The organism is Haladaptatus sp. CMAA 1909 (genome assembly GCF_043952005.1).
Lineage (GTDB): Archaea > Halobacteriota > Halobacteria > Halobacteriales > Haladaptataceae > Haladaptatus.
Genome location: NZ_JBIOAV010000001.1, coordinates 1,750,619 through 1,804,448, shown reverse-complemented (window position 1 = coordinate 1,804,448; position 53,830 = coordinate 1,750,619). Strand labels below are relative to the sequence as shown.

Genomic DNA, 53,830 nt, shown 5'->3' with positions numbered 1-53,830 from the left:
GCGCTCCCCCGGGTGGGCGAACCGGAGTAACAACCCATTTGGCGTACCCGGCCGTCGTGGCGACCATGCTCTACGACGAGATAGACGACCCCGGCGAGACGACGCCGACGGAACTCCTCGAACAGTACGTCGCTGAACTCTCGGAGACAGTCGAAGCGGAGGGTATCGACGCGGTGGTCGAGGGAAGCCAACTCGACCGTGAAACCGTCGAGTCGATTGCCGACGGCGATATCGTCGCCGACATGACGCTCGAAGACGCGGCCGCGATTCTCGCGACCGAGGAGGGAATGCCGGAGAAGGATTCCATCCTCCTCGAAGTGCGCGACCACTTGCTCATGGGGATGACGACGGGGTTGCTGGACGTCGACACGCTCGCACGGGACATCGACGGCGACTTCGAAGCACGCGCCATCCAGCAGAAAATCGAGGGACGGGCACCGATGACGTTGGAGGAATATGCGCTCGTTCATCACGCCATCGCGAAACGAAACGACCGATAATCGAGAACAGTGGCGGATTTTCGAGGGGGAGACGGCGGAGTTATCCGCGACCCGTCCGAAGGCATCGTATGAACGTCGCAGTACTCGGATGCGGCTACGTCGGTTGCGAACTCGCACGGGAGCTGCTCGCGGACGGTCACGACGTCGTCGGCGTGCGCCGTTCCGCCGATGGACTCCGTGCGGTCGAAGACGTCGGTGCCGACGCGATACGGGCGGACGTGACGGACGACGATTCGCTTTCCTCGATTCCGAACGTGGACGTACTCGTCTACGCCGTGAGCGCGGACGGCCGCGACTCGGAGGCGGCGCGGACCGCCTACGTCGAGGGACTTCGGACGACGCTCGACCATTTCGCGGCCCGCGAATCGTCACCGGAACGCGTCGTCTACACGTCCAGTACCGGCGTGTACGGCGACCGCGACGGCGCGCGGGTGGACGAATCGACGCCGTTGGAACCGCGAACCGAACGGGAGGAGATTCTGGCCGAAGCGGAGGCCACCGTTCGGAAAGAACGCGAGTGGGATTGGACGGTGACTCGATTCTCGGGATTGTACGGTCCCGAACGCTATCGACTGGAGCGCTACCTCGAAGGGCCGGTTTCGGACCGATATCTGAACATGATCCATCGCGACGATGCCGCGGGTGCGATTCGGTATCTCCTCGAAACCGACAACGGGCGAAACGGGGTCGTCCTCGTCTCGGACGACAAACCGGTTCGAAAACCCACACTCGCGGATTGGCTCGCCAACCAGTGCGGCGTGTCCCATCCGCCACGGGAACCGGCGACGGGCGAGCGGGCGCGAGCGAGCAAGCGGTGCTCGAACGAAAAACTCCGCGAACTGGGGTACGAACTCCGATATCCGACGTACCGGGAGGGGTATCGGGCGGCCATCGAAGCGTTCCGACAATCCCAAAACGTCTGACACCTGTTACCGTTGGGAAAAGTTCTTGGTTTCCCGTATCGACTTCGAGGGTATGCAGTTTCGCGGCGACCAGTCTGCACAAAGACTGTTCCGCTCGGCACAACTCTACAGTACCGACAACCCGATGCTCGTCATCGGAGCCGTCGTCGGTGCGGCCGTGTTGGCGGTATCCCTTTGGCTGGTCGTCCGCTGGATTCGGCGACCGAAAGGCGCTCGTCTCAAACGCGCGTTGGCGAAGCGGGACGAACTCGTCGTCCTGATGCATCCGAACCCCGACCCCGACGCGATGGCCTGTGGTATGGCTATCGCGTATCTCGCCGAAACGGTCGGGACGGAGGCGACGCTTCAGTACGCAGGGCAGATACGACATCAGGAAAACCGCGCATTTCGGACCATTCTCGACCTCGAACTCGACCGCGTCGAACACGTCACCGACCTCGCTGCTTCTACCATCGTTCTCGTGGACCACAACACGCCGCGCGGGTTCGACGGGTCGGAGCGAATCGAACCGTACGCGGTCATCGACCACCATCCCGGAAACGGAACCGGGGAGGTGTTTACGGACAAGCGAACGAACTACGGCGCATGTTCGACCATCGTCGCGGAGTACTTCGAGGATCTCGGGGCGACGCCGATCACCCCGGATGCGATCCCTCCGGAGGACGAGTTCGTCCTCCCGTCCGACATTGCCACCGGCCTGTTGTACGGTATTCAGTCCGACACGAAACACCTCACGAACGGGTGTTGTGCGGCGGAGTTCTCCGCCAGCGCGTATCTGTACCAAGGCGTGGACGAACACTGCCTCGACCGCATCGCGAACCCGCAAGTGAGCGCGGAAGTCCTCGAAATAAAATCGCGCGCCATCACGGAACGGGAGGTACGCGGATCGTTCGCCGTCTGTAACGTCGGGGCGCTCTCGAACGCGGACGCCATTCCACAGGCCGCGGACGAACTGATGCACCTCGAAGGCGTCACCGCGGTCGTAATCTACGGTCGCCGCGAAGACACGCTCTACATCTCCGGTCGTTCGCGGGACGACCGTGTTCACATGGGAAAGGCGTTGCAGATGGCCGTCACCGACATTCCGGGTGCCGACGCTGGCGGACACGCCCGCATGGGCGGGGGACAGGTTCCCGTCGAATCCGCCGTCGTCGCGGGCGGCATGGAAGCGGGACTCTGGTTGGAGCAGGAGTTCACCGACGGTATTTTCGACGCACTGAACGGAAACGTCTGAGCGCCGGGCCGTCGTCGGATGCCACCGAAATACTGTCAACACGGGGAGAAGTTGCGATAAAGACGACCTTTTTATCCTCTCGCCGTCTGGAACCGAATATCGAATGAGTACGCTGGTGGTGTGTGTCGATCGGAACGACGACATCGGGCGTAAAACCGGCCTCCAGATGCCCGTCGCCGGGTGGGAGGCCGTACAGGCGCTCGTCACGGATGTCGGCTTGGCCGACCCCGAGGATTCGAGTGTCAACTGTCTCCTCGAAGCGCTCCGCGTCGCCCGCGATCTGCGAGACGGCGACGAAACGTCGATAGTCGCCGTTATCTCCGGGACCGGAGACACGCGCGTCGGCGCGGACCGCGCCGTGGCGGACCAGATGGACGAACTCATGGAGACGTACGACCCCGACTCGGCCATCATCGTCATCGACAGCGCGGAGGACGAGCGACTCGTCCCCATCCTCGAAAGTCGCGTCCGCGTGGACGCCGTGGACCGGGTCGTCGTCAGACAGGCCCGCGACATCGAATCCACCTACTACCTGCTCAAGCAGTTCCTCGCCGACGAGGAACTTCGACAGACCATCCTCGTTCCGACCGGTGTGGCGCTCATCACGTTCCCGGTTCTCCTCCTGTATTTAGGGCTCGCCATGGCGACATCGACCATCACCGCCGTCATCGGCCTGTTCGTCCTGTACAAGGGACTCGCCATCGGTGATTACTTCCGTAAGCTCCCCGGCGAGGCCCGCGACGCCCTCTACTCCGGCCGGGTGTCCATCGTCACCTACGTCGTCGGCGTCGGCCTGTCGCTCATCGGCGTGTTCGCCGGGGCGCTCCGGGCCGCACCGGTCGATTCGACCGGTAACGTCCTCATGACCGCGATGGCGTTCGCCTTCGAGAGCGTCCCGTGGATAGCCGTCGCCGCCCTCACCGCCAGCATGGGCCGCCTGCTAGACGAGGCCATCCGCAACGATCGGGTGCGAAACTCGTATCTCAACCTCCCGTTCGGGGTCCTCGCCGTCGGACTCGTCGTCCGTGGTTTTTCGGCCTACTTCCTCCAGCGGGCGGGCGAAATCCCGCCCGTCGTGATTCCCAAGATTACGGTCGGTCAGACGACGGTTCAGCAACTCACGTTCGACCCCAGTATGCGACTGGCGGTGTACGTCGTCCTCGGCGTTCTGGTCAGCCTCGTCGGCGTTCGCGTGACGTCCTACGTGAGCGGAACGGCAATCAGCGAGGAACTGGTCGAGTAACCGAGGCGCATTTATCCCCCGACTAGCAAACTGCCCCATGAACCAGCAGGCGTGGGTCAGCCTCTTTTCCGGCGGTAAGGACTCCTCGTGGGCGCTCTACCGCGCGTTCGAAGAGGGACTGAACGTCGAGCGACTCCTCACCGTTCATCCGGCGGGCGACTCGTACATGTATCACGTTCCGGCGACCGAACTCGCGGCGCTCGCCGCGGAAAGCATCGGGATTCCGATCGTGAACGTCGAGGGCGACTTCGACGCCGAATCCGTCGAGGACGCGGGCGAACAGGGCGACAAGGAGACGGAAATCATGGAAGTTGCCCTCCGCGACCTCGATATCGACCTCGCGGGCGTCACGGCCGGTGCGGTCGAAAGCGAGTTCCAAACGCACCGCATTCAGGATCTCTGTGACGACCTCGGTATCGACCTGTTCGCGCCGCTCTGGCGGGAGGACCCCCGCGAACTCGCGAACGCGATGCTTGACGCCGGATTCGAAATCAGAATCGTCCAGGTCGCGGCCTACGGGCTGGACGAGTCGTGGCTCGGACGGACGCTGGACGCCGACGCGCTGGACGAACTGGAAGCCCTCAACGACGAGTACGGCGTTCACATCTTGGGAGAAGGTGGCGAGTTCGAAACCTTGGTCACTGACGCGCCGCATATGGACCGTCCCATCGAACTCGAATACGACACCGAATGGGATGGAAGTCGTGGACGGGTGCGGATTACGGACGCTTGGCTCGGCGCGTGATCGCAGTTTGCGGTCGTGGTTTGGAGTTGTGATGTCTACGGCGCGGTTGTAGGCTGTCGTTTGGCCTCTTGGCAGGTAGTGGTGCGGAGTCATGCTCTCGGCTCTACCGCGAACGAACATGGTGAGCGAGCAGCATTTTTTGGTCCAGATTTTTTGCGCGAGTGGTACGCGAGAGCCGGAGGCTCTCGCGTTATCCGAGCGTAAAAAAGGTGGGAACGAAAGGTGGGTGGGTCTACTCGTCCGAATCGCTCGTTATCTGCGTGTGAGCGCCGATGAGTGCGCCAGCCAAATTCATGTTCTCGATGTGAGTTCCCTCGTCGATGATGGAATCACGCACGTCGCCGCCCCGAATCGTCGCCTCGGGGAAGATGATGGCGCTTTCGAGATTGGCGTCGGTGACTTCCGCGCCGTCCATCACGTGGACGTTCTCGCCGATCGTGGTGTTCTCCAGCGTGGCGCTATCGGCGATACGGGAGTCACCGCCGAGATACCACGCGACGGCTTCGAGGTAGCTCTCGGGGGTTCCGATGTCGAACCACGCCTCCTCGAAGACGTAAGCGTACACTGGTTTGCGGGACTGTAACCACTGGAGGAACCACCCCGGTTCGTCGGGATTGTTGCCGTCTTCGAGATACTGTTCCAGCAGCGGCAACGTCTCCTCTGTGAACGCATAGCAGGCGATGGAGACCAGCGTCGAGTTGGGGTCCTCCGGCTTTTCCTGAAACTCGACGACTCGGTCGCCGTCGAGTTCGACGAGACCGTAGGCTTTTGCGAGTTCCTTGCTTCCCACGTCGTACGCGGCGAGACAGGACGAACCTTTCTCCTCGAAGAAGTCGACGAAATCGTCCACGTCGAAGCTGATGAGGTTGTCGCCGGCGATGACGACGAGGTCGTCGTCGACCTCCTCGCGCTCGACGAGTTGCGCGAGCGCGCCGACCACGCCGAACTTCTCGTCCTCCTCGGAGGTGTCTTCGACGCTCAGTTGTGGTTTTTCGAACTCGCTTTCCGCGAGGTGGTCACGGAAATCGTCCGCGAATCGTTCGTTCGTGCTCACATAGACGGTGTCGACGCGCTCGTCGGCTTCCAAGTCGGCGAAAATACGGTCGATGACCGTGGTTTCACCGATGGGGAGAAACATCTTCGGGCGCTGTTTCGTAATCGGCCACAGGCGCGTCGCGTATCCGCCCGCGAGGACGACGGCTTTCATAGCCACATCGTCACCGCGCCCCCCTAAGTCCTTTTTCATTGCGTGACCGTTCTGCGGGAAATACTGTCGGGTAATCGGTCAGGTGTCGTCGGTACTCGTCTCGTCGAACAACGCGGCGAGCAGTCCGTGCTGTGCCTTTCGAAGGTGGTAGTGGAGGGTCGCCGAGGCGATGTCGAGCGCGCCGGCAACGTCCTCGGCGGTGCTTCCGCGCGGCCAGTCGTAGTAGCCCGCGAAGTAGGCGGTTCGAAGCGCCGTCTCCTGTCGGTCGGTGAGACGGTCGGTCAACGACTGGCGGAACTCCTGTGCGGTTTGAATCGGGCGGTCGATGGTGCGTTTCCCGACCAGTTCCGCGGACGGGTACGTCGACTGAAACGTATCGACGACGGTCCGAACGTCGGTCTCGCGCGGGATTTCGGCGACGATGGACACCTCCCCTCGATTCGCCGTCGCGGACTGGACGGCCGCACCGGCTTCGACCAGCCGCTTGGGCGTCGATTCGGTCATGCGGATTTCGATGACGGCACCGGTCTCTTCCGTATCGATGAATCGGCACTCCGCCACGTCATCCGACTCGGACAGCATCGTTTCGAGACGGTCGGTGGGAGCGTCCTCTACGCGGATGTAGTGGAGAAGTTGGCCCTCCGCGGCCGGAACCAATCCGAGGAGGTGACACGTGCAGTCGAGTTCGCGGGATGCGGCCATAACCGCGTCCCGTGACCCGCTCACGTGGAACTCCAGTTCGACGGTGCTGTCGGACAACAGTATCTTCTTGTTCCGCGCGGCGTTGATGGCGAACCCGATGGTGTCCCCGAGGGTTTCGAGGGCGGCCTGTGCCCGTTCGCCGAGGACGCCCGAGCGGGTCGAAACGAGCGACAGCGACCCGTACATCGTGTTGCCGTACGAGAGCGGGATGGAGATGCCCGACTCGATGTCGCGGGCGATCGCTTCGGCTCTGATCGGTTCGGGGAGCATCGGCGTATTTCGAACGTCCTGGATTACCTGTAGCTCGTCGGTTCGCATCGCCCTGCTCGCGGGGTCGTCGCCGACATCCTCGCCGAACTCGACGAGGGTATCGAGATAGCCGTCGATACCGCCGGCACGGGTTCGCGGCGTCACGCCCCCGCGACTGACCTCGCTCTCGTCGGTCCACGCGAGTTCGTACAGCCCGGATTCGACCAACCGCTCGCATACCAACTGTTCGATGTCGTCGCGGGTCGCGGCGTGAACGAGTTCGTGGATGACCTCCTGGATCACCCAGTGAATCCGGTTCAAAGTCTCCAGTTCCTCGTGCTGGTGGGTCAGCGTCCGTTCTCGCTCTCGTCGGTCGGTGATGTCGCGGGCGACCCATACGACGACGTCCTTTCCGTCTATCTCCTGGCCGAGCGGCGTCGAACGCGCTTCGTACCATCGCCGCCCGCTCTCGACGGTCATCGGATACTCCATCGTTTCGACGCGACCGCTCTCCAAGGTCCGGTGGATATGCGCTAAAAACGTGTCCGCGGTGTCCGCCGGAAACACGTCGTGAATCCGCCGCCCGACGAGGTCGGGCGGTGCGGTAATGGCGAGGTTTTCGGAGTTAGGGCCGACGAGGAGTTCCCGATAACGACCGTCCTCGTCGAAGAGGAACGCGACGTCCGGGAACGCGCTCATCAGCGTATCGATTCGGCTCTCGCCGCGCCCGCGGAGGTGGGTTCGAATAGCCCTCACGATTCGCTCTCGGAGGTCGGCGGCGTCCTCGATGGCCGTTTCGGGGACGTAATCGCTCACGCCGCGGTCGATGGCGTCGCTGGCGATTCGCTCGTTCCCTTCCCCCGTGAACACGACGAACGGGAGGTTCGGATGCTCCTCGCGTACGGAATCGAGGAGATCTAACCCCGTCGAATTCGGCAGGTCGTAGTTGCTGACGATGCAGTCTATCGCTTCGTTGGAGAGACGGGAGAGGCATTCGCTCATGGACGGTTCGACGTGCACCGTCAGGTCCTCGTAACCGTCGAGGACCCGCGCGATATCCGTCTCGTGTTCGACGAAGAGAACCGTGTGATCTCTCGTCATCTCCGTCCCAGCCGATTCGCCGGTGGTCGATCGCTCCCCCATCGCAAATTACCTCATGAACCCCGACCGGAAAACAGTTTATGTTGTCCGAAATTTCGCGCTACAAATTTGAACCCTGACAACGAACGAGGAGTATGCGCGACGACGAGACGACGCGCGAGCGGATTGCGACGTTCCTCCGAAGCGAACCGGCGTCCCCGAGCACCCTCGCGACGGAGTTCGAAATCACGGCCGGTGCGGCGGTGCGACACGTCCGACACGTTGCCCGTTCGGTCGAATCGAACGGCGAGCAGTTGTTAGTCGCTCCGCCCGAGTGTCGGGACTGTGGCTTCCATCGGTTCGACAACCCGGCGAACAGACCGTCACGATGTCCGGAGTGCAAGAGCGAAGCGGTGGACGAACCGACGTTCGTGATTCGTGAGGCGGAATAGAGACGGGTAAGAATCGATTTCCCCGCCGTCCGTCAGAACCCGAGCGAGCGGTTCGAGGAGAGATCGTACTCGATGGACGACCCCTGCTGGACGAACTCATATTCCGGGTCGGCGAGGAACACCGCGCCGTCCTCGACGGTCACGACCACTTCGTCGAGAACCGCGTCCTCACACGGGCCGTAGGTACAGACGCCGGAATCGGCCTCGAACAGCGCGCCGTGCTTGCCGCAGACGAGTTCGCCGTCGCGCATGCTCGCACCGTCGCCCTTGTCGAGGCGCACGTCGGTCCAGTGCTGGCAGTAGTTCTTCCACGCCTGTACATCGCCGTCGTTCTCGACCAGCACGGCCTCCTCTTCGTCGAAGCCGTTCCGAATCGTGAACAGGAACGTCGTGTCGTCGGGGATCTCCTCGACGGCGGCGATTCGTCGGTTCTCGTCCATCGCGTTCACGTAGCCAGCGGAGGCGTTTGAGCCTTTTCAAACCGGGCGTCAGTCTCGATTTCCGGCGTAGTGGCGCGTCTCCACCAGCGAGTCGAACGCGTCGGCGAGTTGTGCGGTCACGTCCCCGCCACCGAGTTCGGCGGTTTCGTCCCCCTCGCCGATTTCGGTCGCGCCGATTCGGGCGAGCGGGCGCACCTCCCACGTCGTGTTCGTCAGGAACGCCTCGTCGGCGCACAGCACATCGTCCGGTTCGTACCGTCCCGTTTCGGTCGGAATCCCTTCCGCCTCGGCGAGCGAGAGGACGACGTCGCGCGTGATTCCGGGGAGGACGGGTCCCGAGAGCGAGGGCGTGTGAAGCGTGCCGTCGCGGACGAAAAACAGGTTGCTCGTTGCGCCCTCGGTGACGGCCCCCGACGAATCGAGCATGATTGCCTCGTCGGCGTCGGTTTCGAGGCGGGCGAGGATGCCGTTCAGGTAGTTGTGCGTCTTCGCGCGTGCCGGAAGCGCGGCGTCGGGGACGCGCCGCGTCTCCACCACGTCGACGGTTGCGGGGCCGTTCCAGACGGATTCGCCAGCGATTCCGCCGCGCGGCAGTTCGGAGACGATGACGACGACGGTGGGATTCGTCGTCGGACCGGGCGTGAGCTTTCCGGGTTGGACGCCGCGCGAAATCGAGAGTTTGACGTACGCCTCTCGGAGGTCGTTCGCGTCGAGCGTCCGGCGGACACGCCGACGGAGCTCGTCGTCGACGATGCCGTGATCGAGCGAAAGCGCGTCGCAGGTGGCACGCAGGCGGTCCGCGTGGGCGTCCCACTCGAAGGGCGTCCCGCCGTAGGCGCGGATCGTTTCGAACGCCGCGTCGCCGTACATGAACCCCCGGTCACGGACGCTCACGGTCGCCTCGGATTCGGGTACAATGTCGCCGTTCACGTGGTAGTGCACGGTCCCTCCCTCCCGTAGCACAGGTCGCAGAAGTTTCGAACGAGGTGCTTCCCCTCGTCGGTCAGGATGCTCTCGGGGTGGAACTGCACGCCGACGTGCGGTACGGTCGCGTGGCGAACCCCCATCAGCGTCCGGCGGTCGTCCGCGGTTCGGGCCGTCTCGGCCAGTACGTCCGGGAGGTCCGTACGTTCGACCGCTAACGAGTGATAGCGGCCGACCTCGAACTCGTCGGGGAGTCCGGCGAACACGCCTTCCCCGTCGTGTGTCACCGTCGACGGTTTCCCGTGGATGACCTCCGGAGCGTGGACGACCGGCGCGCCGTGGGCCGCACAGAGCGCCTGATGACCGAGACAGACGCCGAGGGCGGGATACGTCGTCTCCGCGAACACGTCCATCGAGACGCCCACTTCGGCGGGCGTCCCCGGTCCCGGCGAGACGACGATGCCGTCTGGGTCGAGGTCGCGGATCCCCGCCACGTCGACGGCGTCGTTCCGCCGCACGGCCACTTCGTCGGCGAACTCGCCGAGGTACTGGACGAGGTTGTAGGCGAACGAGTCGTAGTTGTCGATGACGAGGATCATTGGTACGCGTTCACTATGCCGTCGTTTGGGCGCACCGTCGCTAAAAACTGTTCGATTCCCCAAACGGCCGAGCGTCGGCGAGGTCGAACAGATGGACGATGTCCTCCCGCCCGTAGTGGTCCAGCAGTTCGTGCAACGACCGGAACGTCAGCGTCTCGGTCGCACCGGCGGCCGCGAGCGCGATGTACCGTTCGCCGAACACCGGAACGTCCTTGTTGATGACCTTCCCGAAGCCCCGAAACTTCTCGGGACGGAGCGCGTCGAGGTCGATGCCGTGGTCGTACTCCTTCCAGTCGGTGTCCTCGGGCCGTATCCCGACGTTTCGGCAGGCCGCTTCGAGTCGCGTGTAGTCGCCGAACGCGTCCCACGCCGACCGCCGTAAATCGACGTGCATGAGGTCAATTTCGAGTCTGGTTCGGAGTCGGTCGACGAGACCGTCCCGCACTGAACCGTCCGCGACCGCCCTCGTTCGGCCGATGAATTGGGGAACGTCGAACGTCTCGCCGCCGTAGGTGACGTACTCGTCCCCGCGTCGCTCTGCAAGCCAATCGAGCGTCCGTGCCACTAAGTCGAGTTCGTCGGTCGGGGTGTCGTCCCGCCGGAACAACATTTCGGTCTCCCTGTCTCCGTCCGGCGATTCGTAGCCGAGCGCGACCGCGAGGAGTTCGAAATACGCCGGGTCGTCGAAATCCGGCGGCGTCTCGTAGTGTTCGAGCGTCGGACTCACCGTCTCGATGTCGAGTGCGAACCGTCCTGCCATCTATCTTTCACGGCGTCGACGGTCGGTGGTAAAACCACTGTATTCGGTTTCGAACGCGTTACTGTCCGCCTTCCACGAGTCGTTCGAGTTGTTCCGGCGGGACCGCACCGCGGGCGGCGTAGCCGTCGTACGTGAACGTCGGAACGCCGGTCACGCCGTGCCGTTGTGCCTCGGCGAACCGCTCCCCTAATTCCTCGTGCAGGGCGTCGTCCTCGACTGCGGCCCGTATCTCCTCGGAGCCGAGTCCGTTCTCCGCCGCGAGTTCGGCGAGAACGTCGTCGTCCCCGATGTCCCGCCCGTCCCGCCACAGCGCCTCGAAAATCGCTTCGTCGAAGTCGAGCCATCGGTCGGGGTGCTCGGATTTGACGTAGTAGGAGGCGACTTGCGCGGGGAGCGAATCCACGTCGGTCGCTATCTCTTGGGCCATCTCGACGCCGTACTTTTCCCGTAGCCGTCGGACGTTCTCCCGCGCCTGTTCGTAGTAGGAGTCGTCCTTCCCGTCGTCCGCGCTCCGGTCGATTGACCCGTCCGCGTTGCGCTTCCCGCTCCGAAGGTCGAACGGGTGCCAGTCGAGGGCGAGCGGTTCCTCGCGTGTCTCCCGATATTGCTTCAGTGACTGCCGCCCGAGGTAGCAAAACGGGCAAACGTAATCGGAGTACACGACGAGTCGGTCGGTCGCTTCGGGATGGCTCATGTCCGTTGCTTGTGTGCTGAGACGGTAAAACCGGATGTCCCCGGAAGCCGTTGCCCCTTGTCCGTCCGAACCGAACGCCTCAGGTACGTCCGGCACTAACGCCACGTCAGATGGCTCCCGCGCTGTACCCGCTCCACGCCGTCGCTTCCGAGGGGAGTTTGGCGCTCCACGTCGTGTTGGCAGTAGCGGCGCTCGGGTCCGCGGCGGTGTTTCTGCTGGCGCTCGCGGCGTTTCGACAGCGGCGGACGCTTCCCTATCTGCTGGTCGCGCTCGCGTTCGCGGCGCTCGCCGGCCGCGAGTTCGTCGGCGGGATGACGGCGGCGAACTACCTCTCCGCGAACACGCACCACCTGTACGAACACGGCCTCGACATCGTGGTAATCGCCCTCCTCGTGGGTGCGGTGTACTACGCACGAAGCGTCGAAACGCGATAACCAACCATGACGACCGAACGACGATGACGGAAACACGAACACGAATCGCGCGATGTGTGGACTCCCGTCCGGGGATTCACTTCAACGACCTCGTCCGGGAGTCGGACATCGCTCCGGGACAGATACAGTATCACATGCGAGAGTTGCTGGCCGAAGGGCGACTCGTCAGCGAGCAACTCTACGGGAAGACCCACTACTACGCTCCCGAGTACGACGAGTGGGAGCGGGCGGCACTCGCCTTGCTCCGCCGGGAAACCGCCCGCGACGTGCTCGTCACGCTGTTGGAACGCGACACCGCGCGTCCCGCGACGCTGGCCGACGACCTCGGCATCGCCCGGAGCACGCTCGAATGGCACGTCTCGCACCTCGAAGAGCAGGACCTCGTGGAGAAGCGCCACGACGTTCGAAACCGGGTGACGCTCGCGCCGACCCGACCCGAGGAGACGGCCCATCTGCTGGCGGCCGTGACGCCGTCGTTCCCCGAACGGATGGTGGACCGCTTCACCAGACTCGTGGACAGTTTGTTGGCTGAGTAGGTTTTTTTGCGTCCCGAACCGTACCGAGGACGACATGCGAAGTCGGAGACGAATTGCTGTCATTGGCGGTGCGGTCGGCGGTCTCGCGGCCGCCACCGCTTTTCACCGACTCGGCGACGACGTGACGCTCTACGAGCGGCAGCGATACGACGAGAAACGGGTTAACTGCGGCGAGGCGATGACGTCGGCCTCGGAAATCCCACTGAAGAAGACCGCGGAGAACGGCTTTCTGAACCGCGTGCCGTCGTTCCACGTCGCAGTTCGTGGCGACGAGAACGTCATCGGAAGCGGAACGTTTCCGGCGGCGGACGCCTACATCACCGACCGAAACGTGGTCGAACGGCGGTGGGCGGCGTGGCTCGCCGACCGGGACGTCGACATCCGCGAGGAACACGGCGTGAGCAAGGCGGAATTTCGCCGCCTCGCGGGCGAGTACGACCTGTTGGTGGACGCCACGGGCCAACCATCGCTCACGAGCAAGGTCCGCGGGACGACGGACGAATACTCCGGGCGGATGGTCGCGCTCAACGCGGACGTGACGGGAGACTTTTCCGCACTCTACCCGCACTCGCGCATCGTTTTCGAGGGCTACCTCGGCTACGAGTGGCTGTTCCCGAAGAGCGAAACGCGAGCCAACGTCGGCGTCGGATGGCACGAGGGCGACGTCCCCGACGACTACTTCGCCGCCTTCAACGCCGCGTGCGAGCGGAACGACTGGCCGAAACCGGAGCGAAGCGAGACGAACGTCGCCATCATTCCGCGCGGGCCGAGTTTGGACCCGGAACGGGTCTACCGCCCGGAGAACAACGCTGTCCGCGTGGGCGACGCCGCTGGCATCGCGAACCGGTTCACGGGAAAGGGAATCTCGCAGGCGATTCACTCCGCGTCCCTGCTCGGAAACTGCGCCGCGGCGGGGGAACTGAACGCCTACCCCGATAGGCTCCATCGCGGTATGCGGGCCGAATACCTCCTCGCATCGCTCGTCACGACCGTTTTGGACGAGGGCCGAACAGACCTGCTGGCGGACCTGCTCGACGCCGCGTCCGGCATCGACATCGAGGACATCGACCGACATCCCACCCGAGCGCTGCGCCGTCTGCTCACCTGTCCGTCGCTCGCCGCCCGCTTGCTGTCCATTCCGTCCGTGCGAACGTCCGTGTGGCGGGCGCTCCGCGACGACTGGGAGTACGACCGTAGAAAGTGAGTCACCGAGTTCCGCTCACTCGTTCCTGATGCCGAACAGCGCGAGGTTGCCGACCAGCAGGCCGACGCTGACGACGAAAAAGAGCGCGCCGACCGGCGACGCGAGGTCCACGAACAGCCAGTAGAGCGGTGCCGCGGCCGACGGTCCCACCGACACGACGGCGAGTTCGGAGATGACCGGACCACAGCAACAGCAGGCGTTCGGGGCCGCGACGGCCGCCGTTCCCGAGGCCGCGCCGGTGGACCCGGTCCTCGCATCGCCGAGCCACTGGTTGGCGATTATTCCGCCGTTCAAGCCGACGAGGACGCCGACGAGTCCGATCTGAATCAGCAGTCCGGTCGAGAACACCCCGGAGATCGGAACCGACGGGAAGCCGAACTCCACGGCGGTCCAGTAGACGAGCGGGTTTGCGACCTGCGCCGTCGTCACGAACGACCCCTTCGGGATGCCGATTCCGTGTTCGGGGACGAACGTCACCATGCCCATCGAGAAGGCGAAGAACAGCGACGCGAGGACGCCCGTTCCGACGCCGAACCACCGGGCCTTGCCATTGCTGAAAACCCGCGATAACGGTTCGCGCGCGTCCCGCCAGAGGATGTAGCCGACGCCGACCGGGAGTCCGAGGACGAGGGCGTACCCCACCGGATTCGTCGCCGCGCCGACGGACGACATCACCGTCGGGTAGGCGACCCACGTGCCGAGGGCCATCCCGAGTCCGGCGTAGCGCGGGCGCTCGGGGAATCGCAGACGGCCTGCGACGAGGCTTCCGACGGCTATCATCGTCCCGAGCGCCAGCGTCAGCGGTTGGTACCACTGTCTCGCGATCGGTTCCTGCGACGCCCGAAGCGTCTGCACCGGCGAAAGCTGTACCAGACCGACCGCACCCGCGGCGGCGACGAACAGGCCGAGGTAGACGCCGTAGAGGGTTCTGCTTCGGCGGTGCTCCCACACGGTGCGCCCGAGGAGGACGCTCCCGCCGACGATGGCGATACCGACGGCCATAACGACCAGCGCGAGCCATTGCGGATACGGCTGCGGATGACTCCCGCCGTGCGCGGAAACCACCGGGAGCGCCCCGAGCGCCGCCACCGCGACGAGCGCTCGACCGCTCCACCGCCCCACGTTCGAGTCCATATGTGCCCATCTCTGTTGCATCGGCATGTACTCACGGATTTCCGTCGAAGGTCGACCTGCCGCATCGTCCCTCGAAACTCAGCCCGCAATCGTCACGCCGATGAGTCGCCCCACGCCGAACGTCAAGGCCGCCGCCGCGAGTCCGATGAGGACCTGACGACCGCCGGAGTACAAGACGCTCCGTCCGGTGAGGAGCGTGATACCCGCGCCGATGGCGAACAGCGCGAGCGCGCTCGCGAGCAGGCTCACCCCGACCGCGGTGAGGCCCGAAAAGACGGCGAACGGGGCAACCGGAACGATCGCGCCCAGCGCGAACAGGACGAACGACGACCCCGCCGCCTCCCACGCCGACCCGCCGAGACCTTCCGGATCGATGCCCAGTTCCTCCCGCGCCAGCGTGTCGAGCGCGGTCTCCCGGTCCGAGACGATTTGGGCGGCGAGTTCGTCCGCCTGTTCCCGCGACAGACCCTTCGCCCGGTAGATGAGCGCCAGTTCGGTTTCCTCCTCCTCGGGCACTTCCGCGAGTTCCTCGGCTTCGACGCCGATTTGGCGCTGGTACAGTTCCCGCGAACTCGTGACCGAGAGCCACTCGCCCATCGCCATGGAGCCAGCACCCGCCAGCAGTCCGGCGAGTCCCGTGATGAGAATCGAGGTCGGGGCCAGCGCCGCGCCCGCGACGCCCATCACCAGACTCAGGTTCGAGACGAGACCGTCGTTCGCGCCGAGGACGGCGGCCCGGAGCGCGTTCCCGCTGGTCGCGCGGTGTCTGCCTTCCAGTCGCGCCAGCGTCCCGCCCTCCACGCCGCTCGACGTGTCCAAATTCGCGAGGAGACGTGCGTGTGAGCGCTCGTCGTCCACGAGCGAGGAGTCCGCATCGGGCTGGCGGTGATACTCCACGCTCCCGTCGATTTCGCTTCCGCGAACCGCGGGAAAGACGAAGTTCGCGCCGAACCGCCGCGCGAGCCACGCGAGGGTTCGCACACGACGGCTCGGGGCGGGCAACCCGACCGGTTCGTCCGCGTCGTCCAGCTTCGCCGCCCAAAAATCCGCGTGTTCTCCCTCCGTCTCGGCCAGATTTCGGTACAACTCCGCGAGTTCCGGGTTCGATTCCGACTCGGCCATCGCGCGATAGAGCGCCGCGCCGTCCACCTCGTCCTGCCAGTTATTTCGCCAGCGTTCCACGTCCCCCGATTTCATGGTACTACTGTCGCCGTCCACCGCGAAAAAAGCGTGCTCAGCCGAGGATGTACTGCAGGGCGGGGTAGCGCTCGACCAGTGCCTCGCCGCCGACCTCGTAGCGCGCGATGAGTGTGTCCAAGCCGAGGATGTACCCCGCGCCGAACGCCGCGACAGCGAGGAAGACGAGCATGTACGCGAAGTCGCCGTTGATGACGCCGTGTTCGACCGTCCAGTTGCCGAAGTAGAACATGGCCATCATGAACGCGCCGAAGAACGCCGCGAGGCGAACGAAGGCGCCGACGAGGAGCGCGAGGCCGATGAACAGTTCACCCCACGGGACGGCGACGTTCACGACGTCCACGAACCAGGGAGTGGTGCCCATCCAGTGAAACACGCCGACCATCGGGCTCGCCGCGGGAACCGCGTTCGTCAGGTAGCCCGCCGCGTCGAACGGTTCGGCCGCCGCGATCTTCGCCCACCCGGCGGCGAGGAACGCGTAGCCCATCATGAGACGGAGCGCCAACACGAACCACGCGCTCAGGCTGTGTGCCTGTCCGCGAACGGTTAGGCCGCCGATTTTGCTTTCGAACGTGTTTGCTCCAGTGTTGAGTTGCTTAGTTGCCATTGCATTCACCTACGATTGTAGAGACGTCGGGATATGAGATAAACCTATATTGCGGTTCTCATGGCATAAGAACCGTGTTTGTCGGTGTTTAGCACTGTCGAAAAATACGGTCAGTCGGCCCGCACTGCACACGACGATTCGGTGTACTCCACGTCCTCGATGGAGTCGATGGGGTCCGAACCGCAGACGGGACATTCGGGGTTGTTGCGATACTGAACTTCCTCGAAGCTCATGTCCATCGCGTCGTAGAACAGCATTCGGCCCTCCAGCACCTCGCCGATTCCCGTGAGCGATTTGACCGTTTCCGTGGCCTGAATACAGCCGACGGTTCCGGGGAGGACGCCGAGGACGCCCGTCGTCGCACAGTCGGCGACCATTCCCTCCGGCGGCGCTTCGGGGAACAGACAGCGGTAACACGGCCCGTCGGCCGTGAACGTCGTGACCTGTCCCTCGAACTTGTAAATCGCGCCGTGGGAGAACGGCGTGTCGGTGAGGGTACACACGTCGTTGACGAGGTACCGGGTTCGGAAGTTGTCGCTCGCGTCCACGACGAAATCGTAGTCCGCGATGAGCGACTCCGCGTTGTCGGGTTCGACACGGACCTCGTAGGTCTCGACGGCGATGTCGGGGTTGAGGTCCCGAACGAAGCCGGCGGCGCTCTCGACTTTCGGACGCGAAACGTCGCCGTCACTGTGAATCACCTGTCGCTGGAGGTTGCTCCGCTCCACGGCGTCGTCGTCGGCGATTCCGATGGTGCCGACGCCCGCCGCCGCGAGGTATTCGATGGCCGGTGCGCCGAGGCCGCCGGCACCGATCACGAGGACGCGGGCGTCGAGGAGCGCCTGTTGGCCCTCCGCGCCCACCTCGTCCATGATGATGTGCCGGGAGTAGCGGTCGAGTTGCGTCGCGTCGAGCGAAAGGCCGCCCATGGTTTCCAGTGGGCACATCCGGCTATAAATCCGTGGTTCCACCGGAACCCGAACCGTCACTCGAACCTTTTTGGTCCTCGGGTACGGTCCGGGTCATATGAGTCACCGCGGTTCGACGAGGGACCGACTACGACCGCGCTCGTTCGTCGAAGGGGCCGCCCTGATGTTCGCGCTCGGGATTCCCGGCGTCCTGTTCGTCGGCGCGTCGTCGCTCGACGACCTGCACAGCCTTCCGCAGGTCGCCGACGTGCCGACCCATCTCCTCTTTCTGCTCGCCGTCGCGCAACCGCTCGTCCTCCTCGCACTCGCCTGTCTCGTCGGTACCGCCCTCATTCCCTGCGTGCGACTCCATTCGCACGTCCTCTACCGGGTCGTCGGAACGACGCAACCGCCGGTGCTGTTCGCCGAGGAGCTACCCGCATCGGTCGGTGTCGGCGTCGTTCTCGCTCTCGCCGTCCTCGTCCTCGACGGCGCGTTCGCGGCGTTCGTTCCCGGACTGTCGTCACTCCTCGCGGTCGCTGCGAACGACGCAACCGTCTACTCGGTAGCGGTGGGACTCCTGACCAAATTCCTCTACGGCGGTATCACCGAGGAGTTGCTCGTCCGGTACGGCTTCATGACGTTCGTCGCGTGGGTCCTCTGGAAGCTCACCGGCGGGGACCGTCCCTCCTCCGGCGTCATGTGGGCCGCAATCGCCGTCTCCGCGGTGGCGTTCGGTGCCGGTCATCTTCCCGTGCTCGCGGCCACCGCCGCGGTAACGCCCGCGCTGGTCGTTCAGGTCGTTTTTCTCAACGCGCTCGTTGGCGTCGGTTTGGGATGGCTCTACTGGCAAAACAGCATCGAATCGGCGATGGCCGGTCACGTCACCTTCCACCTCGTCGTCGTCGCGTCGCTTGCTGTCCTCCCCTAGTCGTCGTCCTCCCGTAAGCGGCAAAGGCGGCTTCCGCCACAGGCCCCTTATCCGTGAACCAACTATCGCTCAGTATGGCGACGAATCGAAAATTCCTGCTGTCGAAGCGCCCGAGCGGAACGCCCGACCGAGACACCTTCGAACTGGTCGAAGGGGACGTCCCGGAACCGGGGCCGGGCGAGGCGCTCGTCCGCACGTTGTACCTCTCCGTGGACCCGTACATGCGCGGTCGGATGGACGCCCGGGAGTCCTACGCCGATCCGTGGGCGGTCGGCGACCCACTCGAAGGCGGCGTCGTCGGCGAAGTCGTCGAATCCAACGGCACTGAATTCGAGGCGGGCGACATCGTGACCGGTAACCTCGAATGGGCCGACTACGTCACCGCCCTCGGACCGGAACTCCAAGAAGTTGACCCGGACCTCGCTCCCATCTCCACCTCGCTGGGCGTCCTCGGTATGCCGGGATTGACCGGCTTCTTCGGCACCCGCGAAGTCCTCCAACCCCGCGCGGACGATACGGTCGTCGTCACCGGCGCGGCCGGTGCCGTCGGCTCCGTCGTCGGCCAGATTTCGAAGCTCACGGGTGCCAAAGTCGTCGGTTTCGCCGGGTCCGACGAGAAGGTCTCATTCCTCGAAGACGAACTCGGGTTCGACATCGGAATCAACTACAAGGACGTGGACGACTACGGGCAGGCGCTCGACGACGCCGCGCCCGAGGGCGTGGACCGTTACTTCGACAACGTCGGCGGCGAGATCACGGACGCTGTCTTCTCCAAACTCAACGTCGACGCTCGCGTCGCCGTCTGCGGTCAAATCGCGCTCTACAACGCCGAGTCCGTACCGACCGGTCCGCGCAAACTCGGCAAACTCATCGAGACGCGTGCGACCGTGGAGGGTCTCCTCGTCGGCGACTTCGCCCCGCGCTTCGAACAGGGTGCGAAGCAACTCGGTAAGTGGATTTCCGAGGACAAGATCCGGTACCGCGAAACCGTCACCGAGGGATTGGAGAACGCACCGGACGCCTTCCTCGGCCTGTTCGAAGGCGAAAACATCGGCAAGCAGTTGGTGAAGGTCGGCGAGCGAGAGGAGTAGTCCGGTCCGTCCGTTTTTCGACGATAGCGGTCTCTACGACCCCACGTCCGGCTTCAGTGCGATATCCGATGAGATACGCCGACGGGTTCGGTTGTCTCGGAGAGACCGAGCACAGCGGTTGCACATCCGTGCGAGCGTGGTGAGTTATCAGAAGTCGGATGGTCGGGTGGTATGTACCGCCATTTGATATCGCATTTTGCAGTTTATACGTTTCCCGTCTCGATCCGAGTTTCCGACGTTTACCGTCCTGTACCGTCCAAAATATGCGATCTTGGAGATCATCCGATCAACCGCTCCCGGATCGGGTCGGCGACGAAGAGGAGCAACCACGAGTACATCGCCCACTGGGCACTGACGAGCGCTATTAGAATCGACACGGCGAAGACGGTGGCGGGGGTGAGAATGTCGTACGTGACTTCGCGCATGTTATCGCGGTCGACCGTCCCGTCGAGCAGGTCGCTTCCCCACGCGTACCGCCAGAGAACGGCGAGGGCGATGCTCGTCAGCGTGAGCGTTCCGGCGTAAATCATCACGGGAACGCCCCCCGGAAAGTCGCCGATGAGCGAGGTGGAAAACGGGATGAACGCGATGAACATGAGATAGATGATGTTCAGCCAGAGGAGTTTTCCGTCGTAGCGCTCGACGTCCCCGAAGATGTCGTGGTGGACGATCCAGTAGTTGCCGATGACGAGAAAGCTGATGACGTAGCTCAGGATGTCGGGCCACTCGTCGACGATTTGACTCACCGCCACCGCCGCCGCTCCCGTCGGCTTGGGAACTTCGATGTTGAGTATCAACAGCGTGATGGCGATGGCGAAGACGCCGTCGCTGAAGCCCATGAGCCGATTCATCCCTTCGGTTCGCTTTCGGTCCGCCAGGTTCCCCGCCTCCCCCTCCGATTCGCCCATTTTTCTCGTTAACTACTCGCTGCCAGATAGCATTTGTGTGGGTTCACGAACGAGTCCGTTTCTTTTCGAATCGGGCCGACCGTCTTTCGGTGCCGTTCGGTTCACATATTTATTGCTATTTAGGATAATTGAAATTTTATCAGAAAATCTAAGAACGAATGATGCGGCTACGGTGCGTATCGGGGAACGTATGTCCACGACGGCCACCGTCGCCGAAGTTACCGACGGCGACACGATAGACGTCCGGTTCGACGACGGAACCACCGAAACGGTCCGAATCATCGGCATCGACACGCCGGAAACGACCGACAACGCCGATGCCGAGCGCCGCGCCGAGTGGGAGGGAATCGAGGAACTGAACTATCTCGGCCGGTGGGGAGAAGCGGCGAGTCGGTTCGCGAAGGACGAACTCGCCGGGGCGACGGTCGACCTCCTGACGGACCAAAACGAACCGAACAGGGGAAGCTACGGTCGGCTCCTGCGATACGTTCGGTACGACGCCGACGACACCGGCGAACGGGAGACGGTCTACAATCGCGAGGCCGTCGCCGAAGGGTTCGCTCGCGTCTACGACTCCGGATTCACACACCACGACGAGTACTCCAAACTGGAAGTCACCGCGAGGAGAGGACACCGACACGTCTGGACGAAGAGCAACGTCGCCGCCGCTCCCGAAGTTCGGGACCGGTCCGTGGAGAAACTCTTCGTGTCCACCCCCGCGAGCATCGAAACCGACGGCGAGCCGGTTTCATCGGACAGGGTTCCCGTCTTCGCCGCCGAAACCGCGACGCAGCGTCCAGGGGACGGAACCGCATACGAGAAGCGGATTCCGTTGGTCGCCGTCGACGAATCGGCGTCCGTCGCGCTGGTCGGCGGCCCGCTCATCGACGAGACGTACGAGCAGGCGGAGGGGTTCCCGGCCGACACCAGTCGCTACGGAAACTTCCCCTTCCTCACCAATGTGGTCGCCTCGCTCACCGAACGGTCGGGCGCAGTCCTGATGGACGGCGGACACGGGCAGTTCAACGCGGAGTACGCCCTTTCCGCCGAGGATACCGCTTACTACGGGCGATATTTGGAAGGGCAGGACCTCCGGCTACGACAGGTGAACGAGTTGGCGGGGGACGGTGCGCTGAACGGACGGGCGCTCCTCGTGACGCCGCCCGCCGAACCGTTCACGGCGGCGGAGCGGGAGGCGGTCGCATCCTTTGCGGAATCCGGGGGTGCGGTCGTTCTGGTCGGGCATTCCGACGAAGGCATGCCCGACGAGGCGCGGTCACGATTGAACGCGCTCGCCGTCGAAATCGGGACCGACCTCAGGCTGAACGACGACCGGGTGGCGGACGAAACCGCCAACTTGAACGACGACCCGTCCCTGCCGACGACGACCGAACTGAACGCGTCGTTCGACCTGTTCGACGCGCACACCCCGGACTCCGCGTCGGAACCGCCGCTCTCGATTACCGAGGTACACCCGAGCTCCGAGGACGGGTCCGGTTCGCCGACGGCGGAATCCATCGTCGTGGAGAACACGACCGACCGGCCGCTCGATTTGACCGGCTGGCGGGTAACGGACGAGGCCGAACACGAGTACCGGTTTCCGGACGGATTCACGCTCCCGCCCGGAACAGCGGCCACGCTTCGAACGGGGACCGGAACCGACGAAGTCGTCCTTAACTGGGGTCGCTCCCGAAGCGTCTGGAACGACGACGGGGACACGGTTTCCGTGTTCGACGATACGGATTCCCTCGTGACGGAACGCTCGTACTGACGTCTCTCGGGGAGTTATCGACCAAAAAATCGAAATCGGCGAACGCGTTACTTGCCGCGGCCTTTGCCGCTGGAGTTGCTCGGTCGGGTGTGTTCCGTACCCTTGCCGCGCTGTTGGAGGCCGCGGTTTCGCTGTCCCGCACTCGTGAGGCCACGGTGGGCGCGGCCGCGGTGCGAGTCGTCACAGATCCAGTTGAGGTCCGTGTCGTTCTGGATGGCGGGGTGCTCGGGGTCCACCAGAATCACTTCGTGCCACTTCTGGCTGCCGTCCTCGCCGACCCAGTAGGAGTTGAGGACGCGAAGGTTCGGGTACTTCTTGCTGACGCGCTCCTCGGCGATGCGCTGGATGTTCTTCCGCCGTCCGAGGCGGTTGACACCCTGACGCTTGGAACGGCGTCCGGCCTTGTGTCGCTGTTTGCGCGCGCCGCCTTTGCGGACGCTCGCGCGTGCCACGACGACGCCCTGCTTGGCCTTGTAGCCGAGCGAGCGGGCGCGGTCGAGTCGGGTCGGGCGGTCGATTCGCTCGATGGCGCCCTGTTTTCGCCAGTCCTGTTTTCGTTGCCACTGGAGTTCGGCGAGTTTGCCGTCGTCCGGGTCCTTCCACGCGTCTCGAATGTGGGAGTAGAAACTTTTTGCCATGGTCTATCACCACGGGCGTTGGGTGGTTCAGCGCGTTCGGCGGTAGCCCGCCTCCTCGCGATTCGGTCGAATCGCGTACGCCACATTCCGTCCTGCTGTCGCAGGTGCCCGCTGGTGCCCGTCTTCCAGCGAGTTATCGAACGTTCCCGGTTGGCGGGTTTAAGGCCTTCGTATTGGTTCGTCGAAATCAGAGATGTTTTATAAAATTACGAAGGATACAATGTAAGATGAATGACTGTCGGTCGTTATTCCGGGACGAGGAGGACGTGTACGTGTTCCGGGACCACCTCGAAAGCCTCCGACAGCACGGAAGCAATCTCCTCGTCACCGGTGAAGTGTCACAACGCGTTACGAATCGAGCGTCACGAACCCTCTTCGGCGACGATATACACGACCGAAAGCGGGTTCTTGCACTCACTGATGCGGGAATCAACACCGCGAACGAACACTTCCCGGTCGACGTTTCTCCCGACGACTCCTCCGTCTGGCTCATCGACCGCGGGAACCGCCGCCGTTCCCTTCCGCAGGCGGCCGCCAGCATCGGCGAAACCCTTCCGCCGTTGGACGGGAAAAACGGCCTTCACGAACTCCGCGAGGAGATAGTGACCGCCACGGGATACTACGACGACGCGACGGACGGCGTCGCCCCGGCGGAGCTTCGGCTCTGTGTCGATTCGCTGAACTACCTCGTCGACGAGCAGGACCTTCTCGAACTCAAGCGTTTTCTCCGTTCCATCTGTGCCATCATCAAGGGCGTGCGTGGAATGGCGCACTACCACTTTTCGGTGCCGGACGACGACGCAACGGTTGCGGAGTTATCGTCCCTGTTCGACGCGCGGATCGAACTCCGTCAACGGAACGGTGACCACCCCGACCACCGGTGGCACGTACCGTCCCTCGACATGACGACCGCGTGGGTAGATCTATGAATATACGGAGTCTGTAACACACGAAATCGTGGACCCACAGTTCGAGTCGTTGGCGGCGAGACCCGGTATCGAGATCCGGGACCCCATCGAAACGGTTCGCTTCGAGTTGCACACGCCGCGTGCCGTCGAACCGACGCCAGCGGACGCCGATTCGTTCTACTATCCGGTCGATTCGGCCGTAACCATCGAGACGGGCGAAATCGTCCTCCCGATACTGGCGAGCGTTTTCGCCTATTCGGCGGATGGTGAGTTCGACCGAAGTTTCACCCCGAACAGCGACTCCGAACTAACGCTCGATTCCGGACCACGATACTTCCAGATCAACGGGACGCCGATAGTCATCTACCTCTCGTTCTCTTCCGCGGTCACGATTCGAAAGTCGGAGACAGAGATACGACTCTCGTTCGACGGACCGACACCGATTCGAATCGGCGCACGCTCGTACCACGAAGCGCCGGAAGGAACCGTCACCGTCACCGGGTCGGTACGGGACACGATGCGCGCGCTCTCGACGTTCGGGTCGGCGCTCAAGATGACGACCCCCGACCGCGCCCATCCGACCCTCCGAGGCCACCCGCCGCTGGTGGAACTGGGCGACGAATTTCACGTCCCGGAGTCCATCGACCCGCCGGACACCGGCGTTCGACTCGAACTGCCCCTGATGCACGAGAAGGTCTTTCCGGCGGCGTCGCTGGCCTACTACCTCGGTGCGGAGGTGGTTCCGACCGGCGGGACTCCGAAACTGGTCGCCGGTGAGTTCGAGTACTCCCTCGAAAGCGACGGAACGTACGAGGAGACCCTCCACCGTCTCCTCCGCCAGACCGCGTTTCTCGACTGTCTGGTCCGAACAGAGGGAATCGTCAAAGAAGAACTCTACGAACGGAAGCAACTCGAACCGCGGCTCGACATGGACTTCGAGAAGGTGTACCACAGTTCGCTTCCCGAGCAGTTGGAGACGTACCTCTCGATTCCGTTCGAGGCGATTTCGGAGTACGTCCCGACGTGGACCCTGACGACTGACGTCACGCCGCTGGAAAAACACGCTTCAGTACTGCCGTTTCTCGTGTACGACCTCTCCCAGATTCGCTCTGCGCCGCTTCAGTCCTCGGAACAGTCGATTTCGAAGCCACAGATGTTCGACGACTTCTACCGAACGGGATTCACGCAGGAACAAAAGCGGGAGTTCGAAAACGCGGAATTCCTTCGAGGGGTAAGTGACCGAACTGACGCAGGGAAAATCGTCCGACCCGACCCCGTGGAGACGACCGAACACGCGTGGGTCGGTGACGGATATCCGTTGGGTGCGAACAAACTGACGGTCGAAACCCTCAAACGGCGATTTGACTACTCCGCACCGAACAAATCCAGTATCAGCATTTACGTCGTCTGTAACGACGCCGAGATGAATGACGAAATCGTGGATGAACTGTACGGGTTTCGTGAACTGGTCGAGTACGACATAACCATCGACTACAATCGAACCGTGGCCGAGTTGCGTGAGATACTAGAGACACCCGTAGATTTGTTCCACTACATCGGTCATGTAGATGATAGCGGATTCCTCTGTGTGGACGGTAGTTTGGACGCTCAGACACTCGATGACGTTGGTATCAAGGCCTTCTTTTTGAACGCTTGTTCTTCGTATGAACAGGGAATGGCACTGATTGGGAAAGGAAGTATGGGCGGTGTAGTTACGCTTGACGACGTTGCCAATGAAACGGCTACACGGGTTGGTCGAACCTTTGCGGCTTTCCTGAACAGTGGCTTCCCGTTACGAACAGCACTGTCGATTGCTCGAAGCGAATCCGTATCTGGCTATCGATACATTACGCTCGGAAATGGGAGTCGATCGTTGGTGCAATCTAATGGTGGGATTCCGAGTTGGATATCAATCACGTCGAAGGAAGATAATCAATATAATCTCACATTCGACACTTTTCTCGATCCCCGATGTCAATTTGGGTCTACATATACTGTAAATGTACTTGGTCGCACATCGAGAACTCTCGTTTCAAGCGATACCTCTTTTGAAAACGTAATCGTTGCAGATCTTGAAGATTTTTTAGAACTAGAGCAACAACCAGCAACTATCAACGGTCAAATCCATTGGAATCCGATTGACTTTATTAATTAAAACTCTACGGACCACCCGTCGCTTCTGCCGTCCCGCCTGCGACCACGGGAACGACCTCCATCAGTAGCAGACTGGCCATAAACAAAACGCCGATCATTCGTGGGTGCTGTTCGAGGTATGTGGCAACATCGTTTCGTGCCATACATATCCTATTTTCTCCAAACAAAATCAATTTATTTAATCAGTTTTAACAAGACAATTATTATACGAAGCCTCGATTTCTCTGATAAAATCTCGTTTCGGCCATAAATAACATACGATACTTGCTAATTCAGCCCGTGAGAGGAAGTAACTAGCCCGGAAATCAACGTGCATGTATCTCGCACACAGATACGGCGTCGACGGGGTGAGTCGCTAATGGCGATTCTCGAACTCGCAATCGCGTTCGCCGTCCTCGCTATCGTCGCTGGCGTCCTCGGCGCGGGTGGCGTCGCTGGCATGTCGATGGACATCGCCAAGTGGTTGATAATCGTGTTCCTCATCTTGGCGGTGGTGTCCTACGTCATCTAAGGTCCGTCGTCCGCGTAGTTGCTGACCGATTCGAACTCGTTTTCCGCGATTGCACGCGCGACTTCCGGTACGTCTACGTCTCTGACGAGACGGGGGTATTTCCGCTCGAAGTAGCCCACGATGTTGCGAACGTCGCGTTCGAGGAACTCCGCCGCGTTCTGGTGGTCGGTCGGAATCGATTGCGGCCAGTCGAAGATGGTGATTCCGTCGCTGTTGACGAACACGTTGTACTCGCTCATGTCGGCGTGGACGTATCCGCCCTCGTACGCGTCGCCGACCTCGCGGAGCACGAGATCGAGGACGGGAACGACCTGTTCGTCCTCGAACTTCGAGCGCGCGAGTTCCACGCCGTCTAACTTCTCCATCACGATGGCGTGGCGATTGTGGTCGATGGGACGGGGAACGCTCACGTCCGGGTACAGCGCTTCGAGGATATCGTGCTCCCGTTCGGCGGCTTTCCGAGCGGTGTAGAGCCACGAGACGTGCTCGCGGTCGGACGTGTAATCGCGCTCTTTCATCACCTCGCGGAAGTTGGTGTAGCCCTCGCGGTGGTACTTCAACGCCATCGGGCGAAACGACTGCACTTCGTACACGTCGCTTTCCTTGCCGACGCCGAGCGGTGAGCCGACGCCCTGAATCGTATCGCGTTCGGAAAACGCACGAAGCGCGAGCGCGTCGTACCCTTCGAACGTGAGCGTGTAGCCCTCGTACTGGATGGTCTTGCGTCGGAGGAGTTCGCGGTCGAGACAGCGGTCGATTCGATACGCCACTTCCTCCGCGGTCAACCGCGAGAAGTTTGGAATCTTCTCCTTCTGTACCCATTCGCTAAAGCGCATTCCCTGCTCGACGCCCGAGAGGAGATAGAAGTCCTCCTGTTCCAACTCGGCCATCTCGGGCGCGACGTTCCGAACCATCGCGTTCGCCTACTCGTCCGGCGCGTAAGGGAGTTCCGCCACGAGTCGGGACCGTATTGGTCCCCGTCGAGAGGAACTGTCTCCGTGCGTATCGAACGTACACGTGGGTTTACACGCATGCGGACACGCCATCACGGTATGGACGAGATGGTGTACGATGCGAAAGCCGCCCGTCGTGAGGAGGAAATCTACCGAACCTCAGCGGCCGCCGAACGCCGGTGCCGCGTGCGCGAAGCACTACGACCCTGCCCCCGACGAGACCGTCCTCTCCCTCGGTCCGGGTCCGGGGTTCGAACCCGCGGAACTGGCCGCCGAGTGCGACGTCCGGTCCATAATCGGCGTCGAACGGAGCCCCGCGATGCTCGGGCTGGCGAACGAGCGATGCGGCGAAGACGAGGGTGTGGAACTGGTCGAAGGCAAGGCGACGGCCCTCCCGCTTTCCGACGAGGCCGTCGATGCCGCGGTTTCCGTGCAGGTGTACGGCTACGTCGAGGAACTCGAGGAGGCTCTCGCGGAACTCGAACGGGTACTGCGTCCCGGCGCTTCCGCGGTCGTCTACGTAACCGACTGGGAGACGCTCGTCTGGCGCGTCGGCGACCCGGACCTCGCGGCGCGAGTGTACGAAACGTGGAAGCGCCACTGCACACGGCCGCGTCTCGGATCGGCGATGACCGCGCCGCTACGCGAGGCGGGATTTCGGGTCGAGCGCGTCGAACCGTACACCATCTGTAACACGAGTTTGGCGGGAACCTTCGCAGGGCGACTGGTGCCGGAAGTGCGGGACCATACGGCCGACGTGCTGAGCCGAGAAGTCGCTGACGCGTGGGAAAGCACCGTTCGAAACCGAGAGCGCGCTGGCGAGACGTTTTTCACTCTCACCGGGTCGCTGTATCGCGTGTCGAAAATTCGGTCGTGATCGGTTCAGCGGGTCGCAGGTTCAGGCGGCTTGACGCCGCGCTTCTGCCGCGAACCCTTCAACCAACCACCGAGCGCTCCCGCGATACCGCTCGGAATGGCGAACAGGAGCGCGACGACGATACCGACGAGGAGCACCCCTGTTCCCGCGAACACGCTTCCCACGGGGCCGGCAAGGCTCCCGACGAGCGCGCCGCCGAACGCGAGCAGTACCGCACCGACGATGCCGCCGAACGCGCCCGCGAGTAACCCGTTCCACGTTCCGTTCCCGATTCCGTTCCCCGCGATGTAACCGGCGATGAATCCCCCGATAACGCCCCCGCCGATGGTACCGACGACCGGCAGGACTAGCCCGCCGAACGTGCCGATAACGACCATGACGATGAACCCGAGCACCACCGCTCTCCAATTCGTTGCCATAAGTCTGTTTACGCCGGACGAGGATATAGCGGAATCGTCCCTCTCGACGGTGACAGGACCGCTGAAACGGTAAGGACTCGGCGACAGTACCGTAACCATCGATGAACGGGAACAGGGGTTTGCGGCGTCGAGTCGACTTCGACCCCACGTCGAACGACTCGATCGACGTGACCGACGGGCGGGGCGGAATTTCCGGCGACCGAACGACGCGTCTCGCGTGGACCCGAACGATCCTCTCGTACATCAGAACGGGGTTCGCGTCGTTCATCTTCGGTATCGCCCTCATTCGCCTCTTCGCGGGGAAACTGACCGACTACACGGGAGTCTTCTTCCTGCTCGTGGGTGCGTTGTTCGTCCTCGGTGGTCTCTATCTGTTCGTCGCTTCCAGTCGACGTCGCGTCCGTTCCAGAGGGGTTCGTTCCGGCCGACTATTCGTTTATGCTGTTCCCCGGCGTAGGACTCAACGGAGGGGGAACATGAGTCACGACGTTCGACCGGAAGAGCATTCGCGGGAACGAGTACCGAACACGGCGACGGAAAACTGGCGACTCTTCCTGAGTGTCGGGGTGCTATTGGTTATCCTGAGTATCGTCGCCGTGGTCGGTGCCGAACAGGTACTCGTCGGACTTGGGAGCGTCCTCATCGTGCTCCCGTTCGCGGCGACCATCGCCGTCTCGTTGCTGTTCGGCGTGCTGTTACTGATCGGTGGGACGGTTCTCACCGCGACTGGGTTCGGGGCGAGGGAGTGGAAGGGAAGGCGGTTAGAGATACTTCTCGCGGCCGTCTATACGGTCTTCGGCCTCGCGCTCCTCCTCAATCCGCTGGTCGAGGCAACGTCGTTTACGGCCCTGTTGCTCGTCTTCTTCCTCCTCGGCGGCCTGCTCGAACTCGGGGCGGGTCTTCGAACCCGCCCCGAGTCGGGATGGCCGTGGCTCGTCCTCAGTGGCGTCGTCGCGTTGGTGGCGGGTGCTATCGTCCTGTTCGTCCCGTCGGTCGGGGCGCTCCGCACCGTCGGCCTGATCTTCGGCGTGAACCTGTTCACGAGCGGTGTCTCCCTCGTCGCCACCGCGATGGGGCGGAGAAAGGTGGCACGCGACCGTGACGCGTTCGTCGCGCCGCCGACCGACGCCCCGCATCGCTAGGGGCGACTGTTTTCACGCTACTCGTCGTTCTCCGACCGCTGCTTTCCGGGCAGGAATCCGGAGAGCAGCAACTGGATGAGGACGAACACGACGACGATGAGTCGGGTTCGCTCGCTCGCCGAAACGCGGATTCCCGTGGAGTGAAGCACCCGGTCGACGATGCCGCCGTACAGGCTCGCCAGGAAGATGCTTCCGACGACGGCGTTGCCGAAGCCTCGCCCGAACTCCTTTCCCGTTTCGAGGATACCCGAGGCCCCCCCGCTCTCTTCGCTGCCGGCCGAGGACAGGGACACGTTCGAAACGGGTGCTCGCATGAGTCCGGCACCCGCGCCGAACACGGCCAGCGGAACGACCATCGCCTCGACCGAGACGGTCGGGGACAGCACGTACCCGAGCAGGAGGAGGCCCGCGACGAACAACGCGATGCTGACCTGAATCATCCCTTTCGGTGAGAGGTATCCTTCTACCCACCCCGAGCCGATAGAGACGAGGATGGCGGCGACCGCGAACGGCAGGAACGCGATACCGATGGTCAACGGGTCGAACCCGGCCGCCATCGCGAGGAACGTCGGCAGGACGAACCCGAACCCGGTCGTGACGACGCTGTAGATGCCGTAGATCGAGAGCCCAGTCACGTACACGCGGTTCGTGAACAGTTTCGGCCGGAAGAGCGCGGCTTCGCTGCGGGAGAGCCGTCGTTGCTCCCACTCGATGAGACCCCACAGCACGATCAATCCGAATCCGAACACGAACGGAACGACCGAGAGGCCGAAGGGAGCTATCCGAACGCCCTCGATGACGAGCGGTCGAATCGGGGTCACCCAGCCGTACTGGCCCGCCAACAGGAACGCGAGGATGACGGACCCGACACTGAGGAAGGACAGGACGGTTCCGCCCCAATCGAACGCCGCTTCTTCCTCCGTCTCGGTTTCGCGGACCGAAAACAGCAGCGTGAAGGCGACGAGCAGGCCGACGCTTTCCAGCCCGATGGCCAACCGCCAGGTGGCGACGGTGGCCAGAAACCCCATCAACAACGCCCGACGGCTTGCGCCGACGCGGTGACCGCGCCCCAAACGCCGAACGCCGTGGCCCGTCGCTTCCCCTCGTACGTGGCGAGAAGCAACGCCAGCGAGATGGGCGTCACCATCGTGTCGGCGAGGGCCTTGATGACGGACCACCCGAGGACGAAAATCCCGAGCGACGGGCTCAACGCGCCGATGAGCGTTCCGATCGAGAAGAGGACGATACCGTATCGGAATATCCGTTTGTTCCCGTAGAGGACGCCCAGTCCGGCACCGGTCAGCAACAGCGGCGCGTCCACCACCGAGTAGATGGCGAGCGCGGCCTGAACCCCGCTCGTGCTCGTCCGTAGGTCGGTACTGATCGGTTCGATGGCCACCGGAATCATCGACGCGTCGAGGCTGACGACGAACATGACGATGGTCACGACGACGAGCGTTCCCCACGTATCGAGAAACGAACCGGATTTCCGATCGGTCCCCGCTTCCACATCCGCGGTATCAGTCGCCACGCTCACCCTCCGTTGGAACAGTCGACAACTGCTGTCGCTCGTGTTCCCGATGTTTCGTGCCCATGAGAACCCCCGAACGAGGTACGACACTCACGGTGATAAATAATGTTCATAAATTTATTCTATGGCTGATGAATGACCGTTCGACTGCCAAATACGGACCGACGATTCGACCCGAAATCACGCGTGCCATCTTGTGATCGAAGGCCGACGATCTCGGCAGACCGTTTCACGACCTCACCATCACCCTCGGCACAAGGGCGGTTCGACCGTGTGGTCGTGAAAAGAGGAAAACGGAGAACCCAGCGGGTAACCGAGCAGTCAATCGCCGCCTTCCCTCCGAAACGCGCGATCCGACGAGCAACTGTGGGGCTTCGATGCCATTTGTCCCGGAAAGCGCCTCGACCAAAAAACCTACAAACTGACTGAACGATCATTCAGTCGATGGACTCCCCCGATAAACCGAACGCGGCCCTCCGTCCTCCAACGGAACTGCGCGACAGAGAGCGACAACTCGCACCGTTCGACTGGTACGCGGAGATGCGCCGGGATGCACCGATACGGTACGACGAGCGTCGGAACATCTGGGACGTCTTCCGGTACGAGGACGTCGACCGGGTTCTCTCCGATCACGACGCCTTCACGTCGGGCGTGCGGGACGCCACCGAGGTGTCGTTCGACGACGACGATCAGGCGTTCAACCGGACGATGATCAACACGGAACCGCCGGAACACGACAGGCTTCGTGGCTTCGTCGACGAACGGTTTCGGCCGGGAACGATACGCGAATTCCGACCCCGAATCGAGGAGTTGGCGGACGAGTTTCTGGACGCTATCGAGGACGAAGACCGAATCGAGGTCGTCGGCGATTTCGCGTATCCGTTTCCCGTGACCGTCATCGCGGAACTGCTCGGTATCCCCGCCGACCGCCGTGACCAGTTCAAGGCGTGGTCCGACGCGCTCGTCGCCAGCCCACGCGACGAGACGGAAGCGGCGATAGAGGAGAACCAAGAACGCCGTCAACGAGCCTCCCGCGAGATGAGCGATTACTTCGCCGACCTCCTCGACGAACGGGCCGACGGCGACGGCGACGACCTCGTCACGCTCGCCGCGACCAGCGACGACCTCGAACGAAGCGAGAAGATCGGGTTCTGTATGCTCCTTCTCACCGCGGGCAACATCACCACGACGAACCTCATCACCAACGCCGTCTGGTGTTTCGACGACCACGGCGTGACCGACGCCGTTCGGACGGGCGACGTCGACCGAAAACGGGCCATCGAGGAGGTGCTTCGATACCGCTCCCCAGTGCAGTCGCTTCGCCGCGTCGCCGCCCGCGACGTCGAACTCGGCGGAAAAACCATCGAAGCCGGAGACCTGATCGCGGCGTGGGTCGGGTCCGCGAACCGCGACCCCGACGTGTTCGACGTGCCCGACGAGTTCCGGCCCGAACGAAGCCCGAACCGACACATCGCGTTCGGGAAGGGTATTCACTACTGCCTCGGTGCGCCCCTCGCGCGCGTCGAGGCGAACGTCGCGCTCGAAGCGCTGTTCGAACGATTCGACGTCGTCGAGCCCACCGAAGCGACGAAGAAACCGGTTCCCAGCCAGGTTCTGTACGGACTCGAAAGCCTTCCGTGCAGTGTGGAATAAAAATCGAAGTACCGCACTACAGCTTTTCGAGCGAGTCTATCTCGCTCCGATCCCAGTCGTAGAACGTCGTGTCGATTCGCCTAAGCGTATCGACACATTCGTTGTATCGGTCGCGGGCCTCGTCCGCGTGCTTGTCGCCGGGATTCGCCCGAATCCACTCCCGGAGTTCGGTCAACGAACGGGGCGAGTAGGTGTCGATTTCCCCCTGTTCGTTCAGCAGTTCGAGCTTCTCGTCCTCGTCCCGGAGCGAACGGACGAGCGCCCAGACCGCGGTTCCCCAGAGGACGGCGATCGCACCGAGCATGACCACCCACGTGATCATCGAGAGTGCCATCTCAGTCACCCCCTCCTGCGGCAGTTTCCGGCGCTTCACGCGAGCCTCCGCGGCCGCGAAGTGCGCCCATGATGAGGACGGAACCGACGAGCAGGACGGCCATCAGCACGACGCCACCGACCGTCTGGGCCAGCGATTTGCTCATGTATGTTACGACGTATATGGCCATTATCAACACCATCACTATCGGGATGAGGTACTTGATGATGCCGACCCACCATCTGCCGACGTGGATGTCCGAATTGCGGTTGAGCGCGATGACGCGCATGGGTTCGGCTTCGAGTTTCCATCCGACGGTCAGGATGATGAGCAGGGTCGCGAGCGGCAGGCCCCAGTTCCCGAACATGAAGTCCATCGTGTTGAGGAAGTCCCCGGAATAGGCGCTCGGTAGGCTGAGCAGCCAAATGATACCGACGACGGCGAGCACGGTGCTCTTCCGGCTCAATCTCGTCTCCTCGGAAATCGTCGTCACCGCGACTTCCGTGATGGCGAGTCCGGACGAGAACGTGGCGAACAGGAAGCCGACGAAGAACAGGATGGCCCAGACCTGCCCGCCCGCCATGCCTCCGAACACTTTGGGGAGCGCGACGAATGCCAGTTGGGAACCGGCGCTCGGTTCGAGGTCGAACGCGAACACCGCCGGGAAGGTGGCGAAGATAGCGAGCAGTCCGATGCTCGTGTTACCGATGGCGGTGAACACCCCGCCGCCAAGGGGTACGTCGTCGTTCTTGCTGAGGTAGCTCCCGAAGGTGAGTGCAATCCCCCAGCCCAGACCGGTCGAGAACAGCGCCTGTCCGAGCGCGGCGATCCACGTGGACGATTTACTGAGGTACTCCCATTTCGGGGTGAACGCGAACGCGAGTCCGTCCATCGAACCGGGGAGCGTGAGTCCCTTGATTCCGATCGCGATGAGCGCGAGGACGAGGAACGGAATCATCCATTTGACGACGCGCTCGATGCCGTCCTTGATACCGAACAGGAGCACGCCGGCCGTCGCCGCCATTGCGAGCGTGTCCATCCCGACGGTGAGCATCGGCGATCCGGAAAACGAGTCCCAGAACGCCCCCGACGCGAAGCCCTGTTGTGAAAAGGTCAACAGGAGCGAGTGCGCCGCGTAGTACAGCGTCCACCCGATGATGGGCGCGTAGTACGACATCAGCGCGATGTTCACGATTACGACGACCAACCCGAGTCCCTCCGCCCGGCCCTCGCCGAAGGCGGATTTGAACGCACCGATGACGCCCCGATCCGTGTAGGACCCGAACACCGTCTCGGCCATCAGGCCGGGAACGGCGATGAGGAACAGGAGGATGACGTACGCTACGAGGAACGCACCACCCCCGTTTTCTCCCGTCGTGAACGGCATCCGCCATATGTTTCCCGCGCCGACCATCGCACCGAGCATCGCCATGAGGAAGCCGAACCTGCTCCCCCACTGCTCCCGTACTGTCCGTGCGCTAGCATCTGACATGGTTACGGCGGGTCCGACGGGAGGCAGAAACTTATAAGGATACGGTCGATGCGGTGTTTTCTGCTCTGATTTTCCCTCTTATACTATATTTCCGCGATATATCGACAATCGATGATCTATCCGAGGGAAAGTCGGGGGTCGCCCCGTGTTCCGGTGGGAATCTCCTGGATTCTCCACTCATAAATCTCATAACGATATACGAAATGGCTCTGGTGGGATTTGAGCGGTGAGATTCCTGACAGTGTCGTGAAACCGATCGCACCGTCTTCATCGAATGCGATCAGTCCGCGACGACCGTCCACACCGGAAAATGGTCGGACGCTCGCTCGGCCATCTCTCGATGTGGTTCGTCGGCCGCGGGCCATCCGACTCCCGTCGCCGAGACGTCGAACTCGTTCGACGGAAGGACGTAATCTACCCGCGCGGGTCCACGCGAGAGGATACCGGTCGCGTGTGGAGCGTCGAGTTCACGTCCACCCGGACTCGACGGCGTCGTGGGTCTGATTCGTGGATTTTCGAGGAGGTGGCGCGTGACCGCATCGTCGGTCACCGTCTCACCCGGGTAGGTGTTCAGGTCTCCGAGTACGACGAACCGCTCACCGTCCGGCAGACCGCCCATGCGACCATCGTCGTCGTACGGATACTCGGCACCGGCGATGTAGTCCCCGAGAAAGCGAATCTCGTCGTGACACCGCGGGATGTTGAGTGTGTCCATGCCGTCGGCGAGCGGCGGCGACGGATGTGCGATTACGACGTGAACCGTACCGTCGGGAAGCGCTATCGGCACGTCCGCCACCGTCTTCGCCGGGAGTCGGAACCGTTTCCGGTCGTCGTCAGTGAGATACAGGTCACGGTCCGAGTCGGTCGGGATTCGGTCGTTGGGAAGGTCGGCCCAGAGAAACTCCCGAAAGGTCCTGATCTCGTCCCGTTCGATGGGATACCGACTGTACAGGGCCATCGAATACCGCCCCGGATAGGGAGCATAACTGAAACAATCCCTAGCGTACGCGTCCGTTCCCGGTTCGACGCCGATTCCGTCCTTGCCGACGTCCATCCCGCTCGGGATGCCGGTGTTGCATCGCGGTGCCACCCACTCCTCGAAATCGACACCTTCGACGTCCGCGACTTGGGGTTCGCGGAGATAGTCCTCCAGAAACGCCGTCGCGTTGTGTCTGCCTTCCCACCCTTGGACGGTGTTGTCATCCATCTCGTTCACGAGAAGCGCGTCCGGCATCGGCGACCGTTGAATCATCTCGGCGGCCGCCTCGAGTTGCGGGGTGCCGGTTCGTTGAACCTTCTCCGTGGTCAGCCGCTCGACGTTGTACTGAGCGAAGACGTACTCCCCCACGTGAATCACCGTTCGCTCAATCTATGTGTCCTTCCTCACGGCTCGGCGGTGACCACCCGTGTTCCTTGACGATGTCGGGTGCACACTCCTCACAGAACGTGAACTCGCGGTCCTGTTCCGTCCCGCCCGGACCATATCGGAACAGCGAGTGGGGTTTGACAGTGAGAAAATCACCACATTCGTCGCAGATGTATCCCTCTGGCATGGTGTGACATACCACGGGCCATCATAATGCCTTTTTGGCGGAGTTGGCCGCTGATTTACAGCTGACATTCGATGTCACGGTCACGACACCGTGAAGTCACCAGCTATCGAACGCCCGCTCATGTCCTCCCCCGTCTCGCTCTATTTCGCCGACTTCGCCGACGAACGCTGTCGTTTCGATAGCTACTGGTCCCGTCTCCGGGAACTCGACGTTCCGGTTCCGAGGACGACGTTCGTCCCGCTCGAAACGGACGAGGAGGGAGTCCACTGGGACACGGACACGATTCTCGATTTTATGAAGGAAAACGAGTTCGACCGGGCGTTCGTTCGGACGCAGGTCAAGGCCGCCACGGTTCGGCTCCGCGACGGATCGTTCATCTACTGCCCCGAAGCGGACGTGATAGACCGGGTGGTCGAGTCGCTACTCACGCAGAACGGCGAACAGGGCTGGCCGCACGGCGGCGGACTCGTCGTACGCGAGTGGCTCGACTTCGACTTCTGCGTCCATCCGACCCACACCTGCCATCCGTCGGTTCGATTCTTCGTCGACGACGGGGAGGTTTTGGGCCACACGCCGCCGACCGCGGAGCGAGCGAGGAACGTCTGTGACGATGCCTACGACTACCTCGCCCCCGTGATTCGGAGCGTGGACCTCTCCACCCCGCGTCAGTACGCCGAGCGAATCGCGGCCGAATTTTCGGAGGCGACGTGGGGCGTCGATCTCATCATGGACACGACGGGGACGTGGTACTGCCCGGAACTCAACTTCAACGGCGTCTACTGGAATCGAGAGGAAGAACGGTGGTGGAACATGTGCGGTCAAGGGGACTTCGAGCCGTGGAGTCCGGTCGAGATTCACTCGGCCGCGCTGTGCGGGACGAAACCGGAAACCGCGGATAACGAACCGGGGTGGTGGTGACGGCTATTCGCCGGTGATGATGGAGGCGAGCTTCTTTCGGTCGAACAGCCGTTCGTCCTTCGGAATCTCCGGGTACGGCTTGCCCTTCTCGTAGCCCGGCCACGCGCCGAACTGATCGGGATACAGCTGTTTCGCCGTCATCTCCAACTGGAAGAGGTTCATAATCGGTCCCTGATACCGCATTCCAGCCGCGTAGAAGCGGTCGTTCTCGATGGCCGAGAGCTTCCCTCCGGCGGGGTGATTCCGTATCTTCTTCTCCATCTCGTCCACGTAGTAGCCCGGCGAGATTCCCCACAGGTGGAGGATGACGTCCGGGTCGACTTCGAGCATCGTCTCGTAATCGACGGTCCCCCAAAGGCTTCCCCAGTCCTCGTCCGCGAAGGCGTCCTTGGCACCCAACGGGCGCGTGTCCGCCAACCAGTAGCCGGGTTTGTTGAGGTGATACGTGTAGAACTTGCCGTCGCTGAAGGTGACGCGGACGGCGGTCGGACGCTCCGACTTCGGGGGGAGCTTTTCCTCGATGGTCGAAAGCACGTTCGCGTGGATTTTCTTGAGCGCGTCGTAGCGTTCGCGCTCTCGGAACACCGACGCCACCTTGCCGAACATGTCCCAGAGACCGTAGTACTGGTATCCGTTGCGGTACTCCTTCGGCGGTTGGCCGTTCGTTCCGCTGTAGAAGTTGCCGAACCACGGTGCGAGGGAGTCCCCGATTTTGTCGATGTCCGACTTCGACCATCCTTTCTGCGTGGAGAGATACGCCGGGTCGAGGAAGTGAACGTCGCTGTCGAGTTGGTAGAGCAGTTCCTTGCTGATACCGTTCCCGAAGGGGTCGGGCAGACCTTTCCACTCGAAGGAGACGCCGTCCAGTCGGTCGTAGTAGGTGTTCATCGTCTTGCCCGACATTTCTGGTACGTAGATGGAATTCACGGCGTCGCCGTGGCCGAGCGCGACCGCCATGTCCGCGTACTGCGGGAAGAGCACGAACGCGCTTTCCGGGACGCTCTCGAACTCGACGTCGCCCATCGGTGCCATCGACACCGAGTACGGACCGCCGTCCTTCGTCGTCGTTTCCCCGGCCCCCGCCGACGTTCCTTCGTCGGTCGTACTTTCGTCCGACGTTTTTTCGGATTCCGCGTTCGAACCATTGCCGCTACAACCGGCGAGCAGACTGCCGGCGACGAGCGCACCGCCGCCCCTGAGATAGTCGCGTCGGGACGGAGTGGGTGGTGTTCCGGTCATACGACTTTAGGTATGCCTAAACAGCGGTTAGTAACTTTTGATTCGCGGAAAACGTGGCGTCGAGATCGTGGAAGACCGGCACTGGTGTCGCGGTGAGGGTTGCCTCAGGTGTCGAGTGATTTCTCCATCACCGACACCGGAAGCGATATCTCGCGCCCATCGCGTTCCTTTTCGACCGTTTCCTCCCGCACCCGGCGGTAGCCCGCCCGGTCGTAAAACCCGACGGCGTTGAGTGATGCCCACAGTTCGAGTCGGGTCGATTCCCAACCGCGAGCGTATCCCTCCAGATGGGCGAGGATGGCGGTCCCGATACCGGTCCGCGCGGCGTCCGGATGCACGTACACCGCACCGATCTCGCCGCTTTCCGTGACGAGATGCCCGTATCCGACCACGCCGTCGTCCACTGCCACGACGAGGTAGTGACCGGGGGCGTCGATGGGGTATCCCGCCGTTCCGTCGTCCTTCTCCGCCCACGCGGCGACCTGTTCTTCGTCGTACGCGTCCGGTCCGAACGCACGGATGGACGCGACGTGGAGGTCCAAAATATCGGACGCGTCGTCCGGTGACGCTTCCCTGATCTCGGTCATGTCGTGCGGATCGTCACTCCGCAGGGGGAAATCCCGCCCGGTCGAACAGGTCGAACTGTAACTCCCCCGAATTTCACCATTTGGCTGTCATGATCGACCAAACTACTTGTGCTCCCGTCCAGAAAGGGGTGCTATGGAGTCGAAACGGGAACTATTGGAACTGCTCCTGTCGAACGCCCGCGAGAGCACCGCCGACCTCGCACGACAGACCGACCTATCGGAGTCGGAAGTGGAATCGCTGGTCGCCGAACTCGAATCGGAGGGCGTCGTCCGCGGCTATCAGGCGGTCGTGGACTGGCACAACATCGACGACCAACACGTGCAAGCAGAGGTCGAACTCAACGTCGAACTCGACCGGGAAACCGGCTACGAGGAGATAGCACGCAGAATCGCGAAATTCCCGGCGGTCGTCTCGCTGCGGTTGATAAGCGGCGATTACGACTTCGCCGTCGACGTCGAAGGCGAGTCGATGCACGACGTGTCCAACTTCGTCTCCGAGCAGATAGCGCCCATCCCGGAGGTGACACAGACGGTGACGCACTTCGTGATGGAGACGTACAAGGAACGCGGCATCGAGTTCGAGGACCGCGACGACGACGACCGTCTCTCGGTTTCGCCATGAAACCCGCCGATCGCGTTCAACAGGTCCCTCCCTCGGGGATTCGTCGCTTCTTCGAACTCGCGGAGGAGCGCGACGACGTCATCTCGCTCGGCGTGGGCGAACCGGACTTCTCCGCGCCGTGGGCCGCCAGAACGGCCGCAATCGACGCACTGGAGCGGGGACGAACGTCCTACACCGCGAACCGCGGCCGCCGCGACCTGCGGACGGCCATCGCGGACCACGTGGAGCGCTACGACCTCGATTACGACCCGGACGACGAGATTTTGGTGACGGCGGGCGCGAGCGAAGCCATCGACGTGGCGATGCGGGCGCTCGTGAACCCCGGCGACACCGTGGCGGTTCACCAGCCGTCGTACATCTCCTACGTCCCCGGCGTCGTCTTTGCAGGCGGCGAACCGCTGGCGGTTCCGACACGGGCGGAGGAGGGCTTCGCGCTCACCTACGACGCGCTGGAAGCCGCGGGTGCGGCGGACGCCGACGCGCTGATGCTGTGCTATCCCAACAACCCGACCGGCGCGACGATGAGCGGGGACCAGCTCGCGGAGGTCGCGGAGTTCGTTCGGGAACACGACCTGTTCGTCCTCTCCGACGAGATTTACGCCGCACTGACTTACGGCGGCGACCACACGTCGATTTCGACGTTCCCCGGCATGCGCGAGCGAACCATCGTGTTCAACGGCTTCTCGAAGGCGTACGCGATGACGGGACTTCGATTGGGCTACGCGCTCGGTCCGTCCGACGCCATCGCCGCGATGAACCGAATTCATCAGTATTCGATGCTGTCGGCCCCCGTCACCGCCCAGTACGCCGCGTTGGAAGCGCTCCGGAGTTGCGAGGGAAGCGTCGTCGAGATGCACGACGAGTATAACCGCCGTCGCCGGTTCGTCCTCTCGCGGTTCGACGAGATGGGTCTCGGCTGCTTCGAGGCCAGCGGCGCGTTCTACGCCTTCCCCGCGTGCGGCGGCGACGACGAGGTGTTCGCGGAGGAACTCCTCGAAGAACAGGGCGTCGCCGTCGTGCCCGGAAGCGCCTTCGGCGAGGGCGGCGCGGGCCACTTCAGGGCTTCCTACGCGACCGGAATGGGCGAACTGCGCGAAGCGATGAACCGAATCGAAACGTTCGTTCGCGGGCGGTAACGCGCGGACGACGGAACACCTCTTATCGTTCGCCGGGTTCGCTTTCGGGTTCCGGCGGGGCGGTGACACAGACCACCTGCGAGGCTTCGTCGCCGAGAACCTTCCACCCGTGCGGCACGTCGGCCGGCGTGACGACGGTGTCCCCCGGTCCGGTTTCGCGCGCTTCGCCGTCAACGCTCCACTCCATCCGCCCCGACCGGATGAAGATGATGTGTTCTTCCCCGTGGGTGTGTTCCTCCCGCTCCGTTCCGGGGTCGTGGTGGACGACGTGAACGTCACACCCCTCGAACCCCATTCGCTCGCCCGGACTCTCCGGCGTGACGAACGGACTGTACTCCGGCGTCGATGAATCGCTCATACGTGTTTCCCCCGTTGGTACGTGGCCACCGACTATGTTAACCGTTACCAATGTTCCGGTGCGAAAACGTCTGACGAATTCGTACTCTGGTTATCGACTCCCGCGACGTCCGCGGTGGCATGAACACCGTCGTTCACGTTTCGAGTCCCGACCCGAACGAACAGCGTGAAGCCATCGCGAACACCCTGAACCTCGTCGCCGACGAGAGCGTCTCCGAATCCGGAGATCACGTGGTCGTTCTCGCCAACGGTGCCGGCGTCCGCATGTTCGTCGAGGCGACCACCGCGCTGGAGGAGTTCGTGAACGAACTGCGGAATTACGACGTCGAACTCCGCGCGTGTCGGAACGCGCTCCGCGGGATGGGCGCGACTGACGACGACTTGCTGCGGGGCGTCGAGGGCGTTCCCTCCGGCTCCGGCGAACTCGCCAGACTACAGGCCAAGGGGTACGGATACATCAAAGCCCCGTAATCGACCACTTTCACCACGGACGGCACAGCGTTATCTCTCTATCGTACCTCTTTCTGCACGCTCATGATAACCGAAATCGGCCGCACGACGCTGTTGGTGGACGACTACGACGATGCCATCGAGTTTTACACCGACACGCTCGGCTTCGAGGTGCTCTACGACGACGAACTGGAGGACGGCTATCGGGCGGTTCACATCGGTCGGTCGGAACGATCCTCGGTCGGTATCTGGCTGATGGAACCCGTCGGCGAGGACGAACGCGCGCTGGTCGGCCAGCAGACCGGCGACCAACCGGCGTTCGTCTTCTACACCGACGACTGCCGGGGAACCTACGAGACGCTCTCCGACCGAGGCGTCACGTTCCTCGGAGAACCGACGTCGGACGAAGGTAGCGTTCACGTCCACTTCGAGGACCTGTACGGCACCAAAATCGTCCTCGCGGAGGTCGCCGATTCCGCCTGACGGGCGTCTCGACTCGGCCCGTCCCTTCATCCACCGGAATCGGCAACAACGCTTTTCGCCGGGAGTCCCGGACGTGTGTACGCCATGGGGGTGAGAGACATCATGCGAAGCGAAATCGTTAGCGTCGGTCCCGACGCCGACATCGAGGACATCGGAAACACGATGTTCAGCCGTGGTGTCGGAAGCGTGGTCGTCGCGGAGGACGGCGAACTTCGAGGAATCGTCACCGACCGCGACCTCGCCGTCGAACCGCTGACGGAAAACAGGGACCGGAACGTGTTCGAAGGGGAAATCGCGCCGACGGACGTTCCCGCCCGGAGCGTGATGACGACGGACCCGTTGACGGTTTCCCCGGACGATGAACTTCCCGCGGTACTCGAACGGATGCGGGATGCCATCGCTCGACGAATTCCCGTCGTCGAGGACGGGGACGTCGTCGGCATCGTCGCGTTGGACGACGTGATAGTCCACATCGCCGGCGAGTCCGCGCGGGTCAGCGCGGAACTCCGAAGCATCACGGACGTCATCGAACGGGAAGGGCCGACCGACCATGAGGGATGAGACGCCCGAACGCGGCGTCGAAATCCTGCGCCGGGGACGGGAACCGAGCGAGGGGAGCGACCACGAGGTGGTGGAGATATCGGTGCCGGTCGTCAATCCGCGGTCCACGACGCGGGACTCGTTCGTCAACGGCGACGAGATCGTCGGGAGGGTTCCGATCACCGACGCGAACGTTCCCGACGCAGACGAACCGCCGAACGCGACGGTAATCACGATACTCGAAGAGCGCGTCGTCACCTACTATCCGACGGAGGACTGCCTCTTCACGCTGACGTGGTTCGCGGGGACGGACGACTGGGAATACGACGAACACGACCGTCCGGCCGACGGGTTCGACCCCGAAACGTCGACCATCGACGCCGAGGAAGCCGTCATCTGGGAACGCGAGTAGGCGGAAGCACCCGAGCGGTCACTCCGGCGCGACGAGTTCGACCTTGATTCGCTCCGGGTCCTCGAAGTAGACGGCGTAGTGGTCGTCGCCGCCTGCGAACGGGTGGTCGTCCTCGTACAGAATCGGGACGTTCCGGGAACGCAATTTTTGCGTCAACTCCTCCACGTGGTCGCGCGATTCGGCGTGAAACGCGAGGTGGTTCAATCCCGGCCGACGGCGGTGGTACGGTTCGTTCGTGAATTTCTCGTCCGCCTGCACGAGAACGATGTACGTTTCCCCCCGTTTCCACGACCGCCCGCCGTCCCAATCCTGATACACGTCGTAACCGAGTTCTGTGAGTAACCAGCCCCAGAACGATTTCGAGGCGTCGAAATCGCTCGCGTACAGTTCGACGTGGTGAAGGAGTCCGGTCGGGGAGGAATCCGGCGAGGAAGCGTCGGTCATCACGGCCGACGTCGTGTCCGCGCCACCAAATCACTGCCGACCGGCGAACGAATCCCAGACCGGAGCGCCGGACCGCGCTTTACGTCGATTCTTGCGATTGCACGAACACCACTTCGACGGTCGTTTGCTGTCCCGTCCGTCGGGTGATATCGCGGTCGATCCTCTGGGCGATGTCGTCCGGCGGCCGGCCCGGTGGGTCGGTGACGATTCGAACGTGGGCGGGTTCCCCCTGATAGAAATCCAACGGTCGGTACGTCACCGAGGAGTCCACGAGTTGGTAGTCCGCGTACGGTGCGTCCTCCCCGTCGAACAGCGAGTGGATTTCGCCGTTCGCCTGCTCCTGATAGACCGTCGTGCGGTTCGTTCCGTAGGTGACGAGTCCCAGTCCGAGCGAGAGAACCGCGATGGCGACGAGAATGACCCCGATTCGCACGAGCGTTCTGGAGCGCGCTTCCCCGACGGAGCGCACCCGTTCGGGGCGATAGCCGGACACCCACAGCAGCGCCAGTGCGGTCAGGTTGATCGAGAGAAGGTTCACGAGGACGTTCACGGTGCCGCCCAACGCGACGCCGAAATCGAGCCACGCGATTCCGAGGCCGACGGTGGCGGCCGGTGGAACCAGCGCGACGGCGATCATCACGCCGACGATGACCGATCCGGCACCGCGCATGAGGCTGATGACGCCCGCCGCGCCCGCACCGAGGGCCAACAGCAACGACAGGAAGTTCGGCGTGAATCGCTCCGTTATCGCCGGAATCGTTCGGATATCGAGTCCGGGTGGGATGAGGACGGTCCCCTGAACGAGGAAGCCGAAGAGGGCCGCGCTCGCGATGGCGACCAGCAGGCCGATAATCTGGTACCAGACGCCCCGCGACACCAAATCGGGTTCGTCCACGACCGTTCCGACGCTCGCGGCCATCGCCGGACCCATCAGGGGTGCGATGACCATCGCGCCGATGATGACGGCCGACGAGTCGAGCAAGAGCCCGGTCGCCGCGATGATGGTGCTGATGACCGTCATGGAGAAGAACGTCGAGCGGTCGGGAGCCATCTCGGCCGCCCTGTCGCGGAGTTCCTCGCGGGCGATGTTCACTCCGGCATACCGCCGCTTGAGTTCGCCGATTCGTCTCGAAACGACCGTTTCCGGCTGTAAAACGATCGTGAAGGCGTCCTCCTCGATGCCCACATCGCGGAGTTTTTCGAGGATGGGTTCGACGGCGCTCGGCGGTACCGGAAACGTGACCAGCGCGGAGAACTCCGTCCGACCCGTTTCGTCGAACACGGCGTAGTCTACCCCCTCCTCGTCCAGTACATCGAGGACGTCCGTCCGTCTGCCGCGAGGGACGAGAATCTGCACGAGACGCATATAACCTGTTACGACGGGAGAATATTTAGCTGATTGTGTGGTTTCGTGTTCCCGATTTCACCTTCACGACGACCGTTTTCGCCATCGCGTCGCCGATTCGTTGTCGGCGGTCCGTCATGACCATCGTGACGAAGCCGAGTGCGTAACCCACCGCGAAGTCGAGCGGTCGGAGGAGGTTCCGTATCGCGAGCGCCCGCGTCGACGGCAGCGACCCGTCCTCGGAAACGACGGTGATGCCGACCAACCTCTTCCCCGGCGTCCGTCCCACGAGCGATTCGAGGCAGAAGTGAAACAGCGCCGGGACGGCGGCACGCACGAAAAGCCACGTAAACGGCAGGAAAAGAAGCGAATACGCCGCCATCCCCACGAAAACGAGCGGGAGTTTCAGCAGGGAGATCGCTACCGAACGCGCTCGTCTTCGTCCAACCGTAGTTCTGCGGCCATCGTCGTCTCCGTGTGGACTGACGCACCGTTCTCCTTTCATTATCGAGCCGTTAAATCGATCGTTCCGCTCCATTGCATCGGTTTTTGTGTCCGAATGGCGGACAGTAAACCAACGTCGTGAACGGTCGGGTCGTACACCGGTGGCCGTCATCGCTAATTCGTTCGCGGTTGCCCCGCCCGTATGGCAACGGAAACTCGCACGTGGTTCGACAACACGGATGGACTGACGTCGCTCGATTACGTCGGTATCGTTCTCGCCGCGATTACCGGCCTCATCCACCTCTACGAAGGGGTGGAAGATCTCGGCGAGGGAATCTTCGGAATCCTATTCATTTTGGCGGGGTTGGGCTTCTTCGGGGCCATCATCCTCCTCTGGGTGGGATTCGATCGACGGGTTCTGTATCCGGTCGGTATCGCGTACACCGGCATCCAGTTCGCCGCGTACTTCGGCCTGCGCTGGCCGAACGTGTACGAACCGCTCGGCCTCGTGGACAAACTCGTTCAACTCCTGCTCATCGTCGTTCTCTTCCTGTTGTGGCAGACGGTGGAGTGACCCTCGGCCGCCATCCCTATTGAAACGCGAACCGGACGTGGGACGTATGACCGACCTCTCGATTCGAACGTCGGCGTTCACGCACGGCAAGGAGATTCCCGAGAAGTTCACCAAGGACGGCGCGGACGTCTCACCGGAACTGACCGTCGGTGGCGCACCCGACGACGCGGCGTCGCTCGCCCTCATCGTCGACGACCCGGACGCGCCGAACACGACGTTCACCCACTGGACGATGTGGAACCTGCCGCCGGACACCGTCGAAATCCCGGAGGACGTGCCGACGACGGAGACGGTCACGACCCTCGGCGACGCGTCGCAGGGACGGAACGACTTCGGCGACGTGGGCTACGGCGGTCCACGTCCGCCCGAGGGCCACGGCCCTCACGGGTATCGGTTTCGACTGATCGCCGTCGATGATACGCTGGACCTGTCTCCGGGTGCGCCGCGACGGGAGTTGGACGACGCGCTCGCGGGGCACGTGATGGTGGAGGATCGTTTCACCGGGACTTTCGAGCGGTCGTAGCGGCTTCGTTCGTCCCAATCGTCGCCGGATACCCGTTTTCTCGCGGTCTTTTCGTCGGTCCGTCGTCCGTAACCGATTTCGTTCAGCCATGCGAACACCGTGGCATGACGCTGGCGGACAGGGACTGGCGACTCGTTCGAGAGGAATCGTGGGACGGCCCGATGAACATGGCGATCGACGAAATCGCGGCCGAAACCGCCGCCGATGGCGGGCCACGAACCCTTCGAGTGTACCGATGGGACCCGAGTACGCTGTCGCTCGGCTACCGGCAAGACCCCGAGACGGTGGATTGGGCGTTCTGCGAGGAGGAAGGCATCACCGTTACCCGGCGGCCGACTGGCGGCGGCGGCATCTATCACGACAACTACGGCGACATCTCCTACTCCGTCATCGCCCCCGCGGACGAACTGCCGGGCGACCTGATGGAGACGTACGAACTCCTCTGTGAGCCGATTTTCGACGCGTTCGAGCGGATGGGCGTCGGTGCCGGGTTCACCGAGGAGAAACTCCCCGTCATCCACGAACCGGCGTGTTACCTTCGGGAACTGCACCCCGCCCACGACGTGGTAGCGAACGGGCGGAAAATCAGCGGAAACGCACAGTATCGCCGGAAGGACGCGGTCATCCAACACGGTTCGCTGAAGTTCGCCCTCGACGCGAAGCGTCACCTATCGACGTTTTCGAACCCCGAAACGTCGGCGGCGGAGTTCCACGAACGGGTGACGACCATCAACGAGGAGGTCAGCATCGACCGCGACGACGCGGTTACGGCCGTCGAGGACGCCCTCCGCGACTGGGGTGACGCCGCGGAAGGGTCGTGGACGGACGGCGAACTGTCACGCGCACGCGACCACGCGAAGGCGAAGTTCGGAAGCGACGCGTGGACGAGGCGGCGCGAGGACCCGACGGCCTGATTTCCTCCTACGCGGTAAACCGTCCCGTCTCCGCCCCGCAGACGGCGCATTCGGCGACGATGGCCGCTTCGTCTTCATCGCCATCCTCCCGCGACATCTCCGCTTCGGTTCGTTCTCCGCATGCCGGGCAGTCACGTCTGAGGTCCACCCGTTCGTTCTCCACGCGCGGCGCACCTAACGCGAGCGCGACGACGCGCTCCGTTCCGCGGTTCGTCCCGCGTTGGAACTCCCCCGGCCCGAACCGAACGAGTTCCCCCGCCGAGACTGGCACGTCGCCCGATTCCGTCTCGAAAGTCACCGTGCCGGATTCGACGACGAATACTTCCTCCTGTTCGTGATGGCGATGGTAACAGAAGCCGAAGCTGTCGCCCGGTTCGAGTTCGTAGTGGTTGATGGCGACGTGGTCTGTTCCGAGCGCGGTCGAAAGCGGTCGGAAGCACGCCGCCGCGCTGACGAACGATTCGATCTCCTCGATGGCTACTTTTTCCACGAACAGAGTCGCTCGCGTGCCGGTTAAAAGCCGAAGGTTTCGGGATCCGACCCGAACACGTCCACGATGGTCTCGTGAATTTCCCCCAACGGTGGCCGTCCCAACGTCGGGTCGACGGGGTGGTCGCTGACCCAGACGTACCGGACGACGCCCGACTGGTCGATGAGAAAACACGAGCGTTTCGCCCGGTGGACCATCTTGAAGACGCGATACTTCACGCCGAAGGCGGTTGCGATGTCGAGTTCGGAGTCCGTATAGAGCGGGAACTGGATGTCGAGGTAGTTGATGAACCGGCGATGGGTCGCCGAGCGGGATTTGCTGACGCCGACGACCTGCACGTCTCCACCGCTCGCGAACCAGTCGTAATCGCGGAACGAACACCACGAATCGATGCAGTCGGGCGTGAAATCGTTGGGATAGAACGAGAGAAGGACCGGCCCGTTGGACAGGAGCGAGGACAGTCCTCGCTCCTCGACTTCACCGTCCGCGGTGACGAGTGGTGCGCTGAACTCGGGTGCGTCGTCCCCGACCGACAGCACACCTGAATCGGGCATACGGGCACCTCTCAGGCAACTGATTTAACGGTTCGGGTCGAGGAAGTGGCGAAAGCTGCCGGATATGTCGCCGACGCTTCGAAGTACATTTCTCCTCCGAACCGTAGGCTGTGAATATGAGAGTCGGCGCACACGTTTCCATCTCCAGTTCGAAGGTCACGAGCGACGAAGCGAAACCACCGCACGGCAACATCGCGAACGCGGTCTGTCGGCAGGTCACGTTCGGCGGCAACTGCGGACAGATTTTCACCACCTCGCCGCAGGTGTGGCAGGACCCGGACCTCAGCGACGAGGAGGCCTCCCTCTTCGTGGACGAAACCGAAGAGAAACTCGACGGCCCGTGGGTCATCCACTCCTCGTACCTCGTCAACCTCTGCACTCCGAAGGACGACCTTCGGGCGAAATCCATCGCCAGCATGCAGACCGAGGTGGACGCCGCGGACGAACTCGGCGTCGAATACGTCAACGTCCACCTCGGCGCGCACACCGGCGCGGGCGTCGAAGGCGGCCTCGAAAACGCTGTCAGCGCGCTGGACGAACTCGACATTCCGGAGGGCGTCACCGTCCTCATCGAGAGCGACGCCGGAAGCGGGACGAAACTCGGCGGGGACTTCGAACACCTCGCCACCGTGCTCGAACAGTCCGAGCAGGACCTCGACGTCTGTATCGACACGGCCCACGCGTTCGCCGCGGGGTACGACCTCTCCACGCGGGAAGGCGTCGAGGAGACCATCGAGGAGTTCGACGACGTCGTCGGCCTCGAACACCTCAAGTGCATCCACCTGAACGACTCGAAACACGAGTGCGGCACGAACAAGGACGAACACGCCCTCATCGGCGAGGGCCACATCGGCGAGGAGGGCATGTCCGCGATAATCAACCACCCCGAACTCGAAGACGTGCCGTTCGTCCTCGAAACGCCGACGGAAGACGGCAAGGGCTTCTCGTGGAACATCGCCCGCGTGAAGGAGTTGCGGGAGAACCACGAGTAAAAACGAATCTCTCCGTTTCGAGGGCGCTATACGCTCCGTGCAGCGATTCCGAGTATTCGAATTTTCTCCGTTACGAACGTATCACTTCACAACCGAAGGTTGCGCCAGCGCGTTTCACGCGAGTCGTGAGCGATGCGAACGGCGAGCGCATCGCCGCGCTGGCGGGGAGGTGTGGGGACACCGGCGGTGCGGACGGCGGTGTGGATGCGGAGGCGGGGCGGATGTGGGTGCGGGGTGGATGCGGAGGCGGGGCGGATGTGGGTGCGGGGTGGATGCGGAATGGACATTGCTGGCGACCGCTCGAACCATCGCGGAAGAACGGCGAAGTGAACGGCCAAAAATCGTCCCGTCTACTCTCCGCCGCGTGGACAGGTTTTTGTTGGATAAGCGACGATACGTATGCTATGCGTTCCCAATCCCCTGCTCTCCGGCTCCTCGGCCTCCTCGCGTTCCTCGTCGGACTCGTCGGCTATCTCGCCTTCGGGTGGCGATTCGACTCCTCCGGAAATTCAGTCGTGACGGCGCTTGCAGCGGCGTGCGTCGTCATCGCCCTTGTGGCGACGATTTGGCGCAACGTCGGCAGTTCGTAGGACCGCCGACGGACCACCGAGGGACGCCCGCCGCGACGACACAAAAAAGCGGTACGCGCGAAATACGACTACGCGAGGTAGCTCAACAGCCACAGCGCGCCCATTCCGGCGACGAGGGTCGCCAGAATGTTCTCGGTGCGCCACGCGACGACGACGGCGAACGCGCCCGCGAACAACTGGAGGTTGTTGAGCGAGAGCGCCAGCGCGCCATCGGTGTACACGAACTGGGGGACGACCAGCGCGGCGAGAACCGCCGCGGGAACGAATCTGAGCGCGCGCTCTACCCCCTCGGGAACTTCGTCCAACCGTCCGAACAGGGCGATGAACGACCCGCGAATCGCGTAGGTGCCGATGCCCGCGGCGATGATGACGAGCCAGAGCGTTCCCGCGTCGAAGTCGGTGGTCGGCGCGGGCGACATTCAGGCCACCTCCTCAGTGGCGTACCCGGCCGCGATGCCGACGACTGCCGCCACGACGAGGCCGAGGTCGAACGGCAAGCCGTTGGCCGCGACCGCAGTCGTGCCGCCGACGGCCGCCGCGACTACCGTCGCACGGTCGGTGACCGCCGGAACCAGCACGGCGAGGAAAACCAACGGGATGGTGAATTCGAGGTGCCAGCCCTCCGGAACGCTCGCGCCGAGGAGAATTCCGACGACGGTGGCGGCCTGCCACACGACCCACAACGACAGTCCGACGCCGAGGAAGTACCACCGTCTGCTGGTGGTCTCGTCGTTTCTGAACTTCAGCAGGGAGACGGCGTAGGCCTGGTCGGTGAGGAGGTACGAAAGTCCCGCTTTCCATCGCGCCGATTCGCGTTCGAAGTACGGCGCGATGGAAGCGCTGTACATCATCATCCTGAGGTTCACGACGAGGACGGTCAGGACGACGACCGCGAGAGGGGCGTTCCGGCCGATGAGTTCGGTCGCCGCGAGTTGCGATGCACCGGCGAAGATGAGGACCGACATCGCGACGGCGTGTATCGCCGGAATTCCGACGTCGACGGCGGCGACCCCGGCGACCATCCCGAACGGAATGATACCGAGTGTAATCGGCAGCGCGACGCGAACCCCGGCGAGAAAGTCAGCACGTGATGACACTGTCTACTCGTAGGCGTTGGGTGTGGTATCAACGTTGGTATCCCGGATATTGTGTTCCGTATTCCGACCAGTCCCCCGCGAACCGCCTCGCTTTTCACGCCGCCCGCGAAAATTCGACCCACGATGCGCGAGTTCTCCGCCGACTACCTCCGACGAACGCGGGACGGGATGTGGGACTCACGCGAATCCCTCTCGCACCTCGACCTCGATTCCCGGCAGCGAGTGCTGGACGTCGGGTGTGGCACCGGCGAACTCGCTCGCGTCCTCGCGGAGGAGACGCCGGGCGAAGTCGTCGGAACGGATGCCGACCCGCGCCTCCTCTCCGTGGCGGAGGAGTTCGTCCCCTGCGTCGCCGGTGACGCCCATCGCCTGCCGTTTCCGGACGACTGTTTCGACCTCGTGGTCTGTCAGGCGCTGCTCATCAACCTCCCCGACCCGGTTCGGGCGGTTCGGGAGTTCGCCCGCGTCTCCTCGGACCTCGTGGCCGCGATCGAACCCGACAACTCCTCGGTGTCGGTCGAATCGACGGTTCCGGCGGAACGAACCCTCTCCCGACGGGCGCGCGAGGCGTACGTCACGGGGACGAACACCGACATCACGCTCGGTGGGGAGGGAACGCGCGAGGTTTTCCGTACCGCTGGACTCGACGGAATCTCCACCCGTCCGCACCACCACGCGAAAACCGTCGAACCACCGTACTCGTCCCGCGACGTCGAAGCCGCGAAACGAAAGGCGACGGCGGGTGCGTTGGCCGACAAACGGGACACGCTCGTCGGACCGTTGTCGCCCGATGAGTACGAGGATCTGCGCACCGAGTGGCGCGAGATGGGCCACGCCGTCGTCAGTCAGATGCAGGAAAACGACTATCGGCGTGCCGAAGTGGTCCCGTTCTACGTCACCGCCGGCCGAATCTAAACTGCAATCGTTTTCACGCTAACGCGTCTCGTAACCGACATGGACCCACGAATCAGGGAACACGCCGAAGTCATCGTCGACCACTCTGTGAGCATCGAGACGGGCGACACCGTCGAGATTCAGGCCCCTGTCGTCGCCGAGGACCTCGCCGTCGCGCTGTACGAAAAACTCGGGGAACGGGGGGCCAAACCGTCCCTTTCGATGCGAAGCCCGCGGGCGGACCGGGCGTTCTTACGGAACTGCGACGCGGACGATATCGAACTCCTTGACCACACGTTGGCGGCCTTGGAGGAGACGGACGCGGTGATCATCATCAAAGGATCCGAGAACACGGCGGAGACGAGCGACGTCCCCGCCGAGAAGACTGCCGAACGAGCGCGCGCCAACGCACCCATCCAGCGGGAGCGGATGGGAAAACGCTGGGTCGGGACGCAGTTCCCCGCACCGGGCGATGCCCAACTGGCGGAGATGAGCACGGAGGCCTACGAAGCGTTCGTCTACCGCGCAGTGAACAAGGATTGGGACGAACAACGGGAACACCAACAGCGGATGGTCGAACTCCTCGATCCCGCCGACGAGGTACGCATCGTCTCCGGCGACGCGACGGACCTCACGATGTCCGTCGAAGGAATGAAAACCGTCAACGATTACGGCGAGAAGAACCTCCCCGGTGGCGAGGTGTTCACCGCACCCGTCCCCGACTCCGTCGAGGGCGAAATACTGTTCGACAAACCGCTCGTTCGACAGGGGAACATCGTGGAGAACGTGTGGCTGAAGTTCGAGGGGGGCGAGGTCGTCGATTTCAGCGCCGAGAAGAACGAGGAGGTCCTCGCGGGCGTCCTCGATACCGACGACGGCGCGCGACGACTCGGCGAACTCGGCATCGGCATGAACCGCGACATCGATCGGTTCACATACAACATGCTCTTCGACGAGAAGATGGGCGACACCGTTCACCTCGCCGTCGGGCAAGCCATCGGCGAGACGGTCCCCGACGGACAACCCCTCAACGAGAGCGCCACCCACGTCGATATGATCGTCGATATGAGCGAGGACTCGTTCATCGAAGTCGACGGCGAAATCGTCCAGCGAAACGGCACGTTCCGGTTCGAGGACGGTTTCGAGGAATAAACAGAGGGGAAGGACGTTTTTCGGAGGCACGTCTGCGAGCGTTTAAATACGAAGCCGAAACCAACCCCGACGTGACCTAAAAACCGCTGCGCGAGTGGCCGAGGCGGGAGTATGGCTCCCTCGCGCGAAGCAAAAGCCGTGCCACCTGTTCGCCACTGCCCAGTCGCTACACGACGTCGCCGCGAACCGTCGTTCCCTCCTGTCGCCGTCGGTAGGATTCGACGGCTTGTGCTGCTTTCTCGGTCTCACCTTCGTCCATTCCGAGCATCTCCAGAGCGCCCGGGAGCGTCGGGAAGGCGAACTCCCCTTCGCGTAGTTTGCGGAACGCTTCCTCGCTTCGCTGGCCGTCGACCCACAGGCACACACCTCGTGGGTCGAGGATTTGCTCGTAGGCCTCGCGTGCCATCGCTCCGCGTAAACGTTGGGTGACGTTGTCCTCGAAACTCGAATTACAGA

The 53,830-nt window shown here is 63.0% G+C and carries 64 protein-coding genes and 1 pseudogene (2 of these 65 cut by a window edge); 33 read left to right on the top strand and 32 right to left on the bottom strand.

The genetic code is table 11. The features are described from left to right. The 6 genes from ACGYLY_RS09960 to ACGYLY_RS09935 all read left to right on the top strand — a co-directional run. Positions 1 to 136, top strand: the final stretch of a protein-coding gene (locus ACGYLY_RS09960; RefSeq protein ID WP_395281791.1) for a hypothetical protein. The gene continues 3,119 nt to the left of window position 1, outside the view; 136 of the gene's 3,255 nt are visible here — the last part of the coding sequence; the start codon falls outside the window, past its left edge; the stop codon is at positions 134 to 136. After that, a complete protein-coding gene (locus ACGYLY_RS09955) occupies positions 66 to 500 on the top strand; it encodes a DUF5791 family protein (RefSeq protein ID WP_395281792.1) in 435 nt (144 codons plus the stop codon). Before ACGYLY_RS09960 ends, ACGYLY_RS09955 begins: the two co-directional genes overlap by 71 nt. Positions 501 to 568: 68 nt before the next feature. Continuing rightward, entirely contained in the window at positions 569 to 1,423 is an 855-nt protein-coding gene (locus ACGYLY_RS09950; protein WP_395281794.1) for an SDR family oxidoreductase, read from the top strand. A 52-nt stretch (positions 1,424 to 1,475) separates the two neighbouring features. Next, entirely contained in the window at positions 1,476 to 2,657 is a 1,182-nt protein-coding gene (locus tag ACGYLY_RS09945) for a bifunctional oligoribonuclease/PAP phosphatase NrnA (protein ID WP_231184321.1), read from the top strand. A 103-nt stretch (positions 2,658 to 2,760) separates the two neighbouring features. Further along, on the top strand, positions 2,761 to 3,900 hold the full coding sequence (locus tag ACGYLY_RS09940; protein ID WP_395281796.1) for a DUF373 family protein: 1,140 nt from the start codon (positions 2,761 to 2,763) through the stop codon (positions 3,898 to 3,900). A 37-nt stretch (positions 3,901 to 3,937) separates the two neighbouring features. Further along, positions 3,938 to 4,645, top strand: coding sequence for a diphthine--ammonia ligase (locus tag ACGYLY_RS09935; RefSeq protein ID WP_395281798.1), 708 nt, complete (start codon positions 3,938 to 3,940; stop codon positions 4,643 to 4,645). A 232-nt stretch (positions 4,646 to 4,877) separates the two neighbouring features. Here the strand turns inward: ACGYLY_RS09935 and ACGYLY_RS09930 are convergent, their stop codons facing one another. After that, positions 4,878 to 5,852, bottom strand: a complete 975-nt coding sequence (locus tag ACGYLY_RS09930; protein WP_395281800.1) for a sugar phosphate nucleotidyltransferase — start codon at positions 5,850 to 5,852, stop codon at positions 4,878 to 4,880. Between the two features lie 78 nt (positions 5,853 to 5,930). Then, positions 5,931 to 7,946 carry a bacterio-opsin activator domain-containing protein gene (locus tag ACGYLY_RS09925; protein WP_395281802.1) on the bottom strand — a complete coding sequence of 672 codons (2,016 nt, stop codon included), beginning with the start codon at positions 7,944 to 7,946 and terminating at the stop codon, positions 5,931 to 5,933. A 92-nt stretch (positions 7,947 to 8,038) separates the two neighbouring features. On the opposite strand from ACGYLY_RS09925, the gene ACGYLY_RS09920 reads away from it, so the two are divergent. Continuing rightward, positions 8,039 to 8,335 carry a transcriptional regulator gene (locus ACGYLY_RS09920; RefSeq protein WP_231185051.1) on the top strand — a complete coding sequence of 99 codons (297 nt, stop codon included), beginning with the start codon at positions 8,039 to 8,041 and terminating at the stop codon, positions 8,333 to 8,335. Positions 8,336 to 8,367: 32 nt separating this feature from the next. Here the strand turns inward: ACGYLY_RS09920 and ACGYLY_RS09915 are convergent, their stop codons facing one another. The 5 genes from ACGYLY_RS09915 to ACGYLY_RS09895 are packed head-to-tail and all read right to left on the bottom strand — an operon-like array spanning position 8,368 to position 11,752. After that, the gene (locus ACGYLY_RS09915; protein WP_395281804.1) at positions 8,368 to 8,775 is read right to left on the bottom strand and encodes a Rieske (2Fe-2S) protein; all 408 of its coding nucleotides are present in this window, start codon (positions 8,773 to 8,775) and stop codon (positions 8,368 to 8,370) included. A 48-nt stretch (positions 8,776 to 8,823) separates the two neighbouring features. Then, positions 8,824 to 9,717: an aminotransferase class IV gene (locus ACGYLY_RS09910; RefSeq protein ID WP_395281806.1), complete on the bottom strand. Its 894-nt coding sequence runs from the start codon at positions 9,715 to 9,717 to the stop codon at positions 8,824 to 8,826. Next, positions 9,702 to 10,298 carry an anthranilate synthase component II gene (locus ACGYLY_RS09905; RefSeq protein ID WP_395281807.1) on the bottom strand — a complete coding sequence of 199 codons (597 nt, stop codon included), beginning with the start codon at positions 10,296 to 10,298 and terminating at the stop codon, positions 9,702 to 9,704. The genes ACGYLY_RS09910 and ACGYLY_RS09905 overlap by 16 nt, the downstream gene beginning before the upstream one ends. Before the next feature lie 40 nt (positions 10,299 to 10,338). Then, entirely contained in the window at positions 10,339 to 11,058 is a 720-nt protein-coding gene (locus ACGYLY_RS09900) for a hypothetical protein (RefSeq protein WP_395281809.1), read from the bottom strand. A gap of 58 nt (positions 11,059 to 11,116) precedes the next feature. Further along, positions 11,117 to 11,752, bottom strand: coding sequence for a DsbA family protein (locus ACGYLY_RS09895; protein ID WP_395284123.1), 636 nt, complete (start codon positions 11,750 to 11,752; stop codon positions 11,117 to 11,119). A 110-nt stretch (positions 11,753 to 11,862) separates the two neighbouring features. Here ACGYLY_RS09895 and ACGYLY_RS09890 point away from each other — a divergent pair, with 110 nt between their 5' ends. From ACGYLY_RS09890 to ACGYLY_RS09880, 3 genes are read left to right on the top strand one after another with little or no spacing between them, the layout of a single operon-like run. After that, a complete protein-coding gene (locus ACGYLY_RS09890; RefSeq protein WP_395281810.1) occupies positions 11,863 to 12,186 on the top strand; it encodes a hypothetical protein in 324 nt (107 codons plus the stop codon). Between the two features lie 23 nt (positions 12,187 to 12,209). Next, positions 12,210 to 12,722, top strand: coding sequence for a winged helix-turn-helix transcriptional regulator (locus ACGYLY_RS09885; protein WP_395281811.1), 513 nt, complete (start codon positions 12,210 to 12,212; stop codon positions 12,720 to 12,722). 34 nt (positions 12,723 to 12,756) lie between these two features. After that, entirely contained in the window at positions 12,757 to 13,926 is a 1,170-nt protein-coding gene (locus ACGYLY_RS09880) for an NAD(P)/FAD-dependent oxidoreductase (RefSeq protein ID WP_395281812.1), read from the top strand. Between the two features lie 15 nt (positions 13,927 to 13,941). Here ACGYLY_RS09880 and ACGYLY_RS09875 read toward each other — a convergent pair whose 3' ends face one another. The 4 genes from ACGYLY_RS09875 to ACGYLY_RS09860 all read right to left on the bottom strand — a co-directional run bounded on the left by ACGYLY_RS09875 (position 13,942) and on the right by ACGYLY_RS09860 (position 17,793). After that, the gene (locus tag ACGYLY_RS09875; RefSeq protein WP_395281813.1) at positions 13,942 to 15,060 is read right to left on the bottom strand and encodes a hypothetical protein; all 1,119 of its coding nucleotides are present in this window, start codon (positions 15,058 to 15,060) and stop codon (positions 13,942 to 13,944) included. 78 nt (positions 15,061 to 15,138) lie between these two features. Then, the gene (locus ACGYLY_RS09870; RefSeq protein ID WP_395281814.1) at positions 15,139 to 16,257 is read right to left on the bottom strand and encodes a VIT1/CCC1 transporter family protein; all 1,119 of its coding nucleotides are present in this window, start codon (positions 16,255 to 16,257) and stop codon (positions 15,139 to 15,141) included. A gap of 37 nt (positions 16,258 to 16,294) precedes the next feature. Continuing rightward, entirely contained in the window at positions 16,295 to 16,864 is a 570-nt protein-coding gene (locus ACGYLY_RS09865; protein WP_395281815.1) for a DoxX family protein, read from the bottom strand. 110 nt (positions 16,865 to 16,974) lie between these two features. After that, positions 16,975 to 17,793, bottom strand: coding sequence for a HesA/MoeB/ThiF family protein (locus ACGYLY_RS09860; RefSeq protein WP_395281816.1), 819 nt, complete (start codon positions 17,791 to 17,793; stop codon positions 16,975 to 16,977). Between the two features lie 97 nt (positions 17,794 to 17,890). Between ACGYLY_RS09860 and ACGYLY_RS09855 the strand changes: the two genes are divergently transcribed. After that, the gene (locus tag ACGYLY_RS09855) at positions 17,891 to 18,703 is read left to right on the top strand and encodes a CPBP family intramembrane glutamic endopeptidase (protein ID WP_395281817.1); all 813 of its coding nucleotides are present in this window, start codon (positions 17,891 to 17,893) and stop codon (positions 18,701 to 18,703) included. Positions 18,704 to 18,777: 74 nt separating this feature from the next. Then, a complete protein-coding gene (locus ACGYLY_RS09850; RefSeq protein WP_395281818.1) occupies positions 18,778 to 19,794 on the top strand; it encodes an NADP-dependent oxidoreductase in 1,017 nt (338 codons plus the stop codon). Between the two features lie 278 nt (positions 19,795 to 20,072). On the opposite strand, the gene ACGYLY_RS09845 is transcribed toward ACGYLY_RS09850, so the two are convergent. Then, complete coding sequence (locus ACGYLY_RS09845) at positions 20,073 to 20,702, bottom strand: TMEM175 family protein (RefSeq protein ID WP_395281819.1); 630 nt, start codon at positions 20,700 to 20,702, stop codon at positions 20,073 to 20,075. A 190-nt stretch (positions 20,703 to 20,892) separates the two neighbouring features. Here ACGYLY_RS09845 and ACGYLY_RS09840 point away from each other — a divergent pair, with 190 nt between their 5' ends. After that, positions 20,893 to 22,473, top strand: coding sequence for a lamin tail domain-containing protein (locus tag ACGYLY_RS09840; protein ID WP_395281820.1), 1,581 nt, complete (start codon positions 20,893 to 20,895; stop codon positions 22,471 to 22,473). Positions 22,474 to 22,520: 47 nt separating this feature from the next. On the opposite strand, the gene ACGYLY_RS09835 is transcribed toward ACGYLY_RS09840, so the two are convergent. Next, positions 22,521 to 23,111: a 50S ribosomal protein L15e gene (locus ACGYLY_RS09835; RefSeq protein ID WP_395281821.1), complete on the bottom strand. Its 591-nt coding sequence runs from the start codon at positions 23,109 to 23,111 to the stop codon at positions 22,521 to 22,523. Between the two features lie 227 nt (positions 23,112 to 23,338). Here ACGYLY_RS09835 and ACGYLY_RS09830 point away from each other — a divergent pair, with 227 nt between their 5' ends. Continuing rightward, the gene (locus ACGYLY_RS09830; RefSeq protein ID WP_395281822.1) at positions 23,339 to 24,040 is read left to right on the top strand and encodes a hypothetical protein; all 702 of its coding nucleotides are present in this window, start codon (positions 23,339 to 23,341) and stop codon (positions 24,038 to 24,040) included. A 28-nt stretch (positions 24,041 to 24,068) separates the two neighbouring features. Continuing rightward, a complete protein-coding gene (locus ACGYLY_RS09825) occupies positions 24,069 to 26,174 on the top strand; it encodes a hypothetical protein (protein ID WP_395281823.1) in 2,106 nt (701 codons plus the stop codon). A gap of 4 nt (positions 26,175 to 26,178) precedes the next feature. On the opposite strand, the gene ACGYLY_RS09820 is transcribed toward ACGYLY_RS09825, so the two are convergent. Next, complete coding sequence (locus tag ACGYLY_RS09820) at positions 26,179 to 26,316, bottom strand: hypothetical protein (protein ID WP_231184296.1); 138 nt, start codon at positions 26,314 to 26,316, stop codon at positions 26,179 to 26,181. A gap of 221 nt (positions 26,317 to 26,537) precedes the next feature. Between ACGYLY_RS09820 and ACGYLY_RS09815 the strand changes: the two genes are divergently transcribed. Further along, positions 26,538 to 26,684 (top strand): DUF1328 family protein, encoded by a 147-nt coding sequence (locus tag ACGYLY_RS09815; protein ID WP_395284124.1) that lies wholly within the window; start codon positions 26,538 to 26,540, stop codon positions 26,682 to 26,684. On the opposite strand, the gene ACGYLY_RS09810 is transcribed toward ACGYLY_RS09815, so the two are convergent. Next, positions 26,681 to 27,598, bottom strand: a complete 918-nt coding sequence (locus tag ACGYLY_RS09810) for a serine/threonine-protein kinase RIO2 (protein WP_395281825.1) — start codon at positions 27,596 to 27,598, stop codon at positions 26,681 to 26,683. The genes ACGYLY_RS09815 and ACGYLY_RS09810 overlap by 4 nt on opposite strands. A 157-nt stretch (positions 27,599 to 27,755) precedes the next feature. On the opposite strand from ACGYLY_RS09810, the gene ACGYLY_RS09805 reads away from it, so the two are divergent. Next, positions 27,756 to 28,514 (top strand): methyltransferase domain-containing protein, encoded by a 759-nt coding sequence (locus ACGYLY_RS09805; protein ID WP_395281826.1) that lies wholly within the window; start codon positions 27,756 to 27,758, stop codon positions 28,512 to 28,514. Positions 28,515 to 28,519: 5 nt separating this feature from the next. Here ACGYLY_RS09805 and ACGYLY_RS09800 read toward each other — a convergent pair whose 3' ends face one another. Beyond that, entirely contained in the window at positions 28,520 to 28,933 is a 414-nt protein-coding gene (locus ACGYLY_RS09800) for a DUF5518 domain-containing protein (RefSeq protein ID WP_395281827.1), read from the bottom strand. A gap of 101 nt (positions 28,934 to 29,034) precedes the next feature. Between ACGYLY_RS09800 and ACGYLY_RS09795 the strand changes: the two genes are divergently transcribed. Next, complete coding sequence (locus ACGYLY_RS09795) at positions 29,035 to 30,075, top strand: HdeD family acid-resistance protein (RefSeq protein ID WP_395281828.1); 1,041 nt, start codon at positions 29,035 to 29,037, stop codon at positions 30,073 to 30,075. 17 nt (positions 30,076 to 30,092) lie between these two features. Here ACGYLY_RS09795 and ACGYLY_RS09790 read toward each other — a convergent pair. Continuing rightward, positions 30,093 to 31,483 (bottom strand): annotated as a pseudogene (locus tag ACGYLY_RS09790) (MFS transporter). Positions 31,484 to 32,050: 567 nt separating this feature from the next. Here ACGYLY_RS09790 and ACGYLY_RS09785 point away from each other — a divergent pair. Then, a complete protein-coding gene (locus tag ACGYLY_RS09785) occupies positions 32,051 to 33,259 on the top strand; it encodes a cytochrome P450 (protein ID WP_395281830.1) in 1,209 nt (402 codons plus the stop codon). A gap of 16 nt (positions 33,260 to 33,275) precedes the next feature. Here the strand turns inward: ACGYLY_RS09785 and ACGYLY_RS09780 are convergent, their stop codons facing one another. From ACGYLY_RS09780 to ACGYLY_RS09765, 4 genes are all read right to left on the bottom strand, one after another. After that, on the bottom strand, positions 33,276 to 33,593 hold the full coding sequence (locus ACGYLY_RS09780) for a hypothetical protein (protein ID WP_395281831.1): 318 nt from the start codon (positions 33,591 to 33,593) through the stop codon (positions 33,276 to 33,278). A gap of 1 nt (position 33,594) precedes the next feature. After that, positions 33,595 to 35,064 carry a sodium-dependent transporter gene (locus ACGYLY_RS09775; RefSeq protein ID WP_395281833.1) on the bottom strand — a complete coding sequence of 490 codons (1,470 nt, stop codon included), beginning with the start codon at positions 35,062 to 35,064 and terminating at the stop codon, positions 33,595 to 33,597. Between the two features lie 280 nt (positions 35,065 to 35,344). Next, positions 35,345 to 36,421, bottom strand: coding sequence for an endonuclease/exonuclease/phosphatase family protein (locus ACGYLY_RS09770; RefSeq protein WP_395291139.1), 1,077 nt, complete (start codon positions 36,419 to 36,421; stop codon positions 35,345 to 35,347). A 7-nt stretch (positions 36,422 to 36,428) separates the two neighbouring features. Next, entirely contained in the window at positions 36,429 to 36,617 is a 189-nt protein-coding gene (locus tag ACGYLY_RS09765; RefSeq protein ID WP_395281835.1) for a hypothetical protein, read from the bottom strand. Positions 36,618 to 36,737: 120 nt separating this feature from the next. On the opposite strand from ACGYLY_RS09765, the gene ACGYLY_RS09760 reads away from it, so the two are divergent. Continuing rightward, entirely contained in the window at positions 36,738 to 37,535 is a 798-nt protein-coding gene (locus ACGYLY_RS09760; RefSeq protein WP_395281837.1) for a hypothetical protein, read from the top strand. Between the two features lie 3 nt (positions 37,536 to 37,538). On the opposite strand, the gene ACGYLY_RS09755 is transcribed toward ACGYLY_RS09760, so the two are convergent. Continuing rightward, positions 37,539 to 38,774: an ABC transporter substrate-binding protein gene (locus ACGYLY_RS09755; protein ID WP_395281838.1), complete on the bottom strand. Its 1,236-nt coding sequence runs from the start codon at positions 38,772 to 38,774 to the stop codon at positions 37,539 to 37,541. A gap of 104 nt (positions 38,775 to 38,878) precedes the next feature. Further along, a complete protein-coding gene (locus tag ACGYLY_RS09750) occupies positions 38,879 to 39,361 on the bottom strand; it encodes a GNAT family N-acetyltransferase (RefSeq protein WP_395281839.1) in 483 nt (160 codons plus the stop codon). 133 nt (positions 39,362 to 39,494) lie between these two features. Here ACGYLY_RS09750 and ACGYLY_RS09745 point away from each other — a divergent pair, with 133 nt between their 5' ends. Together ACGYLY_RS09745 and ACGYLY_RS09740 are read left to right on the top strand one after the other, a co-directional pair. Continuing rightward, the gene (locus ACGYLY_RS09745; RefSeq protein ID WP_395281841.1) at positions 39,495 to 39,983 is read left to right on the top strand and encodes an Lrp/AsnC family transcriptional regulator; all 489 of its coding nucleotides are present in this window, start codon (positions 39,495 to 39,497) and stop codon (positions 39,981 to 39,983) included. Then, complete coding sequence (locus ACGYLY_RS09740; protein WP_395281843.1) at positions 39,980 to 41,119, top strand: pyridoxal phosphate-dependent aminotransferase; 1,140 nt, start codon at positions 39,980 to 39,982, stop codon at positions 41,117 to 41,119. The genes ACGYLY_RS09745 and ACGYLY_RS09740 overlap by 4 nt, the downstream gene beginning before the upstream one ends. 22 nt (positions 41,120 to 41,141) lie before the next feature. Here ACGYLY_RS09740 and ACGYLY_RS09735 read toward each other — a convergent pair whose 3' ends face one another. Continuing rightward, entirely contained in the window at positions 41,142 to 41,477 is a 336-nt protein-coding gene (locus tag ACGYLY_RS09735) for a cupin domain-containing protein (protein WP_395281844.1), read from the bottom strand. A 119-nt stretch (positions 41,478 to 41,596) separates the two neighbouring features. Here ACGYLY_RS09735 and ACGYLY_RS09730 point away from each other — a divergent pair, with 119 nt between their 5' ends. The 4 genes from ACGYLY_RS09730 (at position 41,597) to ACGYLY_RS09715 (ending at position 43,361) form a co-directional block, all read left to right on the top strand. Further along, positions 41,597 to 41,947: a DsrE family protein gene (locus ACGYLY_RS09730; RefSeq protein WP_395281846.1), complete on the top strand. Its 351-nt coding sequence runs from the start codon at positions 41,597 to 41,599 to the stop codon at positions 41,945 to 41,947. Between the two features lie 63 nt (positions 41,948 to 42,010). Beyond that, on the top strand, positions 42,011 to 42,409 hold the full coding sequence (locus tag ACGYLY_RS09725; protein ID WP_231184275.1) for a VOC family protein: 399 nt from the start codon (positions 42,011 to 42,013) through the stop codon (positions 42,407 to 42,409). Positions 42,410 to 42,493: 84 nt separating this feature from the next. Then, entirely contained in the window at positions 42,494 to 42,970 is a 477-nt protein-coding gene (locus tag ACGYLY_RS09720; protein ID WP_395281847.1) for a cyclic nucleotide-binding/CBS domain-containing protein, read from the top strand. Beyond that, positions 42,960 to 43,361, top strand: a complete 402-nt coding sequence (locus ACGYLY_RS09715) for a hypothetical protein (RefSeq protein ID WP_395281848.1) — start codon at positions 42,960 to 42,962, stop codon at positions 43,359 to 43,361. The genes ACGYLY_RS09720 and ACGYLY_RS09715 overlap by 11 nt, the downstream gene beginning before the upstream one ends. 18 nt (positions 43,362 to 43,379) lie before the next feature. On the opposite strand, the gene ACGYLY_RS09710 is transcribed toward ACGYLY_RS09715, so the two are convergent. The 3 genes from ACGYLY_RS09710 to ACGYLY_RS09700 form a co-directional block, all read right to left on the bottom strand. Beyond that, entirely contained in the window at positions 43,380 to 43,805 is a 426-nt protein-coding gene (locus tag ACGYLY_RS09710; RefSeq protein WP_395281849.1) for a VOC family protein, read from the bottom strand. 79 nt (positions 43,806 to 43,884) lie between these two features. Continuing rightward, complete coding sequence (locus ACGYLY_RS09705; RefSeq protein ID WP_395281850.1) at positions 43,885 to 45,171, bottom strand: TIGR00341 family protein; 1,287 nt, start codon at positions 45,169 to 45,171, stop codon at positions 43,885 to 43,887. Positions 45,172 to 45,196: 25 nt separating this feature from the next. Continuing rightward, a complete protein-coding gene (locus tag ACGYLY_RS09700) occupies positions 45,197 to 45,655 on the bottom strand; it encodes an RDD family protein (protein ID WP_395281851.1) in 459 nt (152 codons plus the stop codon). A 141-nt stretch (positions 45,656 to 45,796) separates the two neighbouring features. Here ACGYLY_RS09700 and ACGYLY_RS09695 point away from each other — a divergent pair, with 141 nt between their 5' ends. From ACGYLY_RS09695 to ACGYLY_RS09685, 3 genes are all read left to right on the top strand, one after another. Then, positions 45,797 to 46,168, top strand: coding sequence for a hypothetical protein (locus ACGYLY_RS09695; RefSeq protein ID WP_395281852.1), 372 nt, complete (start codon positions 45,797 to 45,799; stop codon positions 46,166 to 46,168). Positions 46,169 to 46,214: 46 nt separating this feature from the next. Continuing rightward, a complete protein-coding gene (locus ACGYLY_RS09690; RefSeq protein WP_395281853.1) occupies positions 46,215 to 46,691 on the top strand; it encodes a YbhB/YbcL family Raf kinase inhibitor-like protein in 477 nt (158 codons plus the stop codon). A gap of 104 nt (positions 46,692 to 46,795) precedes the next feature. Then, a complete protein-coding gene (locus ACGYLY_RS09685) occupies positions 46,796 to 47,605 on the top strand; it encodes a biotin/lipoate A/B protein ligase family protein (RefSeq protein ID WP_395281855.1) in 810 nt (269 codons plus the stop codon). A 7-nt stretch (positions 47,606 to 47,612) separates the two neighbouring features. Here the strand turns inward: ACGYLY_RS09685 and ACGYLY_RS09680 are convergent, their stop codons facing one another. Together ACGYLY_RS09680 and ACGYLY_RS09675 are read right to left on the bottom strand one after the other, a co-directional pair. Then, positions 47,613 to 48,095, bottom strand: coding sequence for a cupin domain-containing protein (locus tag ACGYLY_RS09680; protein WP_395281856.1), 483 nt, complete (start codon positions 48,093 to 48,095; stop codon positions 47,613 to 47,615). 23 nt (positions 48,096 to 48,118) lie between these two features. Then, entirely contained in the window at positions 48,119 to 48,649 is a 531-nt protein-coding gene (locus tag ACGYLY_RS09675) for a peroxiredoxin (RefSeq protein ID WP_395281857.1), read from the bottom strand. Positions 48,650 to 48,765: 116 nt separating this feature from the next. Between ACGYLY_RS09675 and ACGYLY_RS09670 the strand changes: the two genes are divergently transcribed. Further along, positions 48,766 to 49,641: a deoxyribonuclease IV gene (locus ACGYLY_RS09670; protein WP_395281858.1), complete on the top strand. Its 876-nt coding sequence runs from the start codon at positions 48,766 to 48,768 to the stop codon at positions 49,639 to 49,641. A gap of 125 nt (positions 49,642 to 49,766) precedes the next feature. Further along, entirely contained in the window at positions 49,767 to 50,231 is a 465-nt protein-coding gene (locus ACGYLY_RS09665) for a hypothetical protein (protein WP_395281859.1), read from the top strand. A gap of 68 nt (positions 50,232 to 50,299) precedes the next feature. On the opposite strand, the gene ACGYLY_RS09660 is transcribed toward ACGYLY_RS09665, so the two are convergent. Both ACGYLY_RS09660 and ACGYLY_RS09655 read right to left on the bottom strand, forming a co-directional pair. After that, positions 50,300 to 50,650 carry an AzlD domain-containing protein gene (locus tag ACGYLY_RS09660; RefSeq protein WP_395281860.1) on the bottom strand — a complete coding sequence of 117 codons (351 nt, stop codon included), beginning with the start codon at positions 50,648 to 50,650 and terminating at the stop codon, positions 50,300 to 50,302. Further along, entirely contained in the window at positions 50,651 to 51,328 is a 678-nt protein-coding gene (locus ACGYLY_RS09655; protein ID WP_231184262.1) for an AzlC family ABC transporter permease, read from the bottom strand. A gap of 123 nt (positions 51,329 to 51,451) precedes the next feature. On the opposite strand from ACGYLY_RS09655, the gene ACGYLY_RS09650 reads away from it, so the two are divergent. Together ACGYLY_RS09650 and ACGYLY_RS09645 are read left to right on the top strand one after the other, a co-directional pair. Continuing rightward, positions 51,452 to 52,243 carry a class I SAM-dependent methyltransferase gene (locus tag ACGYLY_RS09650; RefSeq protein WP_395281861.1) on the top strand — a complete coding sequence of 264 codons (792 nt, stop codon included), beginning with the start codon at positions 51,452 to 51,454 and terminating at the stop codon, positions 52,241 to 52,243. Between the two features lie 39 nt (positions 52,244 to 52,282). After that, positions 52,283 to 53,374, top strand: a complete 1,092-nt coding sequence (locus ACGYLY_RS09645; RefSeq protein WP_395281862.1) for an aminopeptidase — start codon at positions 52,283 to 52,285, stop codon at positions 53,372 to 53,374. A gap of 166 nt (positions 53,375 to 53,540) precedes the next feature. Here the strand turns inward: ACGYLY_RS09645 and ACGYLY_RS09640 are convergent, their stop codons facing one another. Further along, positions 53,541 to 53,830, bottom strand: the end of a protein-coding gene (locus tag ACGYLY_RS09640) for a hypothetical protein (RefSeq protein WP_395281863.1). 358 nt of this gene lie beyond the right edge of the window; the window shows 290 of its 648 coding nt (coding positions 359–648); its start codon lies off the right edge, out of view; it ends in the stop codon at positions 53,541 to 53,543.

Coding starts and splice junctions, on each gene's coding strand:
- ACGYLY_RS09685 (WP_395281855.1), top strand. CDS start 46,796: ATGACGCTGGCGGACAGGGACTGGCGACTCGTTCGAGAGGAATCGTGG.
- ACGYLY_RS09750 (WP_395281839.1), bottom strand. CDS start 39,361: ATGACCGAGATCAGGGAAGCGTCACCGGACGACGCGTCCGATATTTTG.
- ACGYLY_RS09705 (WP_395281850.1), bottom strand. CDS start 45,171: ATGCGTCTCGTGCAGATTCTCGTCCCTCGCGGCAGACGGACGGACGTC.
- ACGYLY_RS09780 (WP_395281831.1), bottom strand. CDS start 33,593: ATGGCACTCTCGATGATCACGTGGGTGGTCATGCTCGGTGCGATCGCC.
- ACGYLY_RS09675 (WP_395281857.1), bottom strand. CDS start 48,649: ATGCCCGATTCAGGTGTGCTGTCGGTCGGGGACGACGCACCCGAGTTC.
- ACGYLY_RS09720 (WP_395281847.1), top strand. CDS start 42,494: ATGGGGGTGAGAGACATCATGCGAAGCGAAATCGTTAGCGTCGGTCCC.
- ACGYLY_RS09850 (WP_395281818.1), top strand. CDS start 18,778: ATGGCGACGAATCGAAAATTCCTGCTGTCGAAGCGCCCGAGCGGAACG.
- ACGYLY_RS09845 (WP_395281819.1), bottom strand. CDS start 20,702: ATGGGCGAATCGGAGGGGGAGGCGGGGAACCTGGCGGACCGAAAGCGA.
- ACGYLY_RS09650 (WP_395281861.1), top strand. CDS start 51,452: ATGCGCGAGTTCTCCGCCGACTACCTCCGACGAACGCGGGACGGGATG.
- ACGYLY_RS09690 (WP_395281853.1), top strand. CDS start 46,215: ATGACCGACCTCTCGATTCGAACGTCGGCGTTCACGCACGGCAAGGAG.
- ACGYLY_RS09940 (WP_395281796.1), top strand. CDS start 2,761: ATGAGTACGCTGGTGGTGTGTGTCGATCGGAACGACGACATCGGGCGT.
- ACGYLY_RS09905 (WP_395281807.1), bottom strand. CDS start 10,298: ATGATCCTCGTCATCGACAACTACGACTCGTTCGCCTACAACCTCGTC.
- ACGYLY_RS09945 (WP_231184321.1), top strand. CDS start 1,476: ATGCAGTTTCGCGGCGACCAGTCTGCACAAAGACTGTTCCGCTCGGCA.
- ACGYLY_RS09935 (WP_395281798.1), top strand. CDS start 3,938: ATGAACCAGCAGGCGTGGGTCAGCCTCTTTTCCGGCGGTAAGGACTCC.
- ACGYLY_RS09710 (WP_395281849.1), bottom strand. CDS start 43,805: ATGACCGACGCTTCCTCGCCGGATTCCTCCCCGACCGGACTCCTTCAC.
- ACGYLY_RS09670 (WP_395281858.1), top strand. CDS start 48,766: ATGAGAGTCGGCGCACACGTTTCCATCTCCAGTTCGAAGGTCACGAGC.
- ACGYLY_RS09700 (WP_395281851.1), bottom strand. CDS start 45,655: ATGAAAGGAGAACGGTGCGTCAGTCCACACGGAGACGACGATGGCCGC.
- ACGYLY_RS09795 (WP_395281828.1), top strand. CDS start 29,035: ATGAACGGGAACAGGGGTTTGCGGCGTCGAGTCGACTTCGACCCCACG.
- ACGYLY_RS09880 (WP_395281812.1), top strand. CDS start 12,757: ATGCGAAGTCGGAGACGAATTGCTGTCATTGGCGGTGCGGTCGGCGGT.
- ACGYLY_RS09885 (WP_395281811.1), top strand. CDS start 12,210: ATGACGGAAACACGAACACGAATCGCGCGATGTGTGGACTCCCGTCCG.
- ACGYLY_RS09930 (WP_395281800.1), bottom strand. CDS start 5,852: ATGAAAGCCGTCGTCCTCGCGGGCGGATACGCGACGCGCCTGTGGCCG.
- ACGYLY_RS09925 (WP_395281802.1), bottom strand. CDS start 7,946: ATGGGGGAGCGATCGACCACCGGCGAATCGGCTGGGACGGAGATGACG.
- ACGYLY_RS09895 (WP_395284123.1), bottom strand. CDS start 11,752: ATGAGCCATCCCGAAGCGACCGACCGACTCGTCGTGTACTCCGATTAC.
- ACGYLY_RS09735 (WP_395281844.1), bottom strand. CDS start 41,477: ATGAGCGATTCATCGACGCCGGAGTACAGTCCGTTCGTCACGCCGGAG.
- ACGYLY_RS09760 (WP_395281837.1), top strand. CDS start 36,738: ATGTCCTCCCCCGTCTCGCTCTATTTCGCCGACTTCGCCGACGAACGC.
- ACGYLY_RS09820 (WP_231184296.1), bottom strand. CDS start 26,316: ATGGCACGAAACGATGTTGCCACATACCTCGAACAGCACCCACGAATG.
- ACGYLY_RS09660 (WP_395281860.1), bottom strand. CDS start 50,650: ATGTCGCCCGCGCCGACCACCGACTTCGACGCGGGAACGCTCTGGCTC.
- ACGYLY_RS09745 (WP_395281841.1), top strand. CDS start 39,495: ATGGAGTCGAAACGGGAACTATTGGAACTGCTCCTGTCGAACGCCCGC.
- ACGYLY_RS09835 (WP_395281821.1), bottom strand. CDS start 23,111: ATGGCAAAAAGTTTCTACTCCCACATTCGAGACGCGTGGAAGGACCCG.
- ACGYLY_RS09730 (WP_395281846.1), top strand. CDS start 41,597: ATGAACACCGTCGTTCACGTTTCGAGTCCCGACCCGAACGAACAGCGT.
- ACGYLY_RS09805 (WP_395281826.1), top strand. CDS start 27,756: ATGCGAAAGCCGCCCGTCGTGAGGAGGAAATCTACCGAACCTCAGCGG.
- ACGYLY_RS09775 (WP_395281833.1), bottom strand. CDS start 35,064: ATGTCAGATGCTAGCGCACGGACAGTACGGGAGCAGTGGGGGAGCAGG.
- ACGYLY_RS09765 (WP_395281835.1), bottom strand. CDS start 36,617: ATGCCAGAGGGATACATCTGCGACGAATGTGGTGATTTTCTCACTGTC.
- ACGYLY_RS09920 (WP_231185051.1), top strand. CDS start 8,039: ATGCGCGACGACGAGACGACGCGCGAGCGGATTGCGACGTTCCTCCGA.
- ACGYLY_RS09855 (WP_395281817.1), top strand. CDS start 17,891: ATGAGTCACCGCGGTTCGACGAGGGACCGACTACGACCGCGCTCGTTC.
- ACGYLY_RS09725 (WP_231184275.1), top strand. CDS start 42,011: ATGATAACCGAAATCGGCCGCACGACGCTGTTGGTGGACGACTACGAC.
- ACGYLY_RS09870 (WP_395281814.1), bottom strand. CDS start 16,257: ATGAAATCGGGGGACGTGGAACGCTGGCGAAATAACTGGCAGGACGAG.
- ACGYLY_RS09865 (WP_395281815.1), bottom strand. CDS start 16,864: ATGGCAACTAAGCAACTCAACACTGGAGCAAACACGTTCGAAAGCAAA.
- ACGYLY_RS09830 (WP_395281822.1), top strand. CDS start 23,339: ATGAATGACTGTCGGTCGTTATTCCGGGACGAGGAGGACGTGTACGTG.
- ACGYLY_RS09740 (WP_395281843.1), top strand. CDS start 39,980: ATGAAACCCGCCGATCGCGTTCAACAGGTCCCTCCCTCGGGGATTCGT.
- ACGYLY_RS09915 (WP_395281804.1), bottom strand. CDS start 8,775: ATGGACGAGAACCGACGAATCGCCGCCGTCGAGGAGATCCCCGACGAC.
- ACGYLY_RS09785 (WP_395281830.1), top strand. CDS start 32,051: ATGGACTCCCCCGATAAACCGAACGCGGCCCTCCGTCCTCCAACGGAA.
- ACGYLY_RS09955 (WP_395281792.1), top strand. CDS start 66: ATGCTCTACGACGAGATAGACGACCCCGGCGAGACGACGCCGACGGAA.
- ACGYLY_RS09840 (WP_395281820.1), top strand. CDS start 20,893: ATGTCCACGACGGCCACCGTCGCCGAAGTTACCGACGGCGACACGATA.
- ACGYLY_RS09755 (WP_395281838.1), bottom strand. CDS start 38,774: ATGACCGGAACACCACCCACTCCGTCCCGACGCGACTATCTCAGGGGC.
- ACGYLY_RS09800 (WP_395281827.1), bottom strand. CDS start 28,933: ATGGCAACGAATTGGAGAGCGGTGGTGCTCGGGTTCATCGTCATGGTC.
- ACGYLY_RS09950 (WP_395281794.1), top strand. CDS start 569: ATGAACGTCGCAGTACTCGGATGCGGCTACGTCGGTTGCGAACTCGCA.
- ACGYLY_RS09715 (WP_395281848.1), top strand. CDS start 42,960: ATGAGGGATGAGACGCCCGAACGCGGCGTCGAAATCCTGCGCCGGGGA.
- ACGYLY_RS09890 (WP_395281810.1), top strand. CDS start 11,863: ATGGCTCCCGCGCTGTACCCGCTCCACGCCGTCGCTTCCGAGGGGAGT.
- ACGYLY_RS09810 (WP_395281825.1), bottom strand. CDS start 27,598: ATGGTTCGGAACGTCGCGCCCGAGATGGCCGAGTTGGAACAGGAGGAC.
- ACGYLY_RS09900 (WP_395281809.1), bottom strand. CDS start 11,058: ATGGCAGGACGGTTCGCACTCGACATCGAGACGGTGAGTCCGACGCTC.
- ACGYLY_RS09860 (WP_395281816.1), bottom strand. CDS start 17,793: ATGGGCGGCCTTTCGCTCGACGCGACGCAACTCGACCGCTACTCCCGG.
- ACGYLY_RS09645 (WP_395281862.1), top strand. CDS start 52,283: ATGGACCCACGAATCAGGGAACACGCCGAAGTCATCGTCGACCACTCT.
- ACGYLY_RS09695 (WP_395281852.1), top strand. CDS start 45,797: ATGGCAACGGAAACTCGCACGTGGTTCGACAACACGGATGGACTGACG.
- ACGYLY_RS09875 (WP_395281813.1), bottom strand. CDS start 15,060: ATGGACTCGAACGTGGGGCGGTGGAGCGGTCGAGCGCTCGTCGCGGTG.